Origin of the sequence: Streptomyces sp. NPDC048441 (assembly GCF_043200235.1) — a bacterium.
Taxonomy (GTDB): domain Bacteria; phylum Actinomycetota; class Actinomycetes; order Streptomycetales; family Streptomycetaceae; genus Streptomyces.
In genome coordinates this window covers 148,500-205,409 of the sequence record NZ_JBICXM010000013.1, presented here as the reverse complement: position 1 = coordinate 205,409, position 56,910 = coordinate 148,500, and the positions used below count along the sequence as shown (strand labels likewise).

Genomic DNA, 56,910 nt, shown 5'->3' with positions numbered 1-56,910 from the left:
CCCGACCCCCGCTACGTCAGCAACCGTATCTTCGGCGACGAGGAGGTCCTGGGAGCGGGCGACATACCCGCGGTGAACATCTTCTCCGAGCGCCAGGTCAGCCAGTGGGGCTGGACCTGGGCGCAGTTCCTGGACCACACCTTCGCGCTGCGGCTGGGCGAGCAGGCCAGTGACCCGCAGGGCGAGCGGGAGGACATGAAGGGCGACGGCAGCGATCCGCTGGAGCTGATATCGGGCAAGCACTATCTGCCGTTCGTACGGTCCAGGCCGGCCGCCGGCACCGGCGTGACCAACGCGCGCCAGCAGGTCAACATGCAGAGTTCCTACCTCGATGCCTCCGGTGTCTACGGCACCAAGAACACCCGTCTTGACTGGCTCCGGCAGGGTCCGGCGGACGGCGATGTGGCCAACAACGGGGCGAAGCTGCTGCTGCCTGAGGGCTATCTGCCCCGCCGGGACGCGCGCGGCAACGCCTCGGCCGCTCCGGCCACGGACATCGACGGCCAGCTGCGCGCCGATCCGGACAGCGCGACGGTCGCCGGGGATGTGCGGGTGAACAACAACATCGCGGTGACCGCGGTCCAGACGCTGTTCGCCCGGGAGCACAACAGGGTCGTGGACGCGCTCCCCGCGTCGCTCAGCGAGGAGGAGCGGTTCCAGATCGCCCGGCGGGTGGTGATCAGCGAGATCCAATACATCACCTACCGCGAGTTCCTGCCCGCCATGGGGATCGATCTGCCGCGCTACCGGGGCTACGACCCGAAGGTGAACACCACGCTGTCCAACGAGTTCGCCGCCACCGGCTACCGGGCGCACAGCATGATCCACGGCGGCTTCTCCGTCACCCAGCCCGCCGACCGCTATACGCCGGCGCAGCTGGAGGCGTTCCGGGCCGCGGGCCTGCCCGCCTTCCTCACCACCGACGGCAAGGTGGTCATCGAGGTCGACATGGTGCACACCCGCGACAACCCATCGCTGGTCAAGGGCCTGGGTCTTGGCCCGACGCTGCAGACCATCGGGGAGCGGGCGCAGTACCGCAACGACGAGACGGTCGACCACCTGCTGCGCAGTGTGCTGTGCGGGCCGGAGAGCGCCGACCCGAAGTGCGTCTTCGACCTGGGCGCGACCGACCTGGCCCGCAGCCGCGACCACGGCATGTCGTCGTACAACGACATGCGCCGGGCCTACGGCCTCCCGCCCGCCCGGTCGTTCACCGACATCACCGGCGAGGCCACCGACGCCTTCCCGAAGGACCCGGAACTCACCCCCGGCAACGAGATCAACGACCCGGACAGCACCGACTTCACCAATATCACCAACCTCTTCGGCAGCAAGGTCGGCCACCGCAACGACCCGCGCGACCACTCCGCCATCAGCTACACCAAGCGCACCACGGTCGCCGCCCGGCTCAAGGCGATCTACGGCTCGGTCGACCGGGTGGACGCCTACGTGGGTATGCAGTCGGAACCGCACCTGAAGGGCTCGGAGTTCGGCGAGCTGCAGCAGTCCATGTGGGCGCGGGAGTTCCGGCGGCTGCGCGACGGCGACCGGTTCTTCTACGGCAATCAGGCCGGTGCCCTGGAGGCGATCTCCAAGAAGTACGGCATCGACTTCCGCCACAGCCTGGGCGACCTCATCGCGGCCAACACCGACATCAAGCGCGCCGAGCTGCCCGGCACGGTCTTCTTCCCCCGCGGCGAGGTCCCGGCCGGCTCCTGCCGGGTGAGCTACGCGGCGGAGCCGAAGGCCGGCGGCGAGTTCACCGGCACCATGAAGATCAAGAACACCGGTCGGACGCCGCTCGCCGCCTGGTCCGTGCGATTCCGCTACGCCGACGGCCAGCAGATCAAGCAGGCGACGGGCGCCGAGGCCATCCAGAACGGCACCGACGTCAGCGTGCAGAGCCCCGGCTCAGACGGCGCCCTGGCCCCCGGCCAGTCCCGCCGGGTCTCCTTCACCGGCACCATGCCCGGAGCCAACAGCACCCCGCCCGGCTTCAACCTCAACACCACCGGGTGCGCCACCGGATAGCTGAATCCGGGGCGGCGCGACCTTACACACCATGGCATGACCACCACAGTCCACGCCTTTCACCGCCGACGACGCGCTCGGCGCCGCGACGCCACTGACCTCGTCGGGCTCATCAGGTCAGGCGATGTCAGTGCACGCGAGGCAGGTCCGCTGACCGGGGTGCCGACCTTCGGCGGACAACACACCGACTACCGCGCGCTGCCGACGGGGCACGGCAGCGCGGGTCAACCGCACCCCGGTGCATGCACAGGACGTCCGTGTCCCAGGCCCCGTCGAGGCCCTGGCGGTCGTCGGCGGCCCAGGAGCCGAGCCCGATCCACAGTGACCCGGTTTCCGCTCTACACGTATGCGCGTCCGCGGGGCTGATTTCGCAGCCACGCACCCATTGGGCCTGCACACTCCCGGGAGTGTGCAGGCCCTACGTGTGCGTGGAGATCAGTTGTCGACAAGGTAGAGCTTGACCTTGGCGCCCTTGCCCTTGCCGAGGTCCCAGTCGATGTCCTTTTCGTTGAGCCAGCCGCAGACCTTGGTGGAGCGCCAGCGGCCGGTGTTCATGTTCTTGCCCTTGGCCTTGGCGCAGTCGTTGTCGGCGCGGGTGTCTTCGATCTTTCCGCGGACCTTGACGCGTCCGCTTTCGCAGGTGATGGACCATTCGGCGTAACCGCCGGGGACGGAGACCTCGTTGCCGGTGTCGGGGCAGGAGCCCATGACGGCCGGTTCGTCGGCAGGTGCCGGGGTGGCGCCGGTGGCGGCGGTGACGGTGCCAGCAGTGACGAGTGCTGCTGTGAGTGCGAGTGCTGTCTTGCCGTGTCGCATTGGGTGTTCTCCCCCGTGTGCCGCGGTGGTTGGGGGCGGCACGTGCCCCGTTGCCGCGCTGGTGGGCGGACTTTGCTTTCTATCGTGGCCGTGACGGCCGGTCGGGTCGTGATGACGATGTTGAGCCTGCTGCTGATGGGCACACGGGCTCAATGCCTTTCGGACCAGTTCGAAAGGCGCAGTTGAAATCCTGATCACGTCGCCACGACCCGGCTCGCATCCGAGGCCGGAGAATCCTGGAGTCGATACGTCCCCGGCAGCCACACACAGTCACCGGCAGGCTGGACTTCAGCGCGGGCGCCGTCCGGCCATCCCGGCCGACAGGACCGACGACGGGCGCCCGCATACTCTGGACTGCCGATCCATCGCCACTTGGGTTCTAAAGGTGGTTGCAACACCTGACCCTGCGGGGTGTGCAATGGCCAAACCACGGCGGCGCGCCGCGAGGTGGGGATCAACGGCAGGACCGGGACCCGCTGGCGGTACGGACGTAGGGAAGTCGACCGGACCGGGCGCGAGCACGTCCATGCGCCGATCGCCGAGGAGCGGCATCGCTATGCGACTTCGGACCGGTTCCTGGCCGAGGACGAGCGGCTCGTCATCGCCGATCTGCCCCGGTCCGGGAACGCACTGCACGCGATCGCCCGGGAGCTCGGCCGGAGCGCAGCCACGATCAGCCGGGAGGTGGGGCGCAACAGCGACCCGCGCGCCGGCAAGTACCACCCTTTCCAGGCTCAACGCCCGACGGCCGTGCGCCGCGCCCGCTCGAAGGAGGGCAAGATACGGCGTGGAGCCCAGAGTGGACCTTGCCAGGCCCTGCGTACCGCTTTCCCGGACGAGCCCGAGGGGCACCTCGCGCCTCCAGGCCTCTCTGCCGCCGATCAGGGCCAGCGCCCACCACAGACCACGCACGAGGGTGCCGCGCACGAAGCCCATGTCGATCCACTGCCCGCCGGACCAGTACACGATCGCGAGCAGCACCGCCGTGGCAAGGCGAGACAGGGGGGAGACTCAAGGCCTGGGCCCACCGGTTGTTCGCGAGGTAGCTGAGTACAAGACCGGCGACCGTGGCGGTGACGGCGGTGGCCGTCGTGATCGGACGCCGAAAGGAACGGTGGTGCCGCGAGGAGGGGCTTCGGGCGTGCACGAATCCATCGTGAGGGCGTCCTTCGTACGCGGCGACCGGAAGGCCGAGTCGCCGCACGTACGCGTTGGACTCAACCTGAAGAGATGGAAGAGCGCGCCTCCCGAATGTGTCGGCTTCGGACCGTCGCCTGGGTCGTGGCGGTGCTGTGCGTGGCGGTCCTCGCCCTGACGGCCACAGCGCGCAACACAGTCCTCAACTCCCGCTTCTACCAGGGCGTGCTGAAGGACCAGCATGCCTACGACCGCCTCTACAACGAGGTTCTGGTCGACCCGCAGAGCCTCCCGGTCGCCCGCGACCTGCTGGGGCGGCTGCCGGTCCCGGAGTCCGCGGTGACGTCCAACCTGAAGATCGTGCTTCCCCCGGAGACCTTGCGCGCCATGGCCGACCGGCAGATCGAGGAGGTGACAGGCTATCTGCGGGGCGAGCACGAGACGCTGCGCCTCACAGCGGACCTGCGGCCGGTGCTCACCAATGTCGGCGACCTGGCTCAGACGTACTTCGGCGATCTCGTCGCCTCCGTGCAGCGGCAGCCGGAACCCGACTTCCCCGCGTTCCTCGCGGACCTCGACCAGGCCGCGCGGACCGTGACCACCGGAGAGCCGCCCGCCGGCCTCCCCACCTTCGGCCTGTCCAGGGACCAGGCAGTCCCTGCGGCCCGTGCGCTGCTCCAGGTGGTGCCCGAGGGCAGCCGCGACGCACTGCGTCCCGAGGTCGAGGTAGCCCTGGAGAGCGGTGATGTGGCGTCGGCGCTCGCCGCCGTCGGCCCCGAGGCGATCTCCGACCGCACGCGCCAGGCCACCGAGCAGCTGCGGGCCACCGTCGGCGGCGACACCTGGAACATCACCGCCGACCTCGAAACGTCGCATGACGCGCTCGCCCCGTTGCACCAAACCCGCTCTGTCACGCACCTCGCCCAGGCTGTGGTCGAACCGCTCGCCACCCTGCTGGGCGTCGCCGCCCTGGCGTTCCTGTGGTTCTCCGGGCCCCGGGCCCCAACGCGCCGGCTCATGGGGCTCGGTTGGGCGCTCGCCGCGGGTGGGCTGCTCACCGGCCTTGCCGCCCTGTTCGCCCGCGCGGCCACAGACGACGGGGTGATCAACACGCCCGCGTCCTGGCCGGGGTCCGTCTCTCGGCTCGTCGAGGACGTGGGGAACGCCGCCCTGGACGGCGTCATCGGCACGGCGACCGTGACCGCGTACATCCTGCTCGTGGCGGGCGCGCTGCTGGTCACCGTCAGCTGGGTGTGGCAGGCGGGACCGGCCCTCACGGTCAGCCCACGCCGCGTTCAGATGCTCGCCGTCGGGGTGGCCGGGGCCGCGCTCGGGGGCGTCGTCCTGGCCCCCCTGGCGGTCGGCCGCTCCGAGCAGCGGGCCTGTCAGGGCAGCGCCCGGCTCTGCGACCGTCCGTACGACGAGATCGCCCAGCTCACCTCGCACAACGCGATGTCCACCACGGCCGACCACTTCATCGGGCCGCTGCAGGACCCCGGCATCACGGTCCAGCTGAACGGCGGGGTACGCGCCCTGCAGATCGACACCTACACATGGGAGGGGCCCGAGCAGATCGCCGAGCGCCTGAAGGGCTCGGACTTCTCGCCCCGTCTGCAAGGGCAGATCAAGGCCGCGATCAACAAGTTCAACCCGCCCCGTGAGGGCCTGTGGCTGTGCCACTCGGTATGCCGGGCCGGGGCCATCGGTCTCGTGCCCACGCTGCGTGAGACCGGCGCCTGGCTGCGCGCCCACCCCACCGACGTGGTCACGCTGATCGTGCAGGACGCCATCAGCGCCGAGGACACCGCCGTCGCCTTCGAGGAGGCCGGGCTCATGGATCTGCTGTTCACGCCGGACACGGACCCGGACGAGCCGTGGCCCGACCTCGGCGACATGATCGACAGCGGTCGGCGCCTGGTGGTGTTCGCCGAGCGCGAGGACGGGCCCCAGGCCTGGTACCGCAACTTCTACCGGTACGGCATGGAGACCCCGTTCGCCTTCCGCAGCCCCGAGGACATGACCTGCGTCCCGCACCGGGGCGGCGAGGACAAGCGGCTCTTCCTGCTCAACCACTTCATCACCATCGACGGTGGCAGCCGCCTCGACGCGGGCACGGTCAACCGGCGTGATGCGGTCCTCGACCGCGTGCACGACTGTGAGCGGCAGCGCGGCAGGCCGGTGAACTTCGTCGCCGTCGACTACCTGAACATCGGCGACGCGAGGGGTGCGGTCGACGCTCTCAACGCGGAGCGCTAGATCACTTGCGTAGGTTTCCGAGGCGTATGGGGCTGGGTGAGCATGAGGGGTCGATGACGGTGGCCAGGTACAGGAACTTCCCGCTCTCCAGAGGGAGGTAGACATCCGATGCAGAAGAACCGTCAAATGGCTGAGACTCGGTGAACGAGTGCCGCCGGCACGCCCGGGTCATCAAGACCATCGCCCGCGACGCCTACGGCTTCCGCAACCCCGGCCACAGAACGTCCGTCCTAGCAGCCCTTGAGTAAGGCATCTCGCCCCATGCCTGTATCAGAAGCCCTTCAGAACACGATCAAGTGCCGCGCGGCCTACAGGTCCCCAGTTCGGCTTGCCGCCGGGGAGGCCCCGATCTCCGTTCTGCCCCATGAGCATCAAGAAGAGGCTCTTCATAGCGGCCAGCCCGCGGGCGCGCCGGATCGCCGCCTCGTCTGCATGCGCGTACATGTCGAAGAACCGTGACGCCGTGCCCGCGGGTAGCAGCACCCATGCGGCGGCGAGGTCCCACGCCGGATCGCCGGCGAACATGTCACCGAAGTCGACGATGCCCGAGAGCGTTCCGTCCGAGACGACGACGTTCGCGGGATGGAGGTCGCCGTGCACCCACACCGGCGGGCCCTCCCACGCGTGGGCCGCAACGGCGTCGTCCCAGACGGACCGGACGTCGGCAGCAACGTCGTCGGGGGCAACGGCCTGGAGCAAGTTCTCGAAGCCGTCCGTGCAGTTCCTGGGATGGGCACCGCGGTCCGTAGTGGCCGGCGCCGCGGCGGGCGCCTCCACATGGAGCGCCTGGAGGAAGCCCGCCAGCGTGTCGGCCGCGTGGGTGCCGCGGCTGATCGAGCCGTGGTCCAGCGGCTCGCCGGGAACCCACGTCATCACGGTCCAGTGCTTGGGGAAGCGCTCGGAGGGTTCACCGAACCGCACCGGGGTCGGCACCGGAAGCGGCAGACGCGGGGCCAGCATGGGGAGCCACCGCCGCTCCTTGAGCTGGAGATCCGGGGTGGGATCCATGCGCTGCATACGCACGGCCAACTTCCCCCCAAGGCGCCACATTTGGTTGCCCCAGCCGCCCTCCACCTCGCGGATGGCCAGCCCTGCAAGGTCTGGATGTTGCTCCTGCAGCAGGTCACGGACCAGGCCTGCGGTGATCTCGATCTCGGAGTCGGTCATGCGAAGTCAGAGTACTGATGCGACAGGCGGAGCGGCCCCAAAGTTCATCGACACCAGGCGTCGTCCCGGCGCCGGGACCTCGCCTCACGACAGACGGGGCGCCACTCTGAGCAACCGATACCAATGCTCTGACCAGCAGCTTTGCCACACTCGCCAGCTTGACCACCTGACCTGACGACACCGGGGGGGCCGAACACGCTCCGGGCGATCGACTGCGTTTCCGAACCGGTGAGCGACACAATCACACTTGGGTGCGGCTCCTTTCAAGGGACAGGCGGAGCTGGGCATTTGCCTGGTCGGCTGGGTCGAAGGCCGTAGAGATCGTTTCGGAATCAGCAGGTCACACACTCCCACCACCGAAGAAGGCGCGGCTGAGGGAGGTAACGCCCACCCCGGCCGCGGTCAGCGCCCGGTAGCAGACGTCGTCCTCCTTCCGCTGGCGGGTCGCCTCCCGGTGCACTTCTCCGTACAGGCTCAGCACCTGGTGGTGCTGCCCGCCCTCCCGCAGGCCCAGAACGATGTCGCTGCGCACGATCCGGGCCCCGCCGGAGAAGAACCCCTCGTACACCAACAACACGCGCAGCTCGTGCCTCGCACACGCACGACCACCCGCCTTGCGCCAGAATCGAACCATCCCCACGAAGTGCGGGTCAGTCGATATGCGGCGGTACGGACATTACGCACGAATGAACTGCGTGCTTCGTGTCCGGGTCGGTGCGTCTACTCGCCGCAGAACTCCGCCTCGAACACCTCGTAGTCACCCCCCGACCAGTCGCCGTTGAAGTTGAAGGCGAGCGAATGACGGCCGTCCGCCGTGGTCCAGGCATTGGAGGACGAGCCGGGGAGGCCACCGTCGTGGCCCCAGACGTGGACCCCGCAGCTGAGCTCGCGGTCGATCAGGCCGAGGCCGTAACCGCCGTTCGGGACGTCCTCGGCCGGGACCGTCGTCTTCATCTCCTTCAGCTGCTGCGGCGGGAGCAGTCTGCCCCGCAGCAGGGCCGCGTAGAAGCGGTCCAGGTCGGCCGAGTCGGAGATCATCTCGCCCGCGCCGTAGACCAGCGCCGGGTTCATCTTCGTGACGTCGTACGTCGGTCCCGCCGCCGTTTCCGCCAGCTTGGAGTACGCCCGGCTGCTGGGCTGCGGGAGGGTGACCCGGGTGCCCGGCACCGAGGTGGCGTGCAGGCCCAGGGGCTCGATCACCCGGGAGCGGATCTCCTCGCCGTACGGCCGCCCGGTGGCCTTCTCGATCACCCGCGCGGCCAGGGTGTAGTTCGTGTTCGAGTACGAGTTCGACGTGCCCGGCGCGAACACGGGTTTGTGGGACATGGCGATGGCGACGAGGTCCTCGGGCGTCTTCTGGTCGTAACGGTGCTTGAAGAAGCCGTCCTTGAGGAGGTACGTCCGCACGAACGTCTCGTCCTGGGTGTAGTCGAAGACGCCGCTCGTGTGGTTGAGGAGCTGACGGACGGTGATCCGGCCGCCGTCGTGGCCGTTGCCGTGGACAAGGCCCGGCAGCCACTTCTCCACCGTGTCGTCGAGCGACAGCCGTCCCTCCGCCTCCAGCTGGAGCAGCACGGTGGCGACGAAGGTCTTGGTGATGCTGCCGGCGCGGTAGCGGTCGCGGGACGAACGCGGCTCGCCCGTCTTGAGGTTGCCGACACCGGCGGTCATGGACCAGGTGTTCCGGCCGTCCTTCGCCGTCAGCGTCACCCCGGGCACGCCGTTCTTCACCGCGGCCCGGACGGCCTGCCGGGTCGCGTCGTGATCGCCTCCGGCTCCAGTGTGCTGCTGCGCCGCCAACGCCGGGGCGGTCAGGGCTGCCGTCAGCGCAAGCGCCGTCACCGCCACCGCGGTTGTACGTACGGTCATGTCTTCCCCCAGTCTGGGCACGCTCGCCGATGAGTCGGAGAGCGTGGTCGGCGGGAGAGACTCGGGCCGCGGGCCGAAGGTTGTGGCGGAGCAAGAGGGCTGAACGGATTTCAGCCGTTCTTCAGCACCGGCCCCGCGTCAGCCCTTCGTCAGCACCACCTCCGTGTTCCGGTCCCTTGAGCCCCGCCAAATGCGTGCTCGATCCGGGGGCGTTGTAGGCCAGCTCGCGGTAGAGGGCCGCGAGGCCTGTCTGGGGAAGGTCGGTGAAGTCTGTGCAGTGCGGGGCCGCGGACTCGAGGGGTAGCTCCGGTCACTCCCCTGTTCCAGCGGAACCCGCGTACCGGCGGCACATCCTCGAACCTGACGCTTGATCCGGCGTCCAATTATGTGATGCGGCAGCACTATCCGCCGTCGAATAAGTACACGTCAAAGGCGCTAAGCGCTAGATCGCCGTACGCGTGTAACGGGTCCCCCCACCGTCTCCCCAGACAGCCCGGCCTCAGCGGCCGCTCAACCTTCCCTACGTTCTTCCACGGGACCGGGCGAGTCTGTCAAACGACACGAGCGGTGTAACTGGGGTTGTTGGGGTTACTGACGGTCCCGGCACCGACCTGCGGCCCCATTTCAGCACCCTCGACGACGCCCACCACATGGCCGCCCCCGCCCCGTCCGGGGCCGGCATCGCACGGGCGCTCCACCGCGCTCTGGGCGACGCGGCGGCCGGTCCGCGGACGTCGTCCACGTCAACGCGCACGCGACCGCCACAGTCGAGGGCGATGCGGCAGAAGCGGCGGCGCTGCACACGGTGTTCGGCACGGACGGCGCGGTCCCGGTGACCGCGCCGAAGGGCGCCCTGGGCCACCTGCAGGGTGACTCAGCACTTGTCGTTGCACAGCGGGTGCATAGGATCGCCGGCATGGCACTGCGACCTGTTCAGGTGAACATAAAGGCTCTTGATCACTCGGCGGTCGGCCGGTTCTGAGCGGAGGCGCTCGGCTGGAGTGCCTACAGCCCCGGCGTGACCACCTACGTGGGACCCGTCGGTGGCCCCACCGAGTTGAGCTCCACCGGTGCGAGCACGTACAACTGTCTCCCAAATGGTCTTGGGTACGACCAGTGCGGCACCTGCACCGCTCCCCCGACGGGCGGTCCCACCTCGCGCGATCGATTGAGCAAAGCCCCAGTTCATCCTGTCCTTCCAAAGGAGCTACGCCCAAAGGCTCCTCAGTCGCCGAACAGGCCGCCAAGCCTCTGAGCCTGGGCCACCAGGTCCGCGATCAGCCCCGCGTCCCCTGCGCCATTGCCCTGTTCGGGGATCCAGTGCACTCGTGAGCCCGGTGTGAGCTGCAGCAACGTCTGCCCGCGAGGTACCACGGCATGGCAATTGTCACGCAGGTCTCCGCAGATCCACAGCACGCCGTATCCGTCTGTCATCCGCCGCCACGCGGCTGTCGGCAGATACCCAAGGAAACCGGCCGCGACCACGCCCTGAGGGTCAAGAAGGTCCAGCCGGACGGGGACGAAGGAGCCGCCCACCTGTTGCCTGATCCACCGCTGTTGAAGCGGCGGCATGGCCCTGACGGTGACCTCCTGCCCCCGTACGGGCCACGTCTGCCAAGGCTGCTCGCGCAGCGACCGCGCCAGCTCCGCGTAGGCGCGGTGCCCCTCCCGTCGGATGCGCACGAACAGGATGCCCGCGATCACGGGCATGGCAAGGATCCCCCACGCCCAGACCGGCGGAGCGTCACCGCCCGCGAAGAACGCAACGACGAGCAGAGCCATCGCACCTCCGCCGACCACTCCGGTGCGGCCGACGGCGCGATCAGCCCCTTGTATCCGGTCCCGCAGCTTCGCCTCGGCCCATGGGGTGACCTCCGCGGCCGGACGCTCCGACACGCTGTACCCGAACCGCTGCGCAAGCATGGCCAGCTCCCCTGTAGGCACAACACGGAAACCTCACATCATAGAGAGGCAAGGTCAATTGAGTCCACTATCCGCTCAAGTCCACGGACGGGAATGCGCGCAAATCGATGGCGGACCACAGTGGTCTGCCAACGAGGCGAAGATCCCGACTTCGGGACCGTGGCACAGGTATGACGAGATCATCTCCGGCAGTAAATGCCGCAGCACTCACCAGGGCGACAACTGGCCCTCTTTCGCCCTGAGTTGGCCCAGCAGGCAGCAGACTACGCACTGAGCCTTTTCCGACCTTTTGCTGATGCGTCGTGAAGGACCAGGACGGTCTTCACGGCCCTGGTGATCCGGGTGATGCTGCAGCGCAGCTTGCGGAGCAGGCGCCAGCCTATGAGCGCGGCCATGGCCTGCTCGTCCGCTCCCGACGCGTGCGGGGTCGGGCGTCAGGTCGTGGGTTGAACGGGTTAATGCCAGCGAGGCCGCACGTCGAAGATCACCCAGCTGGTGACCTTCTCGCCCGGCGAGACGTTCAGGGTGGAGGTCGAAGGAACCGCCGATGGTGGGGATGCCGGGCGTGAACTGCGCTGCGACGAGGCGGTGCCCTGGGGAACGTCCAAGTCCTCGCCGGTCCGTTTGGCTGCCCGTTCTAGGCCTCGCCCGCCCTGCCCGGCTCGACCCACGATCTGACCGCCGCCCGGCACCACGTATCGTCAAGGAAGGGGCCGCCCGAGAGCAGACAGGCCAGGGACCGTGCGAGCCGTGTGCTCCCCGGTTGTCCGCGTTCGTTCAGTGATCGGGATGCGACACGGCCAAGGGTTCCAGCACGAAGACGGGGATCACGCGGTCGGCCTTCTCCTGGTATTCGGCGTACGGCGGATATGCGGCGACCGCGCGTTCCCACCACTCGGCCTTCTCGTCTCCGCTGACCTCACGGGCAGTCATGCCCTGGCGTACGGACTCATCCTGGAGCTCCACGTGCGGGTCGGACTTGACGTTGAAATACCAGACCGGGTGACGCGGGAAGCCGCCCTTCGAGGCCACGGCCGCGTACCGCCCCTCGTGTTCCACGCGCATCAGCGGGATCTTGCGGATCTTGCCGCTCTTCACGCCGCGCGTCGTGAGGATGACGACGGGCAGGCCCGTGTCCCAGAGCGTCGTCCCCTGCGTGCCGTCCGAACTCTCATACAGCTCGACCTGTTCGCGCACCCACTGCGCCGGACTCGGCTCGTACTCGCCCTCAAGCGGCATCACGTTCACCTCGTCGTCGCGTACGGACTGTGTTGCGCAGTTCAACACAGGTCTTTCGCGGAGGGGACCCCGTCGCTCCAGCTCCACCGCAACTCCTTCGCCCCAATGAGACAGCAGACTGCCACACCGCGGGACTCCAGGAGGCCCCGCCGCCACTTCGCATCGTGGAACGCGGATAGGAGATCGGGGACTTGACGGGTAGTCACGGCTCGCGCAATCGTTGGTCGGACGGACCCGTCCTCCCGTTCAGTGCGCGACCAAGTGTCGCTGCCGAGCCGCTTCTCCGATACGGCTGATCCCCCCTGGTGGGTGAGGTGACGACAGGACGATCCACCGCGCGCGGAGAGTCCCGGCTACAGGGGGCGTGCTGGCCTTGTGCGCTCCATATCCTCGTCAGACCGGTGCCACTTAGCCCTGGCCTCCGACGGTGAGCACCAGCTTGCCGGTGGTGGAGCCGGACTCGATGCGGCGGTGTGCTTCGGCGGCTTGGTCCAGCGGGAGGGCTTCGACCTGTACCTTCGTCTGGCCCTCGGCTGCTGCCGCGCGGTCACCGTGCAGGGCACGGGCAAGGACAGCATCGTCCTGCGGGCCATGAACGTCCGAGTGCAGAGCACCGGCGCGCCGCTCGCCTGGAACAACTTCAAGATGGGGACCCGCTGCGGCGACAAGGTGTATGCCAAGGCCTTCACCGTCGACCTCGACGACGCGACGCCACGCGCCACACGGGCCAGCCCGACTTCCCGTACAAAGTCAGCGAGAACGACCCCCAGGTCTTCTACATCACGGCCAACACCGAACTGCACGATGTGCGTTGGTACCTGGAACTGGAGTGGTCCAGCGGCAGACGGCACGACGTGCTGCGCGTCGACGATCAGGGCAAGCCGTTCCGCACCAGCGGCAAGGAGGGACGTCCCTTGTACAGCTGGTCGGGTTCCGACGAGTGGGAACGTGAGGGACTGGACGGTCGCCGTACCCTTGACATCTCCAAAGTGCCGACGGAGGACGACAGTTGAAACCAGAGGATCTGATCGCGGGTCGGTACGAGCTGGTCGAGAAGCTCGGGCGGGGAGGAATGGGCGAGGTGTGGGCGGCACGGGACCGTAGTCTCCGCCGTGACGTCGCCCTCAAGCTGCTCGACCTCGGTGGGGGTGTTCACCCGGACCTGCCTCAGCGGTTCGAACGCGAGGCGGTGGCCGCCGCACAGATCAACCACCCGAACGTGGCTGCCCTCTACGACCGGGGCGTCCACGAGGACATGCTGTTTCTGGTCATGGAGAAGGTCGAGGGCGCGACGCTCGCCGATCATCTCCACGGCGAGAACTCCATGACTCTGGCCCGCGCCTTGGAGATAACCGGCGAGATCTGTAGGGCGCTGGTCGCCGCGCACCGGGCCCAGGTCATCCACTACGACATCAAGCCCCACAACATCATGATCACCCCGGACGGGCAGGTGAAGGTCGTTGATTTCGGGATCGCGGGGTTCGTCCAGACCGCGTTCACCCTGGCGCGCTCCTCCCAACTGCAACCCGCCGGCACCGTGGAGTACGGCGCGCCGGAGCAGTTCCTCGCCGAGCGCGGGGATGAACGCTCCGACCTGTACGCACTCGGCGGGGTGCTGTTCGCCTTGCTCGCCGGTCGGGCTCCCTTCACGGGGCACAACTGGCTCGCGGTCATCCGGCGCAAAGCTGAGGAAGAAGCCCCACGCCTGGACGTGCTCCGTCCTGACCTGCTGCCCGAAGTGACCGCGCTCGTCGCCGAGCTCTTGCGGCGTGATCCCGGACAGCGGCCCCGGTCGGCGCGGCAGGTCCACGACCGTCTCCAACAGCTGCGGGCGGCGGCCCTCGACCCGAAGGATGCGGGCAGGCTGACTCCGCCGGCGACCACGGTGGCACCGCCGGATTCCGTGAGTCCCCAGGCTGCGCCCAGGATCCACGTAGCCCACGCGGCGCGTCGAGAGACGTCGCTGGACAGCGGAAACTACCGGTACCACCGAATCCGCGTCTTCCTCGAAGGGGATGACGACGGCGATCTCGATCGCGTCACCAAGGTCGTCTACCACCTTCATCCGACCTTCCCCGAGCCAGATCGTGTCGTCACGGACCGGACGACGGAGTTCGAACTCAAGATGTCGGCATGGGGGGAATTCGCGCTGACGGCCGATGTCCATGTAGAAGGCCGACAGACACCTTTGAGGCTTGAGAGATACCTCAACTTCTGACAACTCGGTGCGCTGCTGAGCCTGGCTCAGCTCAGGGCGACCAGACATACGGTGTCGTCGTGGTGACCGCGTGCAGGCCGAGGCGGGTGAGGATCGGGGCGCTGTCGGCTGAGGCGTCGACGTAGACGTAGGGGACGTCGCGGGCAGCAGCAAGTTGGGCTCGCTGGGCGACCATGGCCCGGTAGATGCCCTGTCCACGCCATTCCTTGCGCGTTGAGCCGCCCCAGAGCCCGCCGAAGTCGACGCCGTCCTTGAACACCAGCCAGGCCGCGCAGACGACTTCGGTGCGTGCCTCGGCGACGAGGACGACGGTGTTCTCTGGGGCGTTCTCGATCCTGGCTGCCAGGTCGCCGGCGAGCCAATCCCTATTCTCGCCCCAGACGGTGCTTTCCATCGCGGCGATGCGCTGGAGGTCTGACCCGGCGGTGACACGGCGGAGGGTCACGCCGTCGGGCAGGACGGGGTCTGCGGCAAGGTCTACGGACTGCCCGATGAGCACCGTCTCGCTGTCCTCGGCGATGAAGCCGGCCGCCGTGAGTCGGTCAGCGAGGTCCGCGGGGAGATCATGAGCCCGGGTCTTCCATTCGACTGCCTCACCACGGGCAGCGTAGAAGTCACGCTGCCTCGCTATGAGCGTGTCGAGTTCGGCCCCGCACACACCGAGGTCGCGTGGACCTGTGACGAAGCCACGGTGCCAACCGACGACACGGGTCAACGGGCCGTCCTTCTCGATGCGGGCGCTGCCGCCAGACGGGGTGACACCACGGAGTTGGGCGTCATACGCGGTGCGGAGTTCGTAGATCAGGGAGTCCTTCACTCGAACACCGTACGGACAGGGTCAACTGATTAACCGCCGGTCGAAACCGCGCGAACATCAAGGTGCGGGGTGAACACAGAGTCAGTCCTCCAAGCGGACCGGCATCAGCATCGAGAAGGTGTTCTCGTCGTCGGGGCGGCGGACCGCGATCGGCGTTGTGGGGGTGCCGATCTCCAGAATCAGTCGGTCCCGGGCCCCGGCGGTCAGCGCGTCCAGCAGGAACTCACGGTTGACGGCGACGCAGTTGGGGTCTTCGGCGCCCTCAGTGCAGAGGGTCACCGTCCCGCCGTCCTCCACCCTGAGCACGCTGAGGTCGTGCGCTCCGGATTCTCCGGAACGGACAGGACCGGCCGTCAAGGCCTTCCGGAAGGCCGCCGCCTCGACGACGGTGCGGCGCCCTGGGGCCCGGGGAAGCAGACGCCGGTAGTCGGGGAAGTCGTGGTCGAGGCACTGACCGGCTGTCTGCCTGTCCCCCGCCTCCAGTGCCACGCGGTCACCGTCGACAGCGAGCCGCACGGGCCCGTTGCCGTCCAATAGCGCCCGCATCGCGTCGGCGAGCGGGGTGGGCACGATGACCTGCACGCGGCTCCCCTCGTGCCCGGCGATACCGGCCTGTGCGACAGCCATTCGATACCGGTCGGTGGTCACGACGTGGAGATGCTCGCCCTCCATGTCGAACAGGACCCCGCCGAGCATCGGCAGCTCCGGGTCGGTGCTCGCCGCGAAACGAACCGTGTCCAGCGCGGCTGCCAGCTCCGGCGCGGCGACGGACAGCCGGACGGTGGCGCTGCGGAGCGAAGTCATGACATTCTCCCTGCGATCGAGTAGTGCTCGGAGTGCGGAGAACTCGCTGCGGGCATCGGACAAACCCCGTTCGAGGCGACGCAGGTGCGCCTTCAGCAGCTTCCGGACCAGATCGGTGTCCGCGCCGGACCAGCTGGCCAGCACCAGCCGGACGTCCGCCAGCGGCATCCCGGCCCGGCGCAAGCGGGCCAGCAGCCGGGCCTCTTCGAGCTGCTCAGGTTCGTACCAGCGGTATCCGCTCACCGGATCCACCCAGGCGGGTACCAGCACACCGGCGCGGTCGTAGAACCGCAGGGCGCTCACACCCAGGCCGCTGTCGCGGGCCATCTCGCCAATGCTGCGCATGTCGTTCTCCACACCCAGCACTCTGGGCCCTGCACAAGGTCGAGGGTCAACCCGACTCCTGGTGGCGGCGCCGCCAGTCGGACCATGGTCAGGTCAGGTCAGGTCAGGTCGAGGAAACTCCACCGGGCGTCCGGCTGGGCGGCACCGCTCAGCCACTTGCCGCAGTTCTGGAGCACGACCGGGCTCGACGTCATGTGCTGCGCGCCCGTCCCGAGGTCGCGCAGGAAGCGGTCGACCGGACCGCGGCGGATCGCCGCCGAGCCGGCCCAACGGTGTACGGTGCGGCCCACCTCGTACACGGTCGAGGTTGTGTGGTTCAGGACGAGACGGATCAGGGTGTCCTGCCCCGTGCTCGGCAACTCGCCCTGGTCCAGGGTCTGTTCGACGCCCTGCCAGACATCGTTCACCCAGGCACGGGCTGCCCGAAGCCTGGCCTCCGCCGTCGCGTACTCGGCGTGGAACTGGGAGGTGTCGACCGCGGCGCCTCGCGAACCAGTCCGCGCCGCGGCGACCCCCTTCAGCTCGTCCAGGAGCCGCCGGCCGACGCCGAGGGCCCAGCCCGTGTGCCCGATCGCTGACATGTTGACCAGGCCGAGGCGGTAGACGGCGCCGCCGTTGACCGGGGTGTCCGTGGTCGCGACGTACGTGTACTCGTACGGTACGTACACATCGGTGCAGTGGTAGTCGATGCTGTGTGTCGCGCGCAGCCCGAGCACGTCCCAGTTGCCGTCCAGGGTCACCTGCGACTTCGGCATCGCGAGGACCCGCAGCTCGCCGGTGCCCTCGACCTGGATCGCGCTGTGGATGTGGGTGGCGTGCGCCATCCCGGAGGCGAACTGCCACTGGCCGCTGACCCGGTAGCCGCCCTCCACGGGGACGGCCCGGCCGGGGCGTGTGCCGTGCCCGGAGAGCAGCGCGTACTTCCCGTTCGGCACGTCGGGGAACAGTTCGGCCGCCGCGTCCCCAGCGAGATACGCCGCGGTCGTCCCGGTCATCAGCTGCAGCGCGAACATGGTCCACCCGGCCGCGGCGTCGTGGTAGCTCGCCCGCTCCGCCGTCTCGATCAACTGCCGCGGCGCGAACTCGTATCCGCCAAGGCTCAGCGGGAGTTCGGCGCGTACGATCCCCGTGTCCAGCAGTGACCGCGCCGTGTCCTCCGGAAGTCTCCCCAACTCCTCGGCAGCATTAGCCCGTTCATCGAGCATCCCGCCCAGCGAGTCGATCCGCTCCACCACCCCCGCCAGTTCCGCACTGACATGCAGCCGGCCCTTGCCCCCCATGAAATTCCTCTCCTCGTGGTCTGTTTCCCGATCGTCTCACGCACCCGCCCGGCGGCGGTCCAGAGGCTCCAACCAGACGCAACCGTCGGGGACATGGACGTCGAGGCGGCCGGTTCTTGGAAGACTGTCGGCGGTACGGCGGACTACTGAGGGTGCCACCACGAGGGCTGGCCCGATGTCGCCCAGGGCACCAACTGACCTGCGATTGGGCGGTCGTTGACGGTCGTCATCTGTCGTCGCTGGTCAGCGTCGGATGACCCACGGACGGGCCCGGTTCAGGCCCGGATGAATGTCAGGCCCTAGAGCAGGCCTGTCTTCAAATCCCCTCTTGCCTCGCGAGTCCGGCCGAGCCCCCGGCACCGTGCAGCAGGGTGTCCACGACGCGGGTCGCGAGCGCGTCCGCGTCCCCGTCTCCCGCTCCCTCCTTGGCCGCCTCGTGGATGAGGGCGTAGTAGACGCGCCGGGTCCAGTCGAGGTCGATGTCGGGGCGGAGTACGCCCGCCTCCTGGGCGCGGCGGAAAAGCCGGATGCAGGTGGCCCGGACCTCGGCGTGGATGCGGGCCGCCTCGGGGTGGGCGTCATCGGCCGCGCGGTTCATGGCGAACGACCAGTCGGTCTTCACGCGGAGGACATTGGTGGTGACCTGGTAGAGGGCGACGAGCGGCGGGGCGGCGTCCGGGCGGGCGGTGCCGACCGCGTCCGCGAACTGACGGGCGGCCCAGCCGGTGAGCTCGTCCAGGAGCGCCTCACGGGTGGCGAACCGGCGGTGGACTGTGGTCCTGGCTACGCCGGCGGCTCGAGCGAGCTGCTCCATGGTCGCCGCCGGGTCAGCGGCCAGGACGCGCTCGGCCGCTTCCAGGATCGTCCGCACGGTCCGTTCGGTGTCGGCCCGGAGGGGCCGTTTCGCCTGCTGTTCTGTCTGCTGCTTCTGCGCCGTCACGCCGACATGCTACATCCACACTCCTTTGAAGCCGCGACTTGCAACATCACTGTCGCATGTCATAGATTCATGGCGTCGGAGAGGTAGCAACTCCGCCGCCCCGTCCGCGGGGAGAGGCGATACCAGGGAGCAGCGAGTGATGCAGCACAGGAAGCTGGGACGTACCGGCATATCGGTCAGCAGGTTCGCGTTGGGCACCCTGCGTCTGGGGGCGTGGGGGAACACGGATCACGACGATGCGGCCCGGCTGATCCACACGGCCCTGGACGCCGGGATCAACCTCATCGACACCGCCGACCAGTACTCGGGCGGCGAGGCCGAGGAGATCGTGGGCAAGGCCATCCGCGACCGCCGCGACGAAGTAGTACTCGCGACCAAGGGGCACTTCCCCATCCGCTTCAAGGACGATGACCCCAACCGGCAGGGAAACTCCCGCCGTTGGCTCACCAAGGCCGTCGACGACAGCCTGCGTCGCCTGGGCACCGACCGCATCGACCTCTACCAGGTGCACCGCCCGGACCCGAGCACAGACATCGACGAGACGCTCTCGGTCCTGTCCGACCTGGTGCGCGCGGGCAAGATCATGGCCATCGGGACCTCGGACTTCCCCGCCGAACAGCTCGTCGAGGCCCAGTGGACCGCCGACCGCCGGGGCCACATCCCCTTCCGCACCGAGCAGCCCCCGTACTCGGTCTTCGTGCGCGGCATTGAAGCGGACGTGCTGCCCACCGCGCAGAAGTACGGGCTCGGCGTGCTGACCTGGAGTCCGCTCAACAGCGGCTGGCTGACCGGGCGGTTCCGCCGCGGTGAGCCGATCGAGATGAACGGGTTCCGGCAGGCGGTCGCCCACAAGTTCAACCTCGACCTGCCGGGCAACCAGCGCAAACTCGAAGCCGTCGAGCTCCTGTCGGCGTTGGCGGACGAAGCGGGAATCTCCCTGACGCACCTGGCGCTCGCCTTCGCGTCGACCCACCCGGGCGTCACCTCAGTGATCCTCGGCGCCCGCACGGTCGAGCAACTCACCGACCAGCTCGCCGCCGCCGAGGTCCGGCTCGACGACGAGATCCTCGACCGTATCGACGAGATCGTCGCCCCCGGTGTGACACTCAACCCCGCGGACATCGACTACAGGCGGCCGGCCCTGACCGACTGCGAGCAACGCCGCAGGCCCGCTCACCACCGCTGACAGCGGTCCGCCTGCGAAGAAGTTCCTGCCGGCAGCAGTGCATGCGGCACGGCTATCTCACCTCGAAGGCGGCCCGCAGGGTGTCGCGTTGGGCGCGCACCTAGTGGATGTCTGCCTCGTACAAGTCGGTATGACCTTCCGCAATGTGTTGCTGGAACGCCTCGTTGCCCTGCGCGGCCGGATTCGAGCGCGGGAAAACCGAATCCCCGGACGCCGTGATCCACGAGCATCACAATGGCAACACCGTCCGTTGCCGCCACGGCGGCAACTAGCCCAGAACACCTCGTGAGTGAGCAAGAAGAGGGAATGACGTGAGTGAGAGCCAAGACCTGTCCGACGTGTCGGGCAGGCTGAACACCGGGGTCGCGCACAACGCACGAGTGTGGAACTACTGGATCGGCGGCAAAGACAACTACGAGATCGACCAGCAGGTCGGTGACCAGGTCGCCACGATGTTCCCAGTCATCCGAGACGTGGCCCGTGCGGACCGCCAGTTCCTTGCCCGCACGGTGCGATTCCTGACCGCCGACTGCGGCGTGCGGCAGTTCCTGGACATCGGCACCGGACTGCCGACCCTGGCCAACACCCACGAGATCGCCCAACGGATCGCACCCGAAGCCCGGATCGTCTATGTCGACAACGACCCCATCGTGCTCGTCCATGCCCGCAGCCTGCTGACCGGTACCCCCCAGGGAGCTACCGATTACATCGACGCCGACATCCAGCACCCGGACAGCGTCATGGAAGGTGCAGCGGCAACCCTCGACCTGGACCGGCCCGTCGCGGTCATGATGCTGGGCATCCTCAACTTCGTCCTCGACACCGGCGAGGCCCAGGAGATCGTGCGCCGGATCATGGCCTCGGTCCCCTCCGGCAGCTACCTCGCCTTGACCCACCCCACCACCGACACCGATCTCGGCGGCGAAGGCAACGTCGAGGCCATGCGGTTCTGGAACGAAAACGCCACCCCGCCGATCACCGCCCGCAGCCGCGCAGAGATCAGCGCGTTCTTCGACGGCCTGGATCTCCTCACCCCCGGCCTCGTGTCATGCGCGCACTGGCGCGCTGAGACCGACTCCGGGCCCACGCTCCCGCAGTTCGGCGCCGTTGCTATGAAACCCTGACCGAAGGCTGGCTCGCCTACATGGCGAAGAGGTCGTACGCACGAAGGTGGAGTCCGCCGAGATGTCCCCGTCGATCTCGGCTACCGCACCTACTGCGGCCTGGACCTGCGGGAATGGTCCCGGCCCCCGGGAACCCCACGTGCCCCGCACGGCGTCTTGGCTACCGTCACCACAGCGCCGCACGGAGGTCAGATCAGGTCATGGCACACGACGGAGACCAGTCGACCGACCGCGCGGCCGATGGCGAGGGCGACGGCGTGGGCGACAACCCCACCGAGCAGCCGGGCGGCGGCATCAGCGGGACGCTCGGCGCCGTCAGGCGCTACCGCCGCGCGCTGTACGGCTTCACCCTCCGCGTGTCCGTCGTGACCGCAGTGCTCGGCTGCGCGATCCTGGCCGGCGGATTCGCGGCGGCATGGGACACCTTCGAGGGCGTCCGGGACTACGCGGACGCCAACATCGCCAACGAGGACTCCTACGTGGCCTACGCGGAGGATGCCATGCCAGAGCTGGCAAGGGTGTTCTTCGTGATGGTGCCGCTGTTGCTCGTTCTGGGGCTCCTCGTCGTTTCCGTCCTGCACACCGCGTACGCCGTCGGCGACTCTCACGCCAGGCACGGCGGCGGACCGCTGGCCACCCGCGAGTTGTGGCGGCGCACACGCGGGCGTTTTCCCGCCGCCCTCGCGGTCAACACGCTGACCGGACTGGCTGTGGGCGCCGTATGGATGGCGGGCCTGGTGCTGTGGGGCATCGTCGAAAGCGGCGAGGTGCCTGGTGTCGAGCCCACGCCCCTGGGCGAAACCGCGACCTGGCAGTACACCCTGGTGGGGTGGGTGCTGCCGATCACCGTGTGGTGTCTGGGCCCGCTGCTGTACGCCCGCCTGGCGCTGGCCACCGCCGAGACGGTGCTGGAACTCCGTTCCCCGTTCGTGGCGTTGTACCGCTCCTGGGTGCTGACCCGCCGCGCACGACGGCGCACCCTCGGCGTGGGCACACTGGTCACGGCGGCAGCCGTGCTCTTCTTCCTGCTGGCCCGGTACGCGGCCGCTCCCCTCGTCCACCTCGCCGGACTCGGAATGCTGTGGCTCAGCAACGACAATGTGTGGATCACCGGCGTGCTGGTGAAGGTGCTGCCCTCAGCCGTGGCCCTTCTCCTGCTGTCCCCGGTGGTCATGCCGCTGGTGTGCGCACTGTTCGCCCGTCTCCACGGAGACCTGCTCGCACGCGAGGAGGCGGCGAGGGGCGCCGGGGTGGTGGGGGCTTCAGCGGCCGGCCGCCCGACCGGCAGGGTCTCGTAACAGAGGCCATTCCCCTTGTCGGTTCCCCGCGTTGGCGACCTCCGCGGAAGGATCGAGGGAGGGGCAGTTGAGTTCCGTCCACGGCGGTCATCAAGTCCTTGGCGTCGCGGCAGCCTGATCCCGGTGAGGATATGTTCCTTTTGGCATGGAAAGCGGCTCTTGTATCGCGTTCACTTTTGCCCGAAAAAGATACTTCTTCACACCATTAATGGCGTATAGAAAGTGCTGTCCCTATTGCGGGGGGCTCTGGCGAAATGGCGTGCTCTGATATGCCGTCGAGTCGCATTCCAGCGCGTATTGCATTCAGTGAATTGAGTCACACCGGCGGCCTCGACCCCGGGATCCACTGAACGCACTTCCGTTCTGTGCAAAGAAAGTTGGGCTTTTCGATCAAAGGATGCGAGTGGTCCTGGTTGCCAGGGACCGGCATCGCACATTCCTTATTCGAATTTGGGTCTTGTTCCATGCGGGCTTTCTCGCCTAACGTCACCGCCAATCCGGATGGAACGCCGAATCCTGCCGCCATCCAGAAACCATCCCACCCACTCACTTACGCACGGCAGGAGCGGGGGACCCAGGTAAGCCGCCGATCCGGATTCCGGAACGGCTCGGGGTGAAGTCGTATTCACAGTGCGACCGGACATCTCCCGTCCGAACCCGACAGCTCACCTCGTAGGCGACGGAGAGGAATTCGCCATGCCCGCAAAGGGAAAGCACCGCCGCCCCAAGTCCAGTTCACTCACCCGGGGCATCGCCGTGGCAGGGACTGGTGGCGCCGTACTCGTTCTCCCGGTGCTCGGCGCAACCGCCGCCGGAGCGGCGCAGCCGGCCGGCACGACCGCCGGGCCCGCCGCGGCCTCGAAGACCTACGTTGTCGTCGCTGGCGACTCGCTCTCCAAGATCGCCCGAGAGCACTCCCTGAGCGGCGGCTGGAAGAAGCTGTACGAGGACAACCGCAGCGCCCTCGGCGCTACCCCGCGGCTGATCCACCCCGGTCTCAAGCTCACCCTCGGCGAGAAGGCCCCGGCCGAGCCCACGAAGAAGTCGGCCGCCCCCAAGGCGTCCGCCGAACGGGCGGACCGCTCCGAGCGCGAGAACACGCTCGCCGCCGAGCCCGCCGCTGCCCCGGCTAAGAAGTCCTACACCAACGACCTCGACGGCTGGATCAACGAGTCGCTCGACATCATGGCCCAGCAGGGCATCCCCGGCTCCTACGAGGGCATCCACCGCAACATCATGCGCGAGTCCTCCGGCAACCCGCTGGCCACCAACAACTGGGACTCCAACGCTGCCGCCGGAACCCCGTCCAAGGGGCTCTTGCAGGTCATCGACCCCACGTTCACCGCCTATCACGTGCCCGGCACGTCGCTCGACGGCTTCGATCCGGTCGCCAACATCACCGCCGCCTGCAACTACGCAGCCGACCGGTACGGCTCGATCGACAACGTGAACGGCCCGTACTAGACCTAGATCTGGACCTAGACCTAGACCGCGTCCCGTCTCGTCTCGTCCGCTGTGAGCCCCGGCATTCCATGTGTCCGGGGCTCAGGCCTGTCTGAGGCCACGCACCGCTCTCCGCGAATTTGCTCGCCGACTGCCTGAGATCACCCTCCCTCAAGAGAATCCGTCAGCCGCTCATGCAGTGACGTGCCGTCATATAGCGCCCCCGCACATGGACAACTCCATGCGCAATTCCGCTATTTTCTCTGCCCGTTGCGTACGCTCCCTCTCAACTCCCTTACAGAAGCGCGCCGAGCCGACACGGCCTGCGAGTTTCCTGATCTCAGCGGATTGCGCCGGGGAGGGGATGAGATTGAGGCCGACTGGGCCACCCGTGAACCCTTCCGGTTGCCGACCAGAATCGCGTGAGCGAGTTTGGTGGAAGCAGAGAGGGCCCTGGAGGGGGGTGCGTCCGATCGCAGCCGTTCGATTCTCAGGAGGAATGGTGACCAACCCCCAGCAGGACCCGAATCAGCACGAAGGCCCCGCAGACGGCGGAGCGGCAGGCACACCCGGCGTCCACGACGGCGGCGCAGACGGAGGAGCCGACGGCCCCGCAGACGGCGGCGCAGCAGGCACACCCGGCGTCCACGACGGCGGCGCGGACGGAGGAGCCGACGGCGGCGCAGACGACGGAGCAGATGGCGGCGCAGACGGCGGAGCCGACAACTCCGGCAGCGGCTCTTGAGTCTCTTCTCGACCGAGCTTCAGGACACCGACGCCACAGCAGGCGTCGGTGTTCTGGAGACACGGCTGACCAGCCTGAGCCGAGAGCAGTTCGCCCGCGACGTCTGGGCGCGCAAGGCGCTGCTCACACGCGGCGCCAGCGACTTCTGTGACCTGTTCTCCGCCGAGGCCGTGGACGAGCTGATCTCGCGCCGGGGACTGCGTACGCCCTTCCTCCGCGTTGCCAAGGACGGCTCCACGCTCCCCGAGTCATCCTTCACCTCGCCCGGCGGTGTCGGCGCCACCATCGCCGACCAGCTTGACGACACCGCCCTGTGGCGCGGGTTCGCCGATGGCGCCACACTCGTACTGCAAGCTCTGCAGCGCACGTGGGAGCCGGTCGCGGACTTCAGCGCCCGGCTGAGCGGGGAGCTGGGGCATCCGGTGCAGGCCAATGCCTACGTCACTCCGCCGCAGAACCGCGGGTTCGACGACCACTATGACGTCCACGATGTCTTCGTCCTTCAGATCGACGGCGCCAAGCGCTGGCTCGTCCACGAGCCCGTTCATCCCGACCCGCTGCGCGATCAGCCCTGGACGGATCGCCGCTCCGCCGTCGCCGAGGCCGCGAAGGACAAGGCTTACATCGACACGGTTCTCCAGCCGGGTGATGTCCTCTACCTGCCGCGGGGCTGGCTGCACGCCGCCCAGGCGCAAGGCGAGGTCTCGATCCACCTGACGTTCGGAATCCACAGCTGGACGCGTTACGCACTGGCCGAGCAGCTCGCCAAGGCCGCACTCACAGCGCTGCGCGACGATCCCCTGATGCGCGGCACGCTGCCTCTGGGCGTGGACGGGCCGGACGGCGAGATCGGCATCGTCCGTGAACGCCTCGTCGCCGCCATCGCACAGTCCGATCCCGCTCCGCTGTTCCACCGCACCCGGCGAAGCCAGCAACGCCCCGCGCCGATGGGCCCATTGGCCCAGCTAGCGGCAGTCGACGGCCTCGGCTCCGACTCGCCGGTGAGGCTCCGTGAAGCGCTGGAAGCGCGCCTGGAGGGTCCACGGCTGGCCACGCGCGTGGGCTGGCTCGACTTCCCGGAGGCTGATCTGCCGTCGGTAGCCCGTATGCTCGACGGCGAGGTCCGCACCGCCGGTGATCTCGGCGTCGACCTCGTCGGGAGACTGCTGCGCGCGGGTGTACTGGTGCCGGCCGAACAGTGACGTGGTCCCGGTGACTGCGACAGAACGCTTCTTCTGCGCCGATGCCGCCCGGACACACGGCGACCCACTCGCAGGAACAGCACCGCACGGCTCTGTCTGGATCCTCATCGAGTACCGGGGCGGCTGGCCGCCCAACGGCTTCGACGGCCTCCATCTCGAGCCCGACACCAAAAGGCTCCTGTTCTCCGCCGCCCAGGCGGTGCGGGCACGCGTGCTCCTGATCAGGCGGCACGGACGCCACAGCCTCGAAGGCACCCGGCGCTGGGCCGTACTGCGCTACGAGAGCTCCGGCGCCTACCGCCAGCAATGGGGCACATGGAGCCGTGACGAAGACTTGGCGGAGATCGTCGGCGCTCTCGGTGCCCCCGGAGAGCTCGGCCGCCCGCCCGTCGTACTCGTCTGCGCCCACGGTCAGCACGACACATGCTGCGCCGTACGCGGCCGGCCCGCCGGGCGCGCGCTGAGTGAGCGCTGGCCGGACCTGGTGTGGGAGTGCACCCATGTGGGCGGCGACAGGTTCGCCGCCAACGTCGTTGTCGCGCCCGACGGTGTCTATTACGGCGGTCTCGATGCCAGGTCGTCGGTAGCGACGGTCGAGGAGCATCTGGCCGACCGTATCCACGCAGAGTACTTGCGCGGATATACGGATCTCTTCCCGCCGCAGCAGGCCGCTGTCGCAGCCGTACTCGAACGTTTCGGCGCGGCCGGCCGTCATGACTACGCGGTGATCGGGACTTCTCGCGACGGCGACCATTGGCGGGTCCGCATCACCGGCCGACCGCCTCGTCCGACGGTTGTGGACGTCGAGGTGCGCTCCCACCGCGCACCGCCACGTCAGCTGACCTGCCGTGGACTGTCAATGAGTTCCGCCGTCGTCTACGAGGTCACTTCGATCCGCGTCGGCTGAGCCCGTTCTCCTGGCCCTCGATCGTCACCTCGAAGGTGTTGAGGAAATCGCAGATGAGTTGGTAGAAGCCCACGGTGATGACGAGGTCCGCGAGCTGATTCACTGTCAGGAAGGCCAGCAGCTCGTCCCGCTCGGCCTCATCGAGGGTGTGGTGGGCGAGCAGCCGGTCCGTGGCGGCCAGGACGGCGGCTTCGGGGCCGGAGAGTTGCGCGACCGAACCGGTCTCAGCGGCGGCGAGCGCCTCCTCCCCCAGTCCGACGAGGCGAGCGGCTCTCTCATGGTGGTGAACCTCGTAGGCCGCTCCGTAGACTCGGCCGACCCGCACAACGGCGAGTTCGCGCAAGGTGTCCGGCAGCGAGTTCCGCTGCAGAACCGCCTCCCCGAGGGTCAGTAGGCCTGGCGCCAGAGCCGGTGAGTGCATCATCATCCGGAAGACGTTGAGCGAGCCGCGAGCAGTCACCGCCTCCTGTAGTTCCACGGGCAGTGTCGACAGATCCGGATACTCCATGTCAGCTCCGTTCGAGAAGGGCGACGCGCCCGGCGTCGCGGTTTCGCCGAAGAGGGCGGGGCTACGTCGGCCTCAGGTCGGCGTGCACCGGATCGTGGTCCGAGTACGGGGTGGGATGCACACCCTGCTCGAGCGGGACGAAGCCTCGCAGGAAGATGTAGTCGAACTTGCTGTGCCAGTCGGTGGTCGTCTCGCAGGTGCCGGTGGCCGCCGGAGCGCACTCGGGGTCCGCATCCGCGGCCAGGCTCCACATCCCGCTGAGTTCGGGGGCATCCGGCACCGCGTTGAAGTCGCCGAGAACGATCGTGCGGTCGTGCCGGGCGACCTCCGCCTCGAGTACGCGGGTCTGTTTCGCTCGGACCGCTTCTTGACTTCGTTGGGCCAGGTGCGTGTTGAAGACCCGGACGGGGCGGCCGTCGACTTGGGTGGTGACTGCCATGTACCCGCGGTCCTCGGAACCGCCGTCGGGGTATTCCACGTTCACACGGTCTGTCATCGGTGCCGCCGAGAGGACCGCCTGGCCAAAGCCGCCCGGACTCCACGGCACTCCCCCGCAGCGGCCCCAACTGTGCAGAACCGAGCCGTACTCGACGTGGTAGTCGAGCCCGTACAGGTACTGCAGATGATCCCGGATCCCCTCGACGTCACGCACGCAGGCTTCTTGCAGGCCGACCACCTGGGGCGCGTACGTGGCGATCTCCGCCGCCCGGCCGACGTTGTGCCCGCTCTCGTTGCAGGGGTTGCAGATGTTCCACGTCATGACCCGGTTCGGTACGAAATCTTTGGGTGCGTCGGCCGGCAGTGGCTTGGCGATGTGGGCACCGTCCGGTGCGCTGGGGCCGACGAGCGCCACGCAGGCCACGATCATGGCGGCCGCGAGCCATCGCGCGCCGATTCCGGTCACCATCTCCTCCTCAGTGTGGAGACACACGGCGTCGCATGAGGTCTCCCTGCACGAGGTTATGGGACGGGTCGTCCGCGGCACATGAGGACGGCACCATCCGGCCGTGACCGGGCCGGCCGGACGGCCCGTGGCCTCAGACGGCGCTGAGCGGATGGGCCGCCGTGGCGGAGCGTGGGGGCCAGGCGCGAGGCGCCAGGATGCCGAGGACGTAGGCGCGGGCGACGAGGGCGGGGCGGGTCGTCGCGCCCAGGAGTTGCCGCAGGCGGCTGAGGTGGTAGTCGACCGTCTGCCGGGACAGCTTGAGCGAGGTGGCGATGTCGCTGTTGCTGCTGCCTTCCGCCAGGAGGGAGAGGATGCGGATCTGCGCGGCGGTGAGCGATGAATGGGCCTCGTGGGCCAGGCTCTCGTGGGTGACTACGGCCCAGACGTGCCGGGCCCTGGCGGCGGAATGGCCGATCGTCGTCAGGTGGAGCTGCGCGCGGCGCTGCAGTCCCCGGGCGTCGACGAGCACCGCGGACGTCTCCACCCGTCTGACGCGGCGGGCTATCAGGCTCTTCCACCGGCGGTGCAGCCGGTCGAGGTCGGGCTCGCGGGCGAGCAGGGTGTGTGCGCGGCGGCCGACCAGGTCGGGCAGGTTGAGGTGGAACAGCTCAGCGGCCGCCGCGCTCGCCTCGACCACGCGTCCGTTCGCCGAGAGGAGTGCGCAGGCTAAGCCGCTGTGGTCGCGCAAGGCCCGCAGATTCTCCTCGGCCTCCTGCCGCTGGACCATGGCGCGCAGGTGGTCCGTGACATCCACGTAGATCCCCGCGACGCAGGTCTGCGCGTTCTCTCGTACGGGGAAACGGTGGCCCACAGCCCGGCCCGCGCTGCCGTCCTGGCGTCGGTAGCCGAGGGTGTGGCGCACCGGCGTGCCGCGGGTGAGGATCTCTCGGTCGAGGGCGCGGAACTGGTCGGCGTCGGCGGGCGCGTCGAAGTCCTCGATGCACCTGCCGACGACTTGCTCCGGGACGGTGCCGTAAAGGTGTGCGTAGGCATGGTTGGCCCACAGGTAGCGTCCCTCGCTGTCCCGGATGAAGGCAGCGGCCGGGGCCAGGTCCACGAGGTCAGCGAAGGCGGCGTATCCGCGCGGGGCATCGGCCTGGGCGTCGACCTCCACCGCGAGGCCCCGCGTACGGCTATGGGGTTGGCGGTCGTCCACCGGCCAACTGACGTCGAAGGTGCGGCCGTCGAACCGGGCCTGCCAGCGGCCGTCATCCGGCAGATGCCCCGGGGCCGAGAGTTCCTGACGCATCCGGTCCAGGAAGCGCTGCGCCGTGCCCGTGTCGGCGAAGGCACCGCCTCCCCGCTCAAGGACCTGCCACGGCTCGTCGACTTCCCACCAGAACACGGGAAGCTGCTCGAGCAGTGCCTTGAGGCTGGAATCGTCCACAGGGGTCTCCGTCCGTATATGACCGACTGACGCACAGTCACAGCGCAATTGGATATCCCGAACCGGTCCCGCGCCTGCCCGGTTCTCGGCCGAAGTGGCGAAGCGGAACCTTCGAGGTGCCCCAACGCGGTCTGCGACTCAGGCATTTGCCTGAGTCCCGGGCGCCCACGGTGGCGCTGCGGGTGCGTGCGGCCTGGTCTCCTTGAGTGAGCGGGTGAACACGCCCCGCGACACATGTGCCGGGAGACTCCCCGGGCTCTACAGGCATCACCGATACATGCGGCGATGCGCACCCACGTACCCACGTACCACCCACGAACAATTGGAGACGAACTTCAGTGAGCAAGGTGCTGTTAGTACATGCCAAGGGTGGTCCGCCGCTCGGCCACGTCCTGTCCCGGACGGCCGCGAGGGCGGAAGTGCACCTGCTGGCTCTCAGCGCTCTTCCTCCCACCGTGGCCGGCTCCGCCCGGAGTCTGTGCGCCTCGGTCGTGACGCCGGCCGACGCACAGCGCTCCGACCTGGTGTCCCTGATCGTCTCGGAGGCCGAGGCCATAGGCGCGGACGCGGTGCTCACCTTCTCCGAGTACGCGGTCGTGGCCGTCGCCGAGGCGTGCGAGGCGCTCGGCCTCGCGGGCGCGGGCGGTGCCGCCGCGCTCGCCCGTGACAAGCGCCTGATGCGGCGCACCTGGCAGGAACACGGCCTGCCACAGCCCGAGTTCCGCCCCGTCGCCACGGAGGCGGACCTGCATGCGGCGGCTGCGTCCCTGCCCTGTCCGCTGCTCCTCAAGGCCGCCTGGAGCGCGGGGTCCACTGCGCACCAGATCATCCGTTCCCCGCACGAGGCGTCCGCCGCCTGGTTCCGCTCCCGTCAAGTGATGGCCGACTCGGCTCAGTTGGGGTACGCGGAGCTTCATGTGGCCGAGGCCGACGCGGACTTCGTGGTCGAGCAGATCGTGACCGGCACCGCGCCGGACTGGTTCGAGGAGCCCGGCTGGGGTGACTACGTCAGCGTCGAGGGCGTAGTGGCGGACGGCACCTTCCACCCGGTCTGCATCAGCGGCCGGATGCCCACGGTCGAGCCGTTCACCGAACGCGCGGGCATCACCCCCGCCCTGCTGTCCCAGGATGCCCAGGACCGGGTCGTGGCCCTCGCGCGCCGGGCCGTCGACGCCCTGGGACTGCGCGACTGCGGTACCCACACCGAGATCAAGCTCGGCGCGGACGGCAGCATGTGGCTGATCGAGACGGCCGCCCGGTTCGGTGGCGCGATGACGGTGCCGCAGATCGAGGAGGTCTTCGGGCTCGACCTCGTCGGTATGCTCGTCGACCAGCTCATCGGGCGCCCGGTGGAGTGGCCCGAACAGGCCCTCACCCCGGCGCAGGCGCGCGGCGCGGCGGGCTCTCTCGTCGTCCTCGCGGTCGACGGCCGGGGCGACGCCTGGCAGGACCGCAGGGTCTGGGACTTTCCCGTGGTCTCGGCGGACGTGCCCCTCAGCCGGGGCAGCCGGCTGTCGGTGGTCGCCGAGAGTTCACTCGCCGACGGCAGCGTAGTGCCCGTGTACGACCAGGCCGCTGGTGCCAACACCATGGCGGCCCTGTGCCTGCTGTCCGCCGCCGACCCGCGGACCGTGCTCCGCGACTTCGAGACCCTGGTGGACGCTCTTCCCCAGGTGCTGCCGGCCGCGCGGCCCGCGGAGGTTTCAGCATGACCGCCCAACTGCTCACCGGTGCCGCCGAACCGACCACCGACCGCACGGTCGTCGGCGAGAACCTCTCCCTGCCGCTGTTCCGTTCGCTCTCCGGCGTCCTGGCCGGTCACCCCTACCTCAAGGTCGTCGTCGACCGTGCCGAGCACACCTGGCACCTGCTCGACACCGCCGCGCACCCCTTCCACGTCGACTACATCGCCACCCGCGTCCTCGGCATGGAACTCACCGCCCTGGACGCGGATCTCGACGCGTTCAACGCCTCCGTCTACATGGACCCCGGGCGCCGTTTCCTGCTCGGGGTGCTGTCCCTGCACACCGAACAGGAAGCGGACAGCCGCGAGCGCACCTTCCTCGTCCTGGAGACGACCGAGGCCGACACCATGCACGGTGAACTCCTCGACTCCTTCTACGAGTTCGTACGCGCTCGGGTCGACGGGAGGCTGCCGCTGCTGCTCAAGCCCGCCAACCACGGGCAGGAGGAGGCGCTTGCGGCGATCAGTGAACTGCGTGTGCCGCGCATCCTGAGCCATGAGCTCTTCGGCTCCAGGGCACGGACGCCGCTGAACGTCGGCGAGGCCACCGGGCGGCTGCGATTCTTCCGTACGCGCGAGGAGTACGCGGCGGCGGAGGCCGGGCTCGGCTGGGCGGACATCGTGGCCATGCCGTGCCTGCCGGACGACGTGCCCCGGGTGGCCGGATTCCTCAACACCGCGCCGATCACCCCGCTCTCGCACACCAACGTCCTCGCCTCCGGCTGGGGCATACCCAACGCGATCGTGCGCGACCTGCCCCAACTCGTCGAGAAGGACGGCCTGGACGGCGCGTGGGTCCGCTACCGGGTACGCGAGGACGAGATATCCCTGGAACGGCTTGACCACGAGCCGACCCTGCGAGCTCCGGCCTGGCACCAGCAGCGCATACGCCTCGAACCGCCCCTGCTCGAAGACGCCCCCGTGCTGGCCCTGCACCGGCTGCGCAGCACCGACCGCGACCGGTACGGCACCAAGGCGGCCAACCTCGGCGAGCTGCATCACGTACTCGACAGTCGCACGGCCGACCTGAGCGCCTTCTACGGTCGGCCCCGCCCGCCGCGCGCCGACCTCTACGGACACCTCGCGGCCCGCCTCGGCCTGAGTGCGCCAACCGCCGGTGAACTCCGCACCAGGGCAGCCGAGTTCGTGGCCGGTGCGGTCGATGCCCCCGAGGGCGTCGCACTCCCCTTCGCGCTCCAGCAGCGCTTCCTCGCCTCTTCCCCCGCTCTCCAACAGGGCATCGGTAAGCTCAAGATGGCACTCGAACTCGACGCCACCGACGTCCTCGACTCGCTCTGCCTGCAACTCCAGAACCTGATCCGGCACACGCCCGTCCCCGAGGCGGTCTCCCGGCAGATCGGCCAGGCCTTCCCCGCCGCCGCTGCCTCGCGCGGGCGCCTGGTGGTGCGCTCCTCTTCCAACGCCGAGGACCTTCCGGGGTTCTCCGCGGCGGGCGTTTACGACTCCGTCGTCACCGTCCGCGGCACCGGCGAACTCCTGGACGCCGTACGCCAGGTGTGGGCCTCCCTGGTGTCGCCCCGCAGCGTGCGCCTCCGCCACCAGGTCGGCATCTCCCTGGACGACACCTACATGGGCGTGATCATCCAGGAGTACGTGCCCGCCTCTCTCGGCGGCGTCCTGGTGACCTGCAACCCGACCCGCCGCGAGGACTTCCGCAACGTCTACCTCAACTGCTCCCCCGGCTCCCCGGAGCAAGTGGTCGACGGCTCGGTCCTGCCGCAGCAGTACCTGTACAACACCGTGGAGGGCGGCGGCCGCACCGTCGCCCTGGGCTCCTGGGGTGACGGGCTTCCCGCAGCCACCCGCGCCCGCCTCGCCGACCTGTCCCTGACCGGGCGGCTCCTGCAGTCCCACTTCAGTGGGGCCGACGTGGACAGGCCGCTGGACATCGAGTGGCTGATGACCGAGCGGGGCGACTTCCGGCTTGTCCAGATCCGCCCGTACGCGCTGTGAGGCCGCGCTCCGCCCGAGCGGGGTCGGATGCCGGTCTGACGGACACCGCCCGCCGCGTCATCCGCCTCAACTACGGCTTCCAGCTGCTGTTCAACCTGCTGTGGTGGATGCCGGTGTTCTACGCCTACCAGAAGGCGGCCGGGCTCTCGGACGGGCAGATCTTCGGCATCCAGAGCATCTACTACGTGGCCTTCTGCCTGTTCGAGATCCCGACCGGCCTGATCGCCGACCGGATCGGCACCCGCAACTGCCTCCGGGCCGGAGCGGTGGTCATGACAGCGGCGAACCTGGCTCCGGTGGTCAGCGCCTCGTACACCGGCTTCCTCGTCCACTTCCTGGCCATCGCGGCGGGCCGTTCGCTCACCTCAGGGGCGGCGAGCGCCTATCTCTACGACGGACTTCGGGCCGAGAAGTGCGACGAGCACTACCTCAAGGCGGAGGGCACCGCACGAGCCCTGGGGCTCGCGGCGAAGGTCGTGTGCTGGCCGCTGGTCGGGCCCTTGATGGCCATCGCCCACGCCGCCCCGTACGTGCTCAGCGCCGCCAGCGCGGCGGGCTCCCTCGCCTGCGCCGTCGCACTGCCCCGGCTCGCGGGAGCGAACAGTGATACGAGGAAGGCGGACGGCGGACGCAGGGGCGGCGCGTTCCTGCGGGACGCGGGTTCCGCGCTCCGCTGTGTCGCCTCCTCGCGGTGGCTGGCCCTGGTGATGGTGCAGGGCGTGGCGGTCTTCACGCTGTCCCGGATCTGCCAGGTCAACCTCTTCCAGCCGATCCTGCTCGACCACGGCATCGCAGAGGCCTCGCACGGTGGGGTGCTTGCCGCGATGACAGTGGCAGAGGCGGTGGCTTCGGCCCGCCCTCAGTGGCTGAGCCGTCGTCTGCCACCGGTCGCCTGGGTCTCGATCCTCAGCGTCGTACTCGCGGGCACCTTGGCGGCCATGGCTCTGGGTGGACCGTGGGTGGTCGTCGCACTGCTCTGCCTGTTCGCCGCCGCGACCGGCTTCGCGTACCCCATCCAGCGCAAGCTGGTGAACGACGCGGTGCCCGCGAACGCCCCGCGCGCCACGCTCCTTTCAGTCGAGAGCATCGTGGACCGCGGGGTGTGCGCACTGGCCGCGGTCGCCGCGGGCGCCTATCTCTCCGCCGGGCACCTGGACGCCCTGCTGTGGCACAGCGCACTCGCGACGGCGGTGCTGCTCGGGGTCTTCCAACTGCTTCTGCGCAGCGGGGTGGTGAGGCGGGGGCGGGGAGCACACCCCCGGGAAGCAGAGGTCCCTGAGGCCGTGGTGCGGACTTCGATCAGCGGGAGTGCCGGCCCAGGAGTTCGACCAGCTTCACCGGGAGGAAAGCGGGCCGGTGGGCCCGGTTGACCTGGTACGCCACGAAGCCCAGCGAGGAGGCCACGGTGACCTCCTCGGCCGTCTCCGCCTGGTAGACGACTCGGCAGCGGCCCGAGTCCGCCTTCGCGCGCTGCCAGAGGGTGGGGGCCGGTTTGCGTTCAGTTTCGGTGCGCGGAGTGCGGATCCGGTCGCCGAAGTCCTTCCAGGCGAAGGGCGCGGAACCCTGCCACGTAGCGTCGACCTCCTTCTTCAGCCTGGCGGCTCGCTCGGTGTCGGTCGTGCCCCAGGAGGGCGGAACATTGGTGATGAGGCCGACCTGGATGTGGCGTTCGCGCAGGGCGCGCAGGTAGGAGGCCGCGCCGGGCTGATAGCCGGTGCGGCCGTCGTCGGCGGTGTGTACGAGGGTCTCGCCCAGGTCGAAGTACACGATGGGGCAGGCGCGTTCGGTGCCGGCGCGTGCGGCGGAGGCCGGGCCCGTGACGCCGATCGCGTTCCCGGGCACAGCCGCACTCGCCGTGGCGCAGAGCACGGTCGACACGAGGGCTGCGCCCAGCGTGAGGCTCGCACGGACCGAGCCCGTGGAGGCGGATCTGTTCAAGGCGTCGCCCTTCTCTTCGTTCTCTTCTTCTCTTCTTCTCTTCGTCGGATCACAGATCCAGGACCAGGCGCGGGCAGGCGGCGCGTGAGACGCAGATGAACATCGTGTCATTGCACGCCTGTTCAGCGGAGGTGAGTAGGGAATCGCGGTGGTCCACACGACCCTCGATGACCACGGTCTCGCAGGTGCCACAGGTGCCCTCCTGACACGAGCTCAGGACCTGCACGCCTGCCTCCTCGACACTCTGAAGGACGCTCTTGTCCGGCGCGACGGTCACCGTGATGCCGCTGCGGGAGAGTTCCACCTCGAAGGAGTTCGAAGCGGTGTCGTCCAGCCGCGCCTTCGGCGCGAACCGCTCGGTGTGCAGCGTACCCTCCGGCCAGGAAGCACTCCGCTGCTCGACCGCGTTGAGCAGCGGCTCGGGACCGCAGCAGTAGATGAGGGTGTCGGCGGCGGGGCTGCCGAGCAGTCCGTCCAGGTCGAGGAGGCCGGTCTCGTCCTGGGGGCGCAGCTCCACCCGGCGAGGGTGGTCCTTGGTGAGCTGCTCGGCGAAGGCCATGGTGGCGCGGTTCCGCCCGCCGTATACCAGCCACCAGTCGGCTCCCCGCTGGTCGGCGGCGGCGATCATCGGCAGGACCGGAGTGATGCCGATACCGCCCGCGATGAACAGGTAGCGGGGGGAGTCGATCAGCTGGAAGTGGTTGCGAGGGCCACTCACCCGGACCGTGTCGCCCTCGGCCAGCGTGTCGTGCACGTACTGGGAGCCGCCCCGGCCCTCCGGCTCGCGCAGCACGGCCACTTGGAGCAGGGCTGCGTCCCCCGGGTCGCCGCACAGCGAGTACTGCCGCACCAGGTCGGGGCCCAGCATCAGGTCGATGTGGGCGCCTGGGCTCCACGCCGGCAGCCGCTCGCCGACGGGATGGGTCAGGCTGAGCCGGACGACGCCTTCGGCGAGGGACTCCTTGCGCACCAGGGTCAGGTCGAGTTCGTCCGACCGGTCCTGCGTCACGGCCCCCTACTCCTGGGCCAGGCGAGCGAGAATGCGGCGGGCGGCAAGTCCGCCCGTGTCGATGTTGATACTCAGCTCCTGGTAGCCGTCCGGCTCGGTGTCCAGGGACTTCTGCAGCACATTGAGGGCGACGACGTCCTGCATGACCACCGTGTGGTTGTTGCCGTGCAGGAACTCGCTGACGTCCTGGTCGTCGAGGGCGAAGTCGCGGGCCACGGCCCAGAAGTCGTACGCCGTCTTCTCCGTCGAGGGGGTGATGCCGTAGACGACCTCCACGTGGAAGGCAGACGGGTCGCTGCCGTCCGCATTCGGCCCGGCTGCGCCGACGGGCGCGATGCGCGAGTGGAGCAGGTAGAGGCAAGGTGCGTGGTACTCGATGTCCTGCCAGCGGCTGATGCGGCCCTCGATGCCCGTGGACCTGGCGTAGAACGGAGGGCACTCCGCGTCGTCCATATGCCGACTGACATGGACGATGGCGGCCTTGTCGTCGACCTCGGTGGTGATGGGTGTCTCGGCCACCTCCGGTGTGCCGATGTAACCGCCGTGCAGGTACGTCTCGTGCGACAGGTCCATGAGGTTGTCGACGAGCAGGCCGTAGTCGCTGTCGATCGGCTCCATGCCCGACACCACGGTGTACGCGGGCGAGTCCATCCACGGAGCGCGGGGCGGCAGCGTCTCCCCCGGTTCACGGTCACCGATCCACACCCATACGAAGGAGTCCTGCTCGAGCACCGGGTACGTCTTCAGGCGCGCTGTGCGCGGGATGCGCTGCTGGCCGGGTACGAAGACGCAGCCACCGTCGGTGTCGTAGGTGAAGCCGTGGTAGCCGCATACGACGCGGTCGCCGTCCAGTCGGCTCGGCGCCTGCGACAGCGGGAAGCGCCGGTGCACACAGCGCTCAGACATCGCCACCGCCCGGCCGCCCTCGGTGCGGTACAGCAGGATCGGCTCGCCCAGTACGGTGCGTCCGAGCAACTCACGCCCTACCTCGCGTTTGTAGGCGGCGATGTACCACTGGTCGCGTACGAAAGCAGTCACGGTCGTTCCCTTCGGGGTGGCACGTTCGGTGCGTGTGGTGCCGGGGGCCTGGCAGCGTTCCGGGAGATGGGGACCATCGTGGGGGCGGCGCCCATGGGGCGACAGAGGGCTTTCCGGATGCCGGGAAACAACTGCGTGGCGTCGGCCGCGCTGTCGTACGGAGACTCAGGCTCAGGACGGCGCGGTTCAGACCTGCGGAGTGGTCATGGCGCGGGACATCGCCCGAGCGCTCGTACACACGAGCCGGGCCAGCGCTTGCGCCGAGGTACTGCCATGTCGTACGACCAGCGATACCGAGGCGATCACCGCGCCGCCCCGGTATACCGGCGCGGCGACCGACACCGCGTCCGTCGTGACCTGGCGGTCGCTGACCGCGTAGCCGTTGGTCCGCGTCTCGGCCAACATGCGCCGCAACGTACGCGGATCGGTGACCGTGTCCGGCGTGAAACGCTCAAGACGTCCCGCGAGCGTCTGCTCCTGCACTTCAGCAGGGGCGTGTGCGAGCAGGACAAGGCCGACGCCGGTGGCCGTGAGAGCGAAACGCCCGCCCACGCGCGTCAGCACGGGCACCGCACCGGATCCCGCGATGCGCTCGACGAAGACGACCTCTGTACCCTCGCGCACCGCGAGCTGAACGTTCTCGCGGGTGATCTGGGAGAGGTCCTCCAGGAACGGCAGAGCCCGCTCACGCAATCCCTGTCCGCGCGGTGCGAGGGAGGCAACTTCCCACAGCCGCAGGCCGACGCGGTAGCACCCCTTGTCACCGCGCTCCAGCGCTCCCCAGGCGATGAGATCGCCGAGCATCCGGTGCACGGTCGACACCGGAAGCCCGGATCGCCGGGACAGCTCGCTCAACGTCATCTCCGGGCACTTCGCGCTGAACGCCCCGAGAATCCGCAGAGCGCGGCCCAGCACGGGCCCGGTACCCGAATCGGAGCTGCGGCCGCGGTTCGCCATCGGGCCTCCTTCGTCCGCCGGCGGGCACCAGTACGTAGCTTCCGCTGCCCGCACATGAGTTACTGCTGTTGCATGGTAGGCAGCCAGCATGCAGGGGTGCACTCAGGTGTGCCCTTACCCAGGGGTGCTCCGTCGTGAGCACAACCCGCCACCCGCACGGCCGCGTGCGCTCACCTAAAGGTCACTGTCATGTCAGACGTTCAGCCGGAACCCGCAGGAGTGCAGGCCCAGTACGCCGCCCGCGTAGCCGTGGACCTGGAGACCAACCGCCAGGAACAGGAACGCGTCGGGGCGGAGGTGGCAGCGTTGCAGGAGCAGTTGCAGGCACTGGAGAACGACCACGCGGTGTTGCTGAGCATGAAGCAGGCGCTGGGCTCCACCGGCACCGCGGCGGCCGTCGCCAAGAAGGAGTCAACTCGCGCGTCAACCCGCGAGAAGGCGGTACCCGCCCCGCGGGCAAGTGCGAAGGATTCCGATGCGGCCCGAACGAAGAAGCCCACCAAGAGCTCTCCTGCGACCGCGGCGAAGAAGCCTGCCGCGCCGGCAGCCGGGCCGACCCTGGTCGAGCTGATCGACAACCACCTCGGCCGGCAGATCGAACCGCGCTCCGCCGCCGAGATCACCGCCGCACTCGCCGAGGACCGCCCCGGCCGCACCATCAAGACCACCGTCGTGCGCACCACCGTGGAGGGCCTGGTCGCCAAGGGCCGGGCCCAGCGCACCAAGCAGGGTTCCTCCGTCTTCTACACCTCGGCCTCCCCGGCAGAGAAGGCCGCCGCACCGCAGCCGGAGGCCGACGCCAAGTTTCGGTGAGGTTACGCCACTTCAGGCACGCCAGGTGTAGGGGTTGACCTGGGCTTCGGTGGCCGTGGGTGGCAGTTGCGCCACCTGCCCCTCCAGTACGTGAATGTCGTATGCCGGAAGTCTTGTTCCACGCGCGACGGTAGTTCTAGGGTCGGGCCACCCTGCACGACCGGCCTCGCGTACGGCTGATATCGGGTCCTGCCGTACGTACGGCACACCGCTGTCGCCCGCACGCCGAGCCCGGAGCGTGCGGAGTGTACGGAGGCGCGATGTGCGGTCATGCGAAGTACGGAAGCGGGCGAGTGGGTTGGCGAGCGAGCAGCGGGACGAGCAGTCAGCAGAGCAAGGGCAAGAGCGGGCGGATCGGGTGGAGCTGCCCGGCAGACGTGGGTTTCTCGTCGGGACGGGTCTTGTGGGTGCCGCTGGGCTCATCGGGGCCGCAGCAGCTGGGAGCGCCGCCGCGGCCACGGGCGCGAACAGCGCCGGGCAGGCGAGCGGGAAGGGCGGGGGCGGCTCTCCCGGTGGGCTGCGGGCGGAGCAGCTCAAGGGTGCCAGGAAGCTGCTCGTACCGGAGCTGTTGTTGCTGCCGGAGGGTCCGAAGCGTGGGCAGGCCGTGCTCGTCGAGGGGAGGAAGTTCCGGGCGGTCGGTCCTGCGAGCGAGCTCATCGCCGCGCATCCCGATCTGCACCCGGTGCGCCTTGACGGGCACTTGATCATGCCGGGCTTCGTCGACGCGCATCATCATCTGACGCAGAGTTTCGGCAAGGCCCAGTCGTTCGGGCAGCCTTCGGAGATCTTCAAGACGATATGGGAGCCGCTGGAACACGCACTCGACGAGGAGAGTGCCTATGTGTCGGCGAAGTTGGCCTCCCTTGAGGCGCTGCGTGGCGGCTTCACGACGGTTGCCGATGCCGGGACACGGGCGCCGGTCGATGTGGCCGTGGTGGCGAAGGGAACGGAAGAAACGGGTATCCGGTGCGTACTGTCCAAGGTCGTTTCTGACGGGAAGGGCGGGCCGGAACATCTCGGTCGGTGGGAGGCGCATCCGCTGATCCATCCCTCGCTTGCCATTCCCGTGCCCGAGGACGCGTCCGCGGAAATCATCAAGCGGACGGCGGACCTGTGCCGCGAGGCCGACGCCGTGTTCCAGATCCATGTCAATGAGCATCTGGCTTCCGTGGAACGGTCGTTGAAGAGCGTGGGGCGGCGCCCGGTCGAATATCTGCGGCATCTTGGGGCGCTCGGTCCGCACACGCTGGGTTCCCATGCCACGCTGCTCACGCCGGGCGAGATGCGGATGCTGGCCGACTCCGGCGCGGCCATCAGCTACAACCCCGTGGCCAGTGCCTGGAAGGGCAACGCCGTCGCTCACGCCACCATGCTGGCCGCGATGGGGGTGCGCTTCGGTACGGGCACTGACGGGACGCGCGGCGACGGGTTCCGCCTCGTCGACGCGGCGGAGACGGCCCAGCGGCTTGCGTACGGCATGGCGTCGGGGGATTCCTCGTGCGGCGCTGGGCGGATGTGGCTGGAGCACGCGACGTCGCTCAGCGCTGACGCGCTCGGCCTCGGCAAGGTGACCGGGGAGATCGCGGTGGGCAAGGCCGCTGACTTCCTCGTCGTGGACGTGAACGTCCCTGAGCTCACTCCCTCGTGGGATCTGGAGTGGGAACTGGTCCGGCTTTCCAACCGTGACCAGATCACCGCCGTGGTGGTCGACGGCAAGCTGCGGCTGTGGGAGGGCTGGCCACTGGACTGGGACGGCCCCGCGCTGGTGGCGCGGGCGGCGAAGGTGGGTCCCGAAGTGGTGGCCCGCGCGAAGCTGCAGCGCGTGGAGCCGCGGTAGTAGCCGGTCGGGGCGCGGCCCGCCGTGGCCTCCCGTACCTCCGTACGCACCCCCGCACCCGCGCACCCGCGCACCCGCCGAATCATCGTCCCGGCGGAAGCCACCTCGCGACAGCCAGCGCGATCAGTGTGATGGCGGCGGCCAGGGTCAGCGTCGCGGAGTGCAGGCCCGCGGTGAACGCGTCGACGACCGCCGTGTGCAGGTGGGGGCCGGAGGTACGGGACGTGGCTTCCGCGACCGTCGTGGGCCGGCCGGGCCCCGACAGCGCGGAGGGGAGGCGAGCCGTGAAGACGGCGGTGGTGATGGTGCCGGTGACGGCGATGCCGACGGCACTGCCCAACTCCCTCGCGAGGCTCTGCAATGCGGAACCGGTGCCCGCCCTCTCGGCGGGCAGCGCACTCATCATGGCGTGCGAGAGCAGCGGGCTCGCGGTGCCGCAGCCGAGCGCGGTGAGTCCGGCACCCATGGCGTAGAGGGCGTACGGGGTACGGGCATCGGCGGCTGACACCACACACAGCCCGGCGGCCAGTACCAACATGCCGATGAGGACGGTGCCGCGTCGGCCGCACACCCGCTCGAGCAGCAGGCCGATGCGCGGCCCCGCAAGGAGTGCCGCGGCCATCGGCAGCAACCGCAGTCCGGCTTCGAGCGGCCCGTACCCCTTGGCGTACTGGAGGTACTGGCCGTTGAGGTAGAAGAGGCCGAACATGCCCGCGAAGAGCGCGGCCATCCCCACCGCACCCGCCCGTACAGCGGGCCGCGCGAAGAGGCGCGGGTCCAGGAGCGGGTCGCGGGTACGCAGTTCGTGCCGGACCCACGCGGCAAGCAGCACCACCGCCAAGGTGCAGGCGAACAGGACCGGCGGGGCGCTCCAGCCTGCTTGCGGACCGGAGACGATCGCGTAGAGCAGCGCCAGAAAACCGGCGGTGAGCAGGGCGCCCGCGAGCGGCGCGGCAGGGCTCGGACGGCGGGCGGTGACGGGGGCCACGGCGGCCACCAGGAGCAGGGCGCACAGGGCGAGCGGGACCAGGCAGAGGAAGAGCGTGCGCCAACTGCCGTACTCGATGGCGGCGCCACCGCCCACGTTCCCCAGTACGGCGGCGAGCCCCGTCATGGACGCCCACAAGGCGACGGCCTTGCGCCGCGCCCGGTCCGGCAGGCCGTCGACCAGCAGGGCGAGCGTGGTGGGCAGTACGGCGGCGGCGCCGACCCCGCTGATCATGCGCCCTGCGATCAGAACGGTGATGTGCGGGGCACCGGCGCAGATCACCGCGCCGAGGGTGAACACTCCCATGCCGCACATGAGCGTTCCCTTGCGGCCTCTGCGATCGGTGAGCGCGCCGGCGGGGACCAACAGGCAGGCGAACATGACGACATAGCCGTCCACCACCCACACCACTGCCTGAGCCGAGGGGCGCAGCGCGTCGGCGGACAGGTCGGGGATGGCCAGATTGACGGCGGAGACCATGCCGATCACCAAGGTGACGCACAGACACATGGCCAGCGATGTCAACGCGGGCGGATGCTTTGGGAGTTGGTGTGGGTGTGGGTGTGCGGGCCCGTAGGCGGCAGGGGCAGTATCGGCGGGATCGGCGTGATCCAACAGGACCTCCGTAGAAGGGCCGGGCACGGCACGTCACCACGCGTGCCTGATACGGCGCCGGCACCTCGTCACGGTGATGTGTCCGCGCCTGCGGTGCCGTGCGTGCCCCGCGATGCCGTTACAGCAGGGAGCTGTCGGTGCTCTTCGCCCGGTCGAGAGTGGCGTGCAGTGTCAGTCGGTCCCCGCGCAGATGGAGGAACTCCAGGTCGGCTGGGCGGCCGTCGGCGAGGCGGGTGAGGCGTTCGACGGCGAGGATCGCGCCGCCCTCGGGCATCTCCAGGACCGCGCAGGTCGCCGGATCGGCGACCGTGGCGTGGACGGACACCTCGGCCGAGCCGAGCGGCATGTCCGCCGCGGCCTCGATCAGATCGAAGACGTCGTGGTTCTCCAGCGTGTGCGGCGTCTTCCTGGCGCGCGCGAGGAGGGGCTCCCCCACCTCGGGGATGAGATAGGTGCAGTCCAGGGACAGAGGGATGCCGTCCACCCGGCGCAGCCGCTCCAGATAGACGGCCTGGGCCCCTTCGGGCAGGCCCAGGCGGCGGGCGACGGTGAGCGGCGGACGTAGGGCGCGGGCTTCGCGCACCTCGTTGACGACGGCGCCGTGCTGCTGGAGCACCTCGGCGAGTCCCGACAGTTCGCCGAGCGGATGCTCGTAGGAGCGGCCGATCACGACCGTGCCCACGCCCCGGCGGCGTTCGACCAGCCCTTCGTCGCGCAGGACGCCCAGGGCCTCTCGGACGGTGTTCCGGGTGGCGCCGAACTCGGCGATCAGGGCTCGCTCATCGGGCAGTACGCCACCTGGAAAGGCCCCGCACATGACCTGCCTGCGCAGCACGCTGGCCACTGTCCGGGCCCGGTCGGCCCGTGTCAGTGGCGCGCCGGACCCGTTACCGCTCGGCTTCGGATCGCGCATGGCTCCCTCAAGGTGAATACGTCGGTGTCCGGCGCGGGGAATGCCTCGCGCCGGACACCGACGTTAGGTGAGCTTTGTTGCCGCGAAGTTACGCCACCCCATGTGACCTGCGATGATGCTGTGACCTGGAGCTTTGCGGAGGTGGCTGGTCGGGTGCGCCACCAGCCCTGGGAAAGCGCGATCTCCGGACCGGTGAGTGAGCACTCCTCAGTGACCCGCGTGGTCCCCTGCCCACACCGTGGGGGTCCGGCCCGACCACGGGCTTGCCTGTTCGAGTTGTCCGGCGAGGCGGAACAGGCGCCCTTCGAGCCCGTATCCGGTGGCGAACTGCATGCCGATCGGGAGCCCCGTCCCGGCATCGGCTGTCACCGGCACGGACATGGCGGGCGTACCCGCCACATTGAACGCCGCGGTGAACGGTGAGAGGTCGAAGATGCGGCGAAGCCAGCCGAGGCCGTCCAGCGCCTCCGCACCCTCGGCGTGGGTACCCAAAGGCACGGGAAGCTCCGGCAAGGTCGGGGTGAGCAGCACGTCGTGAGTGCCGAAGTACCGTGCCAGGCTTCGAGCGACCCGGTTCCGGACGGCGAGAGCGGCGACGAACTGGGCGCCGCCGACCCGCCGCCCGTAGTGGTAGCCGGCAAGGGTCACCGGCTCGAGGGTCGAGGAGTCGATGGGCCGGTCGAAGGCCGCAGCCAGCTCGTCGACCGACGCCGTGAGATTCGCCGACCACTGACGGGCGTTGGCCAGGACGAACTCCTCCCAGTCGGCCCCGAGTCCGACCTTGACCTCCTCCACCTGATGGCCGAGGGATTCGAGCAGATGCCCGGTGCGAGAGAGAGCGTCGGCCACCGGTGTGGTCGTACGGCGTCCGCCCCACGCCTGGGTGAGGACACCTATCCGCAGCGAGCCCGGGGGGCGGGCCACTTCATCGGCGTACGGCCGGGAAGGCTCCTGGGCGAAGTAGGGGTCACCCGGTTCCGGGCCGCGGATCCGGTCGAGCAGTGCCGCGCTGTCGCGAACCGTCCGGCTGACGCTGCCGTGCACGGCCAGGCCGTTGAAGACCTCGTCGAAGTCGGGGCCCATGGAGACCCGGCCACGGGTGGGCTTCAATCCGAAGAGGCCGTTGTAGGCGGCGGGGATGCGGATCGATCCCGCGGCATCGGTGGCGTGTGCGACGGGGACCACCCCGGCGGCGACAGCCGCGCCGGCGCCCCCGCTGGATCCGCCCGCGCTCCGCTCCAGGTTCCACGGGTTGCGGGTCGCGCCGTACAGCACGGGTTCCGTCGTGGTGCTGTAGGCCATCTCCGGGGTCGCGGTACGCCCGAAGGTCACGAGTCCTGCGCGGCGGAAGCGCAGCATCAGGGAGGAGTCGGCGCCGGCGACATTACCGACGGCGAGACGGCTGCCCAGTTCCGTTCGCCTTCCGGCCATGGTGACCGCGATGTCTTTGATCAGGAAAGGGACCCCGGCCAGCGGTGCACGGCCGCTGCCCGTGCCGGGGGTGGGCTCGTCGTCCGTCGGCCAGGTCTCCACGATGGCGTTGATCTGCGGGTTGACCGCCTGCGCGGCCTCGCGTGCGGCCGCTTCCAGTTCGGCGGGGGTCACCTCACCCTTGGCCACCAGCTTCGCAAGCCCGACCGCGTCGAAGCTCACGTACTCGGCAATGCTCACTGCCATTCCCCTCACACTCCTCTCTCAGTGGAAGAAATCGATACCGTCGAGTACCTAGTGATACCGATCGGTATCGCATGGAACGGAGTGGTACCGTAGCAGGGCGTGCAGCAAGGTGTGCGGCAGAATGTGAGGGCCCTCAACGGAACCGCCCCGCCCAATGGACCGGACGTCACGGAGCAGTCATGGCATCGACCACCAGAAGGCCGAGCAGGGTGGCGAAACTGCCGCCTCGTGAGCGCATCCTCGACGCGGCGGAGGAGCTCTTCCAGAGCGAGGGCATCCGGCGGGTGGGCGTCCAGGCAATCGCCGAGCGGGCCGAGACCACCAAAATGGCGATCTACCGCCACTTCGACACCAAAGACGCGCTGGTCGCGGAGTGGCTGCGGATCGTCGCAGCCGACTACCGCGCGGCCTTCGACCGGGTCGAGGCCGAACACTCCGGCCACCCCAGGGAACAGATCCTGGGCCTGGCCCGCTTCATCGCCGAGGGACTGCCTGAAATCTCGCACCGGGGCTGCCCGTTCATCAACTCCATCGCCGAACTGCCCGACCGCTCCCATCCCGCACGGCAGGTGATCGAGGATCACAAGGCGCACCAGACCCGCAGACTGGTCGGCATGTGCACCGAGGCCGGGCTGCCCGACCCCGAGCAGGCCGCGGCCGAAATCACCTTCGTACTCGAAGGCGCGCAGGTCAGTACGCAGAACGGAAGCATCGATCAGGTGGGCGATCGAGTCATGCGGATCGTCGAGGAGATCACGGATCGACACCGCTCCCCCCGCGACGCGCCCCGGACGGACACCGACCGACCGCCCCGAGCCGAGTGAGGGCCGGTTCAGAATTCGGACGCCGAGCAGACGCACCGTCACATGGCGGCTCAGCCGGGTCGTACCGCCTGAAACGTCTTCCGGTACGCCTGCGGCGACACCCCGATGGCCGCCTGCAAATGCTGCCGCAGCGACGTCCCGGTCGCGAAGCCGACCTCTGCCGCGACCCGGTCGACCGCCAGATCGCTGGACTCCAGCAGATGCCGGGCCCGGTGCACGCGCTGCTGGATCAGCCACCGGCCAGGGCTCATGCCCGTCTCCTCCTGGAAGCGGCGCGCAAAGGTGCGCGGGCTCATCCGGGCGTGCGCGGCCAACTCCCGCAGGGCGAGCGGCCGGTCGAGGTGCTCCAGGGCCCAGGCGCGGGTCGCGGCGGTGCCGGTGGCACCCTCGTCCGGTATCGGCTGCTCGATGTACTGAGCCTGGCCGCCCTCCCGCCACGGTGGCACGACACAGTGCCGGGCGACCCGGTTGGCGACCGCGCTGCCATGGTCGGAGCGCACCACGTGCAGGCACACGTCGACACCGGACGCGGCACCCGCCGAGGTGAGCATGTCGCCGTCGTCGACGAACAACACGTCCGGATCCAGGGCGACATGGGGGAACATGCGCCGGAAGTCGTCCGCGAGCGCCCAGTGCGTCGTCGCGGGCCGTCCGTCGAGCAGACCGGCCGCGGCGAGTGTGAACGCCCCCGTGCAGATGGACACGAACCGAGTGCCGGGCCTGACCCGGGCGAGCGCGTCGCGCACGGGCTCCGACAGCCCGGCGGTGATGCTCCGCAGGTCGTAGGGCGGCAGGACCACCGTGTCCGCGCTCTCCAGCACCTCGGGGCCGTGCCCGACAGTGATGCTGAAGTCGGCGTTGGTGGCCACTGTGCGGTCGTCCGTCGCCGCGCAGGTCACCACCTCGTAGGCCCCGGGGACCAGGGGGAAGACCCGGTTCGGGATGCCGAGCTCGAAGGGGTAGACGCCCTCGAGAGCGAGGACGACTACGCGGTGCGGGCGATCGACAAGGAATTCCATCGAGGTCATGGCACGATCCTATCGCTTAATGTCTATCTTGCCATTGCCGAGGTCAGGCCCTTGGCGCAGGCTGGGTCCATGACCACGAACACCACTTCTCAGCCCACAGAGCCGACCGGGCCGACGCAGACCGCCCAGTCGGGCCGACCGACCATGAAGGCCATCAGCCAGGACGTCCTGGGCGACCCCGACGTACTGAAGGAGGTCGAGGTCGCGCGCCCGAAGCCCGGCGTCGGCCAGATCCTCGTCGCCGTGCATGCGGCGGGCGTGAACCCGACCGACTGGAAGCACCGCAAGCTCGGCTACTTCCTGGGCGAGCCGCCGTTCACGCTCGGCTGGGACGTGTCGGGCGTCGTCGAGGCGGTCGGCATCGGCGTCTCACTGTTCACACCGGGCGACGAGGTGTTCGGTATGTTGCCGTACCCGTACGGAGCCGGTTCGCACGCCGAGTACGTGACCGGGCCCACCCGTGCCTTCGTACGCAGGCCTGACAGGCTGAGCCACATCGAGGCGGGCGCGCTGCCACTGGTCGCGCTGACCGCCTGGCAGGCCCTCGTCGACAACGCCCAAGTGGAGGCAGGCCAGCGGGTGTTGGTTCATGCGGCGGCCGGTGGCGTAGGCCATGTCGCAGTGCAGATCGCCAAGGCTCGCGGGGCGTACGTCATCGGCACGGCCTCCGCCGCGAAGCACGACTTCGTACGCGGCCTGGGCGCGGACGAGGTCATCGACTACCGCACCGCCGACTTCGTGGAGGAGGCCCGCGACATCGACGTGGTCCTCGACCCGCTGGGCGGCGAGGACCGGCTGCGCTCCCTGGAGGTGTTGCGGCCCGGCGGCATCCTGGTGTCGATCCTGCCCGGCAACTTCGACGAAGTCACCGAGCGCGCCGCCGAGTTGGGCGTGCGGGCCACGGACATGCTGGTGGAGCACGATCAGGCGGGCATGACAGCGATCGCGGCACTCGCCGAGTCCGGACAGCTGCGGGTCCACGTCTCGGACACGTACCCCCTCGCCGAGGCCGCCAAGGCCCACGCGGAGGGCGAGACGGGCCGCGTCACCGGAAAGCTCGTACTCACAGTCCGCCCGTAGGCGCGCGACGAGCCCTGGGCCCTGCCGGTACATCCGTGATCGTCAGAGGCCCAGGCCGCCGCGCCGCAGGGCTCGTACCGCCAGGCCGCCGCACCGCCAGGCCACCGCACCGCAGGGCTCGTACCGCCAGGGCTCGTACCGCCAGGGCTCGTGACGCACTCCACGCGGTCACGGTGACCACATAACGCGAATCCAATATTCGTATTTGGTAACCTCCTGACTGTGAGACTGACAAAGTTCACCGACCTTGCACTGCGTTCCGTCATGCGCCTTGCGGTCTGCGCCGATGACGAGCTGCTCACCACCCGCGAGGTGGCCCAAGCCATGGACGTGCGGCATACGCACGCGGCGAAGGCGATCACGCGCCTGCAACACCTCGGCGTGGTGGAGGCCCGCCGCGGCCGTGGTGGCGGCCTTGCTCTGACCGACCTCGGCCGGCGGGCCTCGGTAGGCTGGCTGGTACGTGAGCTCGAAGGTGAGGGTGAGGTCGTCTCCTGCGACGACCCGCCGTGCCCCCTGCGTGGAGCCTGCCGCCTGCGGCGCGCACTGCGCGATGCCCAGGAGGCGTTCTACGCCACGCTCGACCCGCTGACCGTGGGCGATCTCGTCAGCTCGCCCACCGGCCCGGTCCTGATGACCCTCACCGGCCCGCCGCCGCAGTAGTCGAGCCCTGGCCCACGCTCCCGGGCGACACCGCCCACGGGACGCGGTCACACACACATTTAAATGCGCATACTAGATACCACTTAGGAGCCGCAGTGCTTTCCGAGCAGTCCGCCCCCGTCATCCGGGCCACCCTTCCGACTGTCGGAGCCGCCATCGGGAACATCACAGAGTTGTTCTACCGGAAGCTGTTCGACGCCCACCCCGAGCTGCTGCGGGACCTGTTCAATCGCGGCAACCAGGCCAACGGGGAGCAGCAGAAGGCGCTGGCCGGCTCCATCGCCGCGTTCGCGGGCCTGCTCCTCGAGAAGCCGGACATCCGCCCCGACACGATGCTCGCGCGGATCGCGCACAAGCACGCGTCGCTCGGTATCACCTCCGGCCAGTACAAGATCGTCCACCGGCATCTCTTCGCGGCGATAGCCGAGGTGCTGGGCGACGCGGTCACTGACGAGGTCACCGCGGCCTGGGACGAGGTCTACTGGCTCATGGCCAACGCGCTGATCGCCCTCGAAGCGCGCCTCTACCAGGAGGCGGGCGCCGCGGAGGGCGAGGTCTGGCGGCGTATGGAGATCGTTGAGCGGTGTCAGGAGACACCCGATGTCGTCTCCTTCCGTCTGCGGCCCACCGAGGGGCGGCCCGCTGCCGCCTTCCGGCCGGGCCAGTACGTCAGCGTGCGGGTCGAACTCCCGGACGGCGCCCGGCAGATCCGCCAGTACAGCCTCTCCTCCGCTCCCGGTCGGCAGGATCTGCGCATCAGCGTCAAGCGTGTCCGTGCCCGCGACGCGGCAGGGCCGGAGGGCGAGGTCTCGGCATGGCTCCACGAACACGCACAGCCGGGCGACGCGCTCACCGTGTCGGCGCCCTTCGGCGACTTGGTCCTGCCCGAGGGTGACGGCCCACTCCTTGTGGCGTCCGCCGGGATCGGCAACACGCCCATGCTCGCCATGCTCGACCACCTGGCCGCCACCGGCTCCGACCGCCCCGTCATCGCGGTCCACGCCGACCGCTCCCCCACCGACCACGCGCACCGGACTGAGCAGCTCGACCTGGTGCGGGCACTGCCCAACGCCCGGCACCATCTCTGGTACGAGGTGCCGGGCGACCAGGAGCCGACGGCGGCCGTCGGTCAAGCCGACGTGAGCGGCCTGGAACTCCCGGCAGACCTGACGGCCTACCTGTGCGGGCCGCTTCCGTTCATGCGGGCGGTGCGCGGCGACCTGCTGGAGCGCGGCGTGCCCGCCGAGAGGATCCACTACGAGGTCTTCGGCCCGGACCTCTGGCTGGGCCAGTAGAAGCCGATCCCGTACGGGGAAGAAACCCACGCAGGTGGGGAGCACGGTCTATGGCGTCAGACGGTCTACGGCGTCAGCACGATCCGGCCGAAGACCTCACCCGCGTCCATCTTCTGGTGCGCCAGCACGGCTTTGTCCAGTGGCAGCACCTCGTGCACCACCGTTTCGATCTCGCCTCGGCCAGCTGCGTCGAACTGCTCGCTGCGCACGACATGCAGGTCGGCTCGGGCAACGGTGTCTACGCTGAAAGTCGCGAAGGACATCGACTTCTGAAAAGCCGCCACCATCCTCGTACCGAAGTCCGCGGGCGGCTGACCTGCGACAACGCCCACGGCCACCATCCGTCCTTTCGGGTTGAGTCTGTCGAAGAACGACGGCATGTCCTTGCCGGCCACAATGTCGATGATGACGTCATAGCCCACTGGAGCCTCCTCCCCTCCGTCGCCGGAACGGCCCAGCACGTGGGTCGCCCCGAGACGGACCAGCCGCTCGCCGCGCTCGGCCGACGATGTCGTCACCGCCACCGCGGCGGCACCACCGCGAGCCGCGAGCTGCACCGCCATGATCCCGATACTGCCGGCCGCGCCACGCACCAGGACTGTCTCGCCGGGAGCGAAATGGGCGTGGCGGAGCGCGAAGTGGGCCACCGCACCGGAGTTTCCGAGCGTCATCGCGTCGACGGCGGACAGGCTGCTGGGCAGGGGAAGGATCTCCTCGACGGACGCGTTGACCTGTTCGACGTAGCCTCCGCCGGTGCCGGTGAAACCCCACACTCGTCGGCCGATCCACGACGCGTCGACGTCGTCCCCGACCGCGGTCACGGTGCCCGCCACCTCGCTGCCCGGGATGTGGCCCTCCTTGAATCCGTAGGCGGCCAGAGCCCCGCTGCGGATCACGGTGTCGACACCACCGACGCCCACCGCCTCGGTGGCTATCAGCACCTGCCCGGCGGCAGGTGTGGGCACCGGCAGGTCGACAACAGCCAGACCTTCAGGGCCTCCGTACGTCTGGATCACGATCGCCTTCAATGTCGTCTCCACTTCTCAGACCGCTCAAGCACGATGCCGCGCGCCCCGATGATCTCCGCGCGCCGCTACGTCCTGGACGTTAACGGACGCCCCCGTCCGTTTAGGTAAAGTGAGAGTGGTGACCGATCATTTGCCTCATACGCTGCGTTCCGACGCACTGGACAATCGCGAACGCATCCTCGACGCGGCCCGAGCACTGTTCTCAGCCGACGGCCTGGACGTGCCGATGCGGGAGATCGCGCGGCGCGCCGGGGTGGGACCCGCCACCTTGTACCGCCACTTCCCGACCAAACAGATGCTGCTCGCCGATGCGTTCGCCGACCAATTGCACGCATGTCGCGCCATTGTCGACGAGGCGGGCGCGGATCCTGATCCGTGGCGTGGTCTGTGCCTGGTGATCGAGAAGATCTGCGAGCTGCACGCACGCGACCGGGGCTTCACCGAAGCTTTCCTGTCGGCCTTCCCCGGGGTGACCGATGTCGACGCGGGCCGTCACTACACGGTGAAAGCAGTCGCCGAGCTGGCCCAGCGGGCCAAGGAAGCAGGGCGCCTGCGGCCCGACTTCGTCCTGGACGACCTCATTCTCATCCTCATGGCCAACAAGGGCATCCACGCCACATCTCCCACCGCCCAGGTCATGGCCTCCCGACGCTTTGCGGGGCTGGTGATCCAGGCGTTCGAAGCCCACCCTCACCACACACCGCTACCACCAGCGGCCCGACTGGCATCCGCGGCACTGCTGAGCCCGCCACGGTAGATCCCTGTTCGCGTCTGCTAGCAATTGCTAGCATCGAGGCATGGACACCGACCTGAAGCAGCTGAACGTCCGGGTACCGGCCAAGACGCACGACCTCCTCAAGAAGCGCGCGGGCCGTAGCCACATGTCCGTTCAGGCGTACGTGTCCGGCCTGGTCGAGAAGGACATCGATCCGAGCCGTGAGGCGTTCGTGTCCGGTCTGGTCGGCGACATGACCGATCTCCTCGATGAGTTCGAAGACGCCTTCGATGTGGGCAACCGCTGATGTTCCTGCGCATCGACGCCGGCTGGATCGAGGAGTCCCTCCAGCAGTTCGAACAGCAGACGGGCCGGGAGACCGGTATCGACGACTGGGGCGCGCTCGCGGCCGCCGTGTACCGCCATGCGTACGAACTGCACGACGCCGAACCCTTCTATCCGGAAACCCCGGTCCGGGCGGCCATCCTGCTGCAGATGTTCGTGACCACCCGCCCGCTGCAGGACTACAACGGCCTGGTGGGCAGCGCGCTTGCGCTGCGCTACATGCGCGAATCCGGCGAGCCCGTCAAGGCGCCGGCAGGTGGCCTGCCCGAACTCGTCACCGCGCTTCGCACCGGCACTCTCCCCCTGCGCGCCGTCGCCGCCAGACTGCGTTCCTGGGCCATGCCCAACTGAAGCGAGGCCTCGCCGAGGCGATTTAGGATCGACAGATGGGACGCTCCAGGCCGATCGAACCGCTGTCCGAACCACTCGAGGACGGAGTGGTTGCCGTGAGGTTCCGGCGTGAGTCCGATCTGCAGGCGATCGCGGCAGCGAGTTACGACCCCGACACGCGTCGCTGGCTCGACGACGCACCCATGGACGAAGCCACTCGCAGCGCGAGCATGGCCCACACTCAAGAAGCATGGCGAACCGGACAGGCCACCCCGCTGGTGATCGCGGATGCCACGACGGACGAGCCGGTCGGGATCATCAACCTGCAGTTCCGTGACGATGATGTGGCAACCATCGCCTACGGCGTGTTCCCTGCCCACCGCGGCCAGGGGATCGCCCCGCGGGCCGTACGGCTGCTCGCGGGATGGGCCTTGAGCGACCTTGGGTTGACTCAACTCCTGCTCGAGGCCGACCCGGAGAACACCTCCTCGGTCAGGGTTGCCGAGAAGTGTCGGTTCCAGCGGATCGGCAGTCGAGTTGAGCCGACCGCTGACGGCGGGCGCGCGCTGATTGTGTTCGCCTGCGGAGCAGGTTGACTCCAACTGTCAGGCCAGGGACGCCGCATGGGCCGGGTCCACCGCGTGACGGAGGGGCTGGTCTCGTAGGAAGCGTTCGAGTTCGTCGCGTACGAGGTGTCCGAGCCGGTGGCGTTCAAGGCCGAGGGCTCCGCCGAGGTGGGGTGTCAGGACTGCGTTGGGGAGAGTGAAGAGCGGTGATTCCGGAGCCGGGGGCTCCGGGTGCGTGACGTCGAGGACGGCGGTGAGGTCGGGCCTGGCATGCAGCACCTCCGCCAGCGCACCCTCGTCGATGAGCGCGCCACGGGCCGTGTTGATCAGCGTCGCGCCCGGCATCAGGGAGTTCAGCAAGGGTGCTCCGACGGCGCCTCGGGTTTCGGGCAGAAGCGGCGCGTGGAGGCTGACGACGTGGCAGGCGGCGAAGAGCTCCTCGATGTCGACGAGTCGTACGCCCAACTCCTGTGCGGCGTCCGGGCGTGCGATGGGGTCAGTGGCGAGGATCTCGATGTCGAAGCGGCGCAGATGTGCCGCGACGAGACGGCCGATGTGGCCGAGCCCCATCAGGCCCACGCGTGAGCGGTAGGCGCCGGGGACCTTCGGGTTGTGCGGGAACCGGTGGCTGACGGCCACGTCCCGGCCGATGCGATGGACCTGCTTCAGCCCGAGGAGGACCTGCGCGAGCGTGAACTCCGCCACCGGGACGGCGTTGGCCGCGGCCGCGGAGACGATCGGAATGCCGCGCTGCCAGAAGGCGGGTGTCGTCAAGTGCCGCACGGAGCCCGCCGCGACGAGGACCGCCCGCAGCCGGGGAGCCTGCGCCAGGAAGGCGGCGTCGAGGACGGGAGCGCCCCAGCCGGTGAGCAGGATCTCGGTGCCGTGGAGCAGGTCGAGGTGGTCCGCCAGCTGCTGTCGGGTGAGCGGTGGGGCCTGCCGGATCACGAGCCGGTCGATATCGGCGAGTACCTCGGGCGGATAGACGTCCGGCCTCCGCTCCTCCTCCATGACCAGAAGCGCTGTCGGTCTGCGTGCCGTCTCGTCCATGTCGGTGATGCTCCTCGGTCGCTGCGCTGACATTGTGTCAGCAGTACCGCCTCGCAGCCCTGCGGCCTCGCGGCCGGGTCTGACGTGTAGGCGTGTAGGCGTGTTGGGAAAAGTCCGTCTGGGTGTCGAAGGTTGGCGTGGCTTGTTCGAAATTTCGGATATTCGCCTCTTGAGGCGACGATACATCGGATGACTGATGTGCCTTGAGGTGAAGGAATGTTGGCCGGCGTTTGACTGCGCGGCGACGCGGCGGCAGCGTAGTCGATCGTCGTGAACTCGGTTGGTCAGTGTTCTGTGCAGCGATAACTCCTGCCTGGTGGACAGGACTTCGGGTCTCCATCTCTGTAGGGAGGCGATCGGCCGGAGAGAGGTGTACGGGGAGAGCGTGCGTCCGGCGTCTTGTGAGCCGCTGGAGAAATTTTGTATTCATCGGAGTATTGACCCGGGATTTGTCGCCCCGTTAGCGTCCCCGGCAAGCGCTTACTAGAGGCGGCTGTGATGCAGTGATACGGGAGTTGTGATGCAGAGATCGCGGTGGATCGGTGCGGGTTTCCTCGCATCGGCACTGATCCTCACCAGCTGTACATCAGGTCCCGCGGGCGCGGACGTCAAGCAGGACTCCAAGGCTCCGCTCGAGCTGTGGACCAGGACGACACCGGGCGGGCCCGGGGAAAAGGGCACGCTCGCCCTCGCCGCCGCCTTCGAGAAGTCCACCGGCCTCAAGGTCGAAGTCACCGCCATCTTCGACGACTTCGAGACCAAGCTGCAGCAGCGGGCCGCGCAGAAGGACCTCCCCGACATCGTCATGAACGACGTGACGCAACTCGGCGCCATGCATAGCCAGGGTCTGCTCCGGGAGATCGACCTGGACAAGATCAAGAACAGCGGGCAGGTGACCGCCCAGGGCCTCGGCTCCGGAAAGAGTCTGGACGGCAAGCAGTTCGGCCTGCCGTACTCGGCGCAGGCCACCGGGCTGCTTATCCGCAAGGACTGGCGGGAGAAGCTGAAGCTGGACGTCCCGGAGAACTGGGACGGCTTCGCCGCGATGGCCAAGGCCTTCACCACTGACGACCCGGACGGCGACGGCAAGAAGAACACCTTCGGCCTCGCCGCCCCGCTGTCCACCAAACGCGGATATGCCTCCTGGTACTTCTCCAACTTCCTCTGGGCAGCGGGCGGTGACTTCATCACCGAGGTCGGGGGCGGCAAGTACAAACCCTCCATGACCACGAAGCAGTCGATGAAGGCCGTGCGGTGGTTCCGCGACCTGGGCTGCCAGAGCAAGGCCTTCCAGCCCGGCGCGGTCACCATGGACACCCCGCCCACCAACGAGACGTTCGAGGCGGGACGGACCGGCATGTTCGCCGTCGGACCGTACCTGCTGCCCCGCTTCGACGAGGTGCTCGGCAAGGACAAGTACGAGGTCGTGCCGATGCCCAAGGGCCCGAAGGACGCGACCGTGCTCGCCGAGGGCGGCTCCGTCTATCTGATGGCGGGCTCCGCGAACCAGAAGGGCCAGGATGCCTTCGCCGATTTCGCCGTCTCCGCCGAGGGCCAGCGGACGGGGATGAAGGGAGACACGGGCTTCACCGTTCAACTGCCCGTCAACAAGACGGTGGACATCTCCAAGGTCCGCCCCGACCCCCGCTGGCAGACATACGCCAAGGCGTACCGCTCCTCAGGCCGCTACGCCCCCTCCATCCCGAACTGGACGGCGGTGCGGCAGACCAGCGCGGAGACCATCAACGCGCTGATGGCCGACTGCGACCTGAACACCCAGAAGGAGCTGCGCGACCTCGACAAGCAGCTCGCCGGCATCCTCGAGGAACAGGGAATCGCCGCACCATGAGCCTTGACCAGGTGAAACGCGCTCCGCTCCGCGGAAGGGGGGCCACCGGAACAGGGGGGCTCCCGGACGGCGGGGCTGCCGCGGGCCGCCGGAGAAGCAGCCGTCGGGCAGGGCGGTGGTGGACCCCCTGGCTGTTCCTGGCCCCCGCGCTGCTCCTCTTCCTGTACTTCAAGTTCATCCCCATGGCCAACGCCCTGACCATGTCTTTCCAGGAGGTTCAGCCCTACCTCGGAAACAAGTGGGTCGGCACCGAGAACTACTCCACCGTGCTCGGCTCCGACGGATTCCGCGAGGCCGCCTGGCACACCGTCGTCCTCGCCGCCGGGCAGACCGCGGGCTCGATGCTCCTCGGCCTTACGCTCGCGCTGCTGATGGAAGGGCAGGGACGCCGCCTCGGCTTCGTACGCTCCGCGGCCTTCCTGCCGGTCGTGGTGCCGCTCGCCGTCGTCGCCGAACTGTGGCGGATCATGTACCACCCGACCGAGGACGGCATGATCAACTCCCTCCTCGGCCTGGTCGGAGTCGGCCCGTCCGGGTTCATCAACGACCCCGACACCTCGCTCCCTTCCATCATGCTCACCGGCATCTGGCGGGGCGCCCCCTACGACATGATGATCTTCCTCGCCGGTCTCGCGGGCGTGGACCGCGGTCTGTACGAGGCCGCGAAGGTCGACGGCGCCTCCAGGCTGCAGCGCGTGTGGCACGTGACGGTGCCCGGACTGCGGTCGGTGCTCTCGATCCTGTTCATCCTCGCCGCGATCCGCGGACTGCGCGTCTTCACCGAGGTCTTCCTGCTCACCAACGGCGGCCCCGACGGCTCCACCGAGGTCGTGATGACCCTGATCTACAAACTGGGCCTCGAGCAGAACCGGCTCGGCGTCGGAGCGGCGGGAGCCGTCCTGCTGTTCCTCATGACGCTGATCCTGACGATCGTCGTCCACCTCGTGCGCCGCAGGGAGAGCAAATGAACGCGCCGACCGAGACCGCACCCGGACTGACCGAGACCGCCCTCGGCCTGACCGAGAGCAGGAGCACCGGCGGGCGGA

The 56,910-nt window shown here is 68.9% G+C and carries 52 protein-coding genes, 1 pseudogene and 1 riboswitch (2 of these 54 running past the window's edge); of the genes and pseudogenes, 29 read left to right on the top strand and 24 right to left on the bottom strand.

All coding sequences use genetic code 11. The features are described from left to right. Positions 1-2,031: the 3' portion of a peroxidase family protein gene (locus tag ACGFSB_RS29170; RefSeq protein ID WP_393405360.1), read on the top strand. The gene continues 183 nt to the left of window position 1, outside the view; only the last 2,031 of its 2,214 coding nucleotides appear in the window; the start codon falls outside the window, past its left edge; it ends in the stop codon at positions 2,029-2,031. A gap of 435 nt (positions 2,032-2,466) precedes the next feature. On the opposite strand, the gene ACGFSB_RS29165 is transcribed toward ACGFSB_RS29170, so the two are convergent. Further along, a complete protein-coding gene (locus tag ACGFSB_RS29165) occupies positions 2,467-2,847 on the bottom strand; it encodes a hypothetical protein (protein ID WP_393405358.1) in 381 nt (126 codons plus the stop codon). 411 nt (positions 2,848-3,258) lie between these two features. On the opposite strand from ACGFSB_RS29165, the gene ACGFSB_RS29160 reads away from it, so the two are divergent. After that, entirely contained in the window at positions 3,259-3,897 is a 639-nt protein-coding gene (locus ACGFSB_RS29160) for a helix-turn-helix domain-containing protein (RefSeq protein WP_393405356.1), read from the top strand. A gap of 180 nt (positions 3,898-4,077) precedes the next feature. Then, on the top strand, positions 4,078-6,240 hold the full coding sequence (locus ACGFSB_RS29155) for a hypothetical protein (RefSeq protein ID WP_393405354.1): 2,163 nt from the start codon (positions 4,078-4,080) through the stop codon (positions 6,238-6,240). 270 nt (positions 6,241-6,510) lie between these two features. On the opposite strand, the gene ACGFSB_RS29150 is transcribed toward ACGFSB_RS29155, so the two are convergent. The 3 genes from ACGFSB_RS29150 to ACGFSB_RS29140 form a co-directional block, all read right to left on the bottom strand. After that, positions 6,511-7,407 (bottom strand): aminoglycoside phosphotransferase family protein, encoded by an 897-nt coding sequence (locus ACGFSB_RS29150; RefSeq protein ID WP_393405352.1) that lies wholly within the window; start codon positions 7,405-7,407, stop codon positions 6,511-6,513. Between the two features lie 340 nt (positions 7,408-7,747). Then, positions 7,748-7,984: a hypothetical protein gene (locus ACGFSB_RS29145; protein WP_393405350.1), complete on the bottom strand. Its 237-nt coding sequence runs from the start codon at positions 7,982-7,984 to the stop codon at positions 7,748-7,750. Between the two features lie 143 nt (positions 7,985-8,127). Further along, on the bottom strand, positions 8,128-9,276 hold the full coding sequence (locus tag ACGFSB_RS29140; RefSeq protein WP_393405348.1) for a serine hydrolase domain-containing protein: 1,149 nt from the start codon (positions 9,274-9,276) through the stop codon (positions 8,128-8,130). A gap of 916 nt (positions 9,277-10,192) precedes the next feature. Here ACGFSB_RS29140 and ACGFSB_RS29135 point away from each other — a divergent pair. Beyond that, positions 10,193-10,324, top strand: a pseudogene (locus ACGFSB_RS29135) (VOC family protein); the annotation flags it as partial. Between the two features lie 176 nt (positions 10,325-10,500). On the opposite strand, the gene ACGFSB_RS29130 reads toward ACGFSB_RS29135, so the two are convergent. The 3 genes from ACGFSB_RS29130 to ACGFSB_RS29120 all read right to left on the bottom strand — a co-directional run bounded on the left by ACGFSB_RS29130 (position 10,501) and on the right by ACGFSB_RS29120 (position 12,996). After that, positions 10,501-11,199: a hypothetical protein gene (locus tag ACGFSB_RS29130; RefSeq protein WP_393405346.1), complete on the bottom strand. Its 699-nt coding sequence runs from the start codon at positions 11,197-11,199 to the stop codon at positions 10,501-10,503. A 777-nt stretch (positions 11,200-11,976) separates the two neighbouring features. Then, positions 11,977-12,438: a nitroreductase family deazaflavin-dependent oxidoreductase gene (locus ACGFSB_RS29125; RefSeq protein ID WP_393405446.1), complete on the bottom strand. Its 462-nt coding sequence runs from the start codon at positions 12,436-12,438 to the stop codon at positions 11,977-11,979. Positions 12,439-12,846: 408 nt separating this feature from the next. Continuing rightward, positions 12,847-12,996 (bottom strand): zinc-binding dehydrogenase, encoded by a 150-nt coding sequence (locus ACGFSB_RS29120; RefSeq protein WP_393405444.1) that lies wholly within the window; start codon positions 12,994-12,996, stop codon positions 12,847-12,849. Positions 12,997-13,244: 248 nt separating this feature from the next. Between ACGFSB_RS29120 and ACGFSB_RS29115 the strand changes: the two genes are divergently transcribed. Both ACGFSB_RS29115 and ACGFSB_RS29110 read left to right on the top strand, forming a co-directional pair. After that, complete coding sequence (locus ACGFSB_RS29115) at positions 13,245-13,451, top strand: hypothetical protein (protein WP_393405344.1); 207 nt, start codon at positions 13,245-13,247, stop codon at positions 13,449-13,451. Then, on the top strand, positions 13,448-14,656 hold the full coding sequence (locus tag ACGFSB_RS29110; protein WP_393405342.1) for a protein kinase: 1,209 nt from the start codon (positions 13,448-13,450) through the stop codon (positions 14,654-14,656). Before ACGFSB_RS29115 ends, ACGFSB_RS29110 begins: the two co-directional genes overlap by 4 nt. Before the next feature lie 31 nt (positions 14,657-14,687). Here ACGFSB_RS29110 and ACGFSB_RS29105 read toward each other — a convergent pair whose 3' ends face one another. The 4 genes from ACGFSB_RS29105 to ACGFSB_RS29090 form a co-directional block, all read right to left on the bottom strand. Next, the gene (locus ACGFSB_RS29105) at positions 14,688-15,473 is read right to left on the bottom strand and encodes a GNAT family N-acetyltransferase (protein ID WP_393405340.1); all 786 of its coding nucleotides are present in this window, start codon (positions 15,471-15,473) and stop codon (positions 14,688-14,690) included. An 81-nt stretch (positions 15,474-15,554) separates the two neighbouring features. Beyond that, entirely contained in the window at positions 15,555-16,622 is a 1,068-nt protein-coding gene (locus ACGFSB_RS29100) for a MerR family transcriptional regulator (protein WP_393405338.1), read from the bottom strand. A 98-nt stretch (positions 16,623-16,720) separates the two neighbouring features. After that, complete coding sequence (locus ACGFSB_RS29095; RefSeq protein ID WP_393405336.1) at positions 16,721-17,902, bottom strand: acyl-CoA dehydrogenase family protein; 1,182 nt, start codon at positions 17,900-17,902, stop codon at positions 16,721-16,723. Positions 17,903-18,218: 316 nt separating this feature from the next. Next, positions 18,219-18,842: a TetR/AcrR family transcriptional regulator gene (locus ACGFSB_RS29090; RefSeq protein WP_393405334.1), complete on the bottom strand. Its 624-nt coding sequence runs from the start codon at positions 18,840-18,842 to the stop codon at positions 18,219-18,221. A 139-nt stretch (positions 18,843-18,981) separates the two neighbouring features. Between ACGFSB_RS29090 and ACGFSB_RS29085 the strand changes: the two genes are divergently transcribed. The 7 genes from ACGFSB_RS29085 to ACGFSB_RS29055 all read left to right on the top strand — a co-directional run bounded on the left by ACGFSB_RS29085 (position 18,982) and on the right by ACGFSB_RS29055 (position 26,747). Next, the gene (locus tag ACGFSB_RS29085; protein ID WP_393405332.1) at positions 18,982-20,028 is read left to right on the top strand and encodes an aldo/keto reductase; all 1,047 of its coding nucleotides are present in this window, start codon (positions 18,982-18,984) and stop codon (positions 20,026-20,028) included. Between the two features lie 311 nt (positions 20,029-20,339). Beyond that, the gene (locus ACGFSB_RS29080; RefSeq protein ID WP_393405330.1) at positions 20,340-21,152 is read left to right on the top strand and encodes an SAM-dependent methyltransferase; all 813 of its coding nucleotides are present in this window, start codon (positions 20,340-20,342) and stop codon (positions 21,150-21,152) included. 200 nt (positions 21,153-21,352) lie between these two features. Next, the gene (locus tag ACGFSB_RS29075; RefSeq protein ID WP_393405328.1) at positions 21,353-22,450 is read left to right on the top strand and encodes a hypothetical protein; all 1,098 of its coding nucleotides are present in this window, start codon (positions 21,353-21,355) and stop codon (positions 22,448-22,450) included. A 497-nt stretch (positions 22,451-22,947) separates the two neighbouring features. Then, positions 22,948-23,142: riboswitch (cyclic di-AMP (ydaO/yuaA leader) on the top strand. 4 nt (positions 23,143-23,146) lie between these two features. After that, the gene (locus tag ACGFSB_RS29070) at positions 23,147-23,914 is read left to right on the top strand and encodes a transglycosylase SLT domain-containing protein (RefSeq protein WP_393405326.1); all 768 of its coding nucleotides are present in this window, start codon (positions 23,147-23,149) and stop codon (positions 23,912-23,914) included. A 478-nt stretch (positions 23,915-24,392) separates the two neighbouring features. Continuing rightward, positions 24,393-24,638, top strand: a complete 246-nt coding sequence (locus ACGFSB_RS29065; protein WP_393405324.1) for a BatC protein — start codon at positions 24,393-24,395, stop codon at positions 24,636-24,638. Further along, entirely contained in the window at positions 24,635-25,840 is a 1,206-nt protein-coding gene (locus ACGFSB_RS29060; protein WP_393405322.1) for a cupin domain-containing protein, read from the top strand. Before ACGFSB_RS29065 ends, ACGFSB_RS29060 begins: the two co-directional genes overlap by 4 nt. 10 nt (positions 25,841-25,850) lie before the next feature. After that, positions 25,851-26,747 carry a sucrase ferredoxin gene (locus tag ACGFSB_RS29055; RefSeq protein WP_393405320.1) on the top strand — a complete coding sequence of 299 codons (897 nt, stop codon included), beginning with the start codon at positions 25,851-25,853 and terminating at the stop codon, positions 26,745-26,747. Here ACGFSB_RS29055 and ACGFSB_RS29050 read toward each other — a convergent pair. The 3 genes from ACGFSB_RS29050 to ACGFSB_RS29040 form a co-directional block, all read right to left on the bottom strand. Beyond that, the gene (locus tag ACGFSB_RS29050; protein ID WP_393405318.1) at positions 26,725-27,255 is read right to left on the bottom strand and encodes a carboxymuconolactone decarboxylase family protein; all 531 of its coding nucleotides are present in this window, start codon (positions 27,253-27,255) and stop codon (positions 26,725-26,727) included. The two genes, ACGFSB_RS29055 and ACGFSB_RS29050, sit on opposite strands and share 23 nt — an antisense overlap. A gap of 61 nt (positions 27,256-27,316) precedes the next feature. Then, positions 27,317-28,162 carry an endonuclease/exonuclease/phosphatase family protein gene (locus ACGFSB_RS29045; protein ID WP_393405316.1) on the bottom strand — a complete coding sequence of 282 codons (846 nt, stop codon included), beginning with the start codon at positions 28,160-28,162 and terminating at the stop codon, positions 27,317-27,319. A 130-nt stretch (positions 28,163-28,292) separates the two neighbouring features. After that, a complete protein-coding gene (locus ACGFSB_RS29040; protein WP_393405314.1) occupies positions 28,293-29,588 on the bottom strand; it encodes a PAS domain S-box protein in 1,296 nt (431 codons plus the stop codon). A 338-nt stretch (positions 29,589-29,926) separates the two neighbouring features. Between ACGFSB_RS29040 and ACGFSB_RS29035 the strand changes: the two genes are divergently transcribed. The 3 genes from ACGFSB_RS29035 to ACGFSB_RS29025 are packed head-to-tail and all read left to right on the top strand — an operon-like array spanning position 29,927 to position 34,676. After that, positions 29,927-31,300, top strand: coding sequence for an acetyl-CoA carboxylase biotin carboxylase subunit family protein (locus ACGFSB_RS29035; RefSeq protein WP_393405312.1), 1,374 nt, complete (start codon positions 29,927-29,929; stop codon positions 31,298-31,300). Further along, positions 31,297-33,306, top strand: coding sequence for a PEP/pyruvate-binding domain-containing protein (locus tag ACGFSB_RS29030; RefSeq protein WP_393405310.1), 2,010 nt, complete (start codon positions 31,297-31,299; stop codon positions 33,304-33,306). Before ACGFSB_RS29035 ends, ACGFSB_RS29030 begins: the two co-directional genes overlap by 4 nt. Further along, entirely contained in the window at positions 33,303-34,676 is a 1,374-nt protein-coding gene (locus tag ACGFSB_RS29025; RefSeq protein ID WP_393405308.1) for an MFS transporter, read from the top strand. Before ACGFSB_RS29030 ends, ACGFSB_RS29025 begins: the two co-directional genes overlap by 4 nt. Here the strand turns inward: ACGFSB_RS29025 and ACGFSB_RS29020 are convergent. The 4 genes from ACGFSB_RS29020 to ACGFSB_RS29005 all read right to left on the bottom strand — a co-directional run bounded on the left by ACGFSB_RS29020 (position 34,606) and on the right by ACGFSB_RS29005 (position 38,248). Further along, on the bottom strand, positions 34,606-35,244 hold the full coding sequence (locus ACGFSB_RS29020) for a hypothetical protein (protein ID WP_393405306.1): 639 nt from the start codon (positions 35,242-35,244) through the stop codon (positions 34,606-34,608). The two genes, ACGFSB_RS29025 and ACGFSB_RS29020, sit on opposite strands and share 71 nt — an antisense overlap. A gap of 49 nt (positions 35,245-35,293) precedes the next feature. Next, entirely contained in the window at positions 35,294-36,253 is a 960-nt protein-coding gene (locus ACGFSB_RS29015) for a PDR/VanB family oxidoreductase (RefSeq protein WP_393405304.1), read from the bottom strand. Positions 36,254-36,259: 6 nt separating this feature from the next. Continuing rightward, on the bottom strand, positions 36,260-37,291 hold the full coding sequence (locus ACGFSB_RS29010; RefSeq protein WP_393405302.1) for a Rieske 2Fe-2S domain-containing protein: 1,032 nt from the start codon (positions 37,289-37,291) through the stop codon (positions 36,260-36,262). Between the two features lie 186 nt (positions 37,292-37,477). After that, a complete protein-coding gene (locus ACGFSB_RS29005; protein WP_393405300.1) occupies positions 37,478-38,248 on the bottom strand; it encodes an IclR family transcriptional regulator in 771 nt (256 codons plus the stop codon). Positions 38,249-38,437: 189 nt separating this feature from the next. Here ACGFSB_RS29005 and ACGFSB_RS29000 point away from each other — a divergent pair, with 189 nt between their 5' ends. Beyond that, positions 38,438-39,061 (top strand): hypothetical protein, encoded by a 624-nt coding sequence (locus ACGFSB_RS29000; RefSeq protein WP_393405298.1) that lies wholly within the window; start codon positions 38,438-38,440, stop codon positions 39,059-39,061. 517 nt (positions 39,062-39,578) lie between these two features. Further along, positions 39,579-40,898 carry an amidohydrolase family protein gene (locus ACGFSB_RS28995; protein ID WP_393405442.1) on the top strand — a complete coding sequence of 440 codons (1,320 nt, stop codon included), beginning with the start codon at positions 39,579-39,581 and terminating at the stop codon, positions 40,896-40,898. Positions 40,899-40,980: 82 nt separating this feature from the next. Here ACGFSB_RS28995 and ACGFSB_RS28990 read toward each other — a convergent pair whose 3' ends face one another. The 3 genes from ACGFSB_RS28990 to ACGFSB_RS28980 all read right to left on the bottom strand — a co-directional run bounded on the left by ACGFSB_RS28990 (position 40,981) and on the right by ACGFSB_RS28980 (position 45,085). Then, a complete protein-coding gene (locus tag ACGFSB_RS28990; RefSeq protein WP_393405296.1) occupies positions 40,981-42,411 on the bottom strand; it encodes an MFS transporter in 1,431 nt (476 codons plus the stop codon). 208 nt (positions 42,412-42,619) lie between these two features. Next, positions 42,620-43,414, bottom strand: coding sequence for a GntR family transcriptional regulator (locus tag ACGFSB_RS28985; protein ID WP_393405294.1), 795 nt, complete (start codon positions 43,412-43,414; stop codon positions 42,620-42,622). 207 nt (positions 43,415-43,621) lie between these two features. Next, positions 43,622-45,085, bottom strand: a complete 1,464-nt coding sequence (locus tag ACGFSB_RS28980) for an amidase (protein WP_393405440.1) — start codon at positions 45,083-45,085, stop codon at positions 43,622-43,624. Between the two features lie 185 nt (positions 45,086-45,270). Here ACGFSB_RS28980 and ACGFSB_RS28975 point away from each other — a divergent pair, with 185 nt between their 5' ends. Further along, positions 45,271-45,915: a TetR/AcrR family transcriptional regulator gene (locus tag ACGFSB_RS28975; protein ID WP_393405292.1), complete on the top strand. Its 645-nt coding sequence runs from the start codon at positions 45,271-45,273 to the stop codon at positions 45,913-45,915. Between the two features lie 50 nt (positions 45,916-45,965). Here the strand turns inward: ACGFSB_RS28975 and ACGFSB_RS28970 are convergent, their stop codons facing one another. Then, positions 45,966-46,943 carry a GlxA family transcriptional regulator gene (locus tag ACGFSB_RS28970; protein ID WP_393405290.1) on the bottom strand — a complete coding sequence of 326 codons (978 nt, stop codon included), beginning with the start codon at positions 46,941-46,943 and terminating at the stop codon, positions 45,966-45,968. Between the two features lie 69 nt (positions 46,944-47,012). Here ACGFSB_RS28970 and ACGFSB_RS28965 point away from each other — a divergent pair, with 69 nt between their 5' ends. The 3 genes from ACGFSB_RS28965 to ACGFSB_RS28955 all read left to right on the top strand — a co-directional run bounded on the left by ACGFSB_RS28965 (position 47,013) and on the right by ACGFSB_RS28955 (position 49,981). Then, positions 47,013-48,023 carry an NADP-dependent oxidoreductase gene (locus ACGFSB_RS28965; protein WP_393405288.1) on the top strand — a complete coding sequence of 337 codons (1,011 nt, stop codon included), beginning with the start codon at positions 47,013-47,015 and terminating at the stop codon, positions 48,021-48,023. Between the two features lie 222 nt (positions 48,024-48,245). Then, positions 48,246-48,686 (top strand): nitric oxide-sensing transcriptional repressor NsrR, encoded by a 441-nt coding sequence (gene nsrR, locus ACGFSB_RS28960; RefSeq protein ID WP_393405286.1) that lies wholly within the window; start codon positions 48,246-48,248, stop codon positions 48,684-48,686. Between the two features lie 95 nt (positions 48,687-48,781). Then, positions 48,782-49,981, top strand: coding sequence for a globin domain-containing protein (locus tag ACGFSB_RS28955; protein WP_393405284.1), 1,200 nt, complete (start codon positions 48,782-48,784; stop codon positions 49,979-49,981). Between the two features lie 65 nt (positions 49,982-50,046). Here ACGFSB_RS28955 and ACGFSB_RS28950 read toward each other — a convergent pair whose 3' ends face one another. Beyond that, complete coding sequence (locus ACGFSB_RS28950) at positions 50,047-51,009, bottom strand: zinc-binding dehydrogenase (protein ID WP_393405282.1); 963 nt, start codon at positions 51,007-51,009, stop codon at positions 50,047-50,049. A 118-nt stretch (positions 51,010-51,127) separates the two neighbouring features. Here ACGFSB_RS28950 and ACGFSB_RS28945 point away from each other — a divergent pair, with 118 nt between their 5' ends. The 4 genes from ACGFSB_RS28945 to ACGFSB_RS28930 are packed head-to-tail and all read left to right on the top strand — an operon-like array spanning position 51,128 to position 52,995. Continuing rightward, positions 51,128-51,766 (top strand): TetR/AcrR family transcriptional regulator, encoded by a 639-nt coding sequence (locus tag ACGFSB_RS28945; protein ID WP_393405438.1) that lies wholly within the window; start codon positions 51,128-51,130, stop codon positions 51,764-51,766. Positions 51,767-51,806: 40 nt separating this feature from the next. Continuing rightward, a complete protein-coding gene (locus ACGFSB_RS28940) occupies positions 51,807-52,031 on the top strand; it encodes a hypothetical protein (protein WP_393405280.1) in 225 nt (74 codons plus the stop codon). Then, positions 52,031-52,420 (top strand): hypothetical protein, encoded by a 390-nt coding sequence (locus tag ACGFSB_RS28935; protein WP_393405278.1) that lies wholly within the window; start codon positions 52,031-52,033, stop codon positions 52,418-52,420. Before ACGFSB_RS28940 ends, ACGFSB_RS28935 begins: the two co-directional genes overlap by 1 nt. Positions 52,421-52,455: 35 nt before the next feature. After that, positions 52,456-52,995, top strand: coding sequence for a GNAT family N-acetyltransferase (locus ACGFSB_RS28930; RefSeq protein WP_393405276.1), 540 nt, complete (start codon positions 52,456-52,458; stop codon positions 52,993-52,995). Between the two features lie 9 nt (positions 52,996-53,004). On the opposite strand, the gene ACGFSB_RS28925 is transcribed toward ACGFSB_RS28930, so the two are convergent. Then, complete coding sequence (locus ACGFSB_RS28925; protein WP_393405274.1) at positions 53,005-54,015, bottom strand: hydroxyacid dehydrogenase; 1,011 nt, start codon at positions 54,013-54,015, stop codon at positions 53,005-53,007. 520 nt (positions 54,016-54,535) lie between these two features. Here ACGFSB_RS28925 and ACGFSB_RS28920 point away from each other — a divergent pair. The 3 genes in view from ACGFSB_RS28920 to ACGFSB_RS28910 are tightly spaced (each overlapping or abutting the next) and all read left to right on the top strand, a layout consistent with a single transcriptional unit that may run on beyond the window. After that, complete coding sequence (locus ACGFSB_RS28920) at positions 54,536-55,864, top strand: extracellular solute-binding protein (RefSeq protein WP_393405272.1); 1,329 nt, start codon at positions 54,536-54,538, stop codon at positions 55,862-55,864. After that, positions 55,861-56,832, top strand: a complete 972-nt coding sequence (locus tag ACGFSB_RS28915) for a carbohydrate ABC transporter permease (RefSeq protein ID WP_393405269.1) — start codon at positions 55,861-55,863, stop codon at positions 56,830-56,832. The genes ACGFSB_RS28920 and ACGFSB_RS28915 overlap by 4 nt, the downstream gene beginning before the upstream one ends. Next, positions 56,829-56,910, top strand: the 5' end (the start) of a protein-coding gene (locus ACGFSB_RS28910) for a carbohydrate ABC transporter permease (protein WP_393405267.1). 806 nt of this gene lie beyond the right edge of the window; only the first 82 of its 888 coding nucleotides appear in the window; its start codon is at positions 56,829-56,831; its stop codon lies beyond the right edge, outside the window. Before ACGFSB_RS28915 ends, ACGFSB_RS28910 begins: the two co-directional genes overlap by 4 nt.

Excerpts from the sequence above, each read along its gene's own strand:
- ACGFSB_RS29165 (WP_393405358.1), bottom strand. The coding sequence starts at position 2,847 with ATGCGACACGGCAAGACAGCACTCGCACTCACAGCAGCACTCGTCACT.
- ACGFSB_RS29155 (WP_393405354.1), top strand. The coding sequence starts at position 4,078 with ATGGAAGAGCGCGCCTCCCGAATGTGTCGGCTTCGGACCGTCGCCTGG.
- ACGFSB_RS29150 (WP_393405352.1), bottom strand. The coding sequence starts at position 7,407 with ATGACCGACTCCGAGATCGAGATCACCGCAGGCCTGGTCCGTGACCTG.
- ACGFSB_RS29140 (WP_393405348.1), bottom strand. The coding sequence starts at position 9,276 with ATGACCGTACGTACAACCGCGGTGGCGGTGACGGCGCTTGCGCTGACG.
- ACGFSB_RS29130 (WP_393405346.1), bottom strand. The coding sequence starts at position 11,199 with ATGCTTGCGCAGCGGTTCGGGTACAGCGTGTCGGAGCGTCCGGCCGCG.
- ACGFSB_RS29125 (WP_393405446.1), bottom strand. The coding sequence starts at position 12,438 with ATGCCGCTTGAGGGCGAGTACGAGCCGAGTCCGGCGCAGTGGGTGCGC.
- ACGFSB_RS29100 (WP_393405338.1), bottom strand. The coding sequence starts at position 16,622 with ATGCGCAGCATTGGCGAGATGGCCCGCGACAGCGGCCTGGGTGTGAGC.
- ACGFSB_RS29095 (WP_393405336.1), bottom strand. The coding sequence starts at position 17,902 with ATGGGGGGCAAGGGCCGGCTGCATGTCAGTGCGGAACTGGCGGGGGTG.
- ACGFSB_RS29085 (WP_393405332.1), top strand. The coding sequence starts at position 18,982 with ATGCAGCACAGGAAGCTGGGACGTACCGGCATATCGGTCAGCAGGTTC.
- ACGFSB_RS29075 (WP_393405328.1), top strand. The coding sequence starts at position 21,353 with ATGGCACACGACGGAGACCAGTCGACCGACCGCGCGGCCGATGGCGAG.
- ACGFSB_RS29070 (WP_393405326.1), top strand. The coding sequence starts at position 23,147 with ATGCCCGCAAAGGGAAAGCACCGCCGCCCCAAGTCCAGTTCACTCACC.
- ACGFSB_RS29065 (WP_393405324.1), top strand. The coding sequence starts at position 24,393 with ATGGTGACCAACCCCCAGCAGGACCCGAATCAGCACGAAGGCCCCGCA.
- ACGFSB_RS29050 (WP_393405318.1), bottom strand. The coding sequence starts at position 27,255 with ATGGAGTATCCGGATCTGTCGACACTGCCCGTGGAACTACAGGAGGCG.
- ACGFSB_RS29045 (WP_393405316.1), bottom strand. The coding sequence starts at position 28,162 with ATGGTGACCGGAATCGGCGCGCGATGGCTCGCGGCCGCCATGATCGTG.
- ACGFSB_RS29030 (WP_393405310.1), top strand. The coding sequence starts at position 31,297 with ATGACCGCCCAACTGCTCACCGGTGCCGCCGAACCGACCACCGACCGC.
- ACGFSB_RS29005 (WP_393405300.1), bottom strand. The coding sequence starts at position 38,248 with ATGGCGAACCGCGGCCGCAGCTCCGATTCGGGTACCGGGCCCGTGCTG.
- ACGFSB_RS29000 (WP_393405298.1), top strand. The coding sequence starts at position 38,438 with ATGTCAGACGTTCAGCCGGAACCCGCAGGAGTGCAGGCCCAGTACGCC.
- ACGFSB_RS28985 (WP_393405294.1), bottom strand. The coding sequence starts at position 43,414 with ATGCGCGATCCGAAGCCGAGCGGTAACGGGTCCGGCGCGCCACTGACA.
- ACGFSB_RS28975 (WP_393405292.1), top strand. The coding sequence starts at position 45,271 with ATGGCATCGACCACCAGAAGGCCGAGCAGGGTGGCGAAACTGCCGCCT.
- ACGFSB_RS28970 (WP_393405290.1), bottom strand. The coding sequence starts at position 46,943 with ATGACCTCGATGGAATTCCTTGTCGATCGCCCGCACCGCGTAGTCGTC.
- ACGFSB_RS28965 (WP_393405288.1), top strand. The coding sequence starts at position 47,013 with ATGACCACGAACACCACTTCTCAGCCCACAGAGCCGACCGGGCCGACG.
- ACGFSB_RS28940 (WP_393405280.1), top strand. The coding sequence starts at position 51,807 with ATGGACACCGACCTGAAGCAGCTGAACGTCCGGGTACCGGCCAAGACG.
- ACGFSB_RS28935 (WP_393405278.1), top strand. The coding sequence starts at position 52,031 with ATGTTCCTGCGCATCGACGCCGGCTGGATCGAGGAGTCCCTCCAGCAG.
- ACGFSB_RS28930 (WP_393405276.1), top strand. The coding sequence starts at position 52,456 with ATGGGACGCTCCAGGCCGATCGAACCGCTGTCCGAACCACTCGAGGAC.
- ACGFSB_RS28925 (WP_393405274.1), bottom strand. The coding sequence starts at position 54,015 with ATGGACGAGACGGCACGCAGACCGACAGCGCTTCTGGTCATGGAGGAG.
- ACGFSB_RS28920 (WP_393405272.1), top strand. The coding sequence starts at position 54,536 with ATGCAGAGATCGCGGTGGATCGGTGCGGGTTTCCTCGCATCGGCACTG.
- ACGFSB_RS28915 (WP_393405269.1), top strand. The coding sequence starts at position 55,861 with ATGAGCCTTGACCAGGTGAAACGCGCTCCGCTCCGCGGAAGGGGGGCC.